The 43756-nt window shown below is 28.0% G+C and carries 41 protein-coding genes and 1 riboswitch; of the genes, 34 read left to right on the top strand and 7 right to left on the bottom strand.

Annotated features, from left to right (window positions below; translation table 11 throughout):
* Positions 1 to 307 precede the first annotated feature (307 nt).
* The gene (ade, locus tag LPC13_RS11985) at positions 308 to 2047 is read right to left on the bottom strand and encodes an adenine deaminase (RefSeq protein WP_005215524.1); all 1740 of its coding nucleotides are present in this window, start codon (positions 2045 to 2047) and stop codon (positions 308 to 310) included.
* 36 nt (positions 2048 to 2083) lie between these two features.
* Positions 2084 to 2185, bottom strand: a riboswitch (purine riboswitch).
* Positions 2186 to 2318: 133 nt separating this feature from the next.
* Between ade and metA the strand changes: the two genes are divergently transcribed.
* The 5 genes from metA (at position 2319) to LPC13_RS12010 (ending at position 10185) form a co-directional block, all read left to right on the top strand.
* Positions 2319 to 3248, top strand: a complete 930-nt coding sequence (gene metA, locus LPC13_RS11990; protein WP_234088828.1) for a homoserine O-acetyltransferase MetA — start codon at positions 2319 to 2321, stop codon at positions 3246 to 3248.
* A gap of 622 nt (positions 3249 to 3870) precedes the next feature.
* Positions 3871 to 5763: an FAD-dependent oxidoreductase gene (locus LPC13_RS11995; protein WP_005215521.1), complete on the top strand. Its 1893-nt coding sequence runs from the start codon at positions 3871 to 3873 to the stop codon at positions 5761 to 5763.
* A 152-nt stretch (positions 5764 to 5915) separates the two neighbouring features.
* Entirely contained in the window at positions 5916 to 6881 is a 966-nt protein-coding gene (locus LPC13_RS12000) for a polyprenyl synthetase family protein (RefSeq protein WP_005215520.1), read from the top strand.
* Positions 6882 to 6956: 75 nt separating this feature from the next.
* Positions 6957 to 8882, top strand: coding sequence for a peptidase U32 family protein (locus LPC13_RS12005; protein ID WP_005215518.1), 1926 nt, complete (start codon positions 6957 to 6959; stop codon positions 8880 to 8882).
* Positions 8883 to 8895: 13 nt separating this feature from the next.
* A complete protein-coding gene (locus LPC13_RS12010; RefSeq protein ID WP_005215515.1) occupies positions 8896 to 10185 on the top strand; it encodes an aspartate aminotransferase family protein in 1290 nt (429 codons plus the stop codon).
* A 141-nt stretch (positions 10186 to 10326) separates the two neighbouring features.
* On the opposite strand, the gene lpdD is transcribed toward LPC13_RS12010, so the two are convergent.
* The gene (gene lpdD / locus LPC13_RS12015) at positions 10327 to 10698 is read right to left on the bottom strand and encodes a prenylated flavin chaperone LpdD (protein WP_005215512.1); all 372 of its coding nucleotides are present in this window, start codon (positions 10696 to 10698) and stop codon (positions 10327 to 10329) included.
* 162 nt (positions 10699 to 10860) lie between these two features.
* Here lpdD and LPC13_RS12020 point away from each other — a divergent pair, with 162 nt between their 5' ends.
* From LPC13_RS12020 to LPC13_RS12045, 6 genes are all read left to right on the top strand, one after another.
* Positions 10861 to 12693, top strand: a complete 1833-nt coding sequence (locus LPC13_RS12020) for a menaquinone biosynthesis decarboxylase (protein WP_005215511.1) — start codon at positions 10861 to 10863, stop codon at positions 12691 to 12693.
* Positions 12686 to 13549: a UbiA-like polyprenyltransferase gene (locus LPC13_RS12025; RefSeq protein ID WP_005215509.1), complete on the top strand. Its 864-nt coding sequence runs from the start codon at positions 12686 to 12688 to the stop codon at positions 13547 to 13549. The genes LPC13_RS12020 and LPC13_RS12025 overlap by 8 nt, the downstream gene beginning before the upstream one ends.
* A 94-nt stretch (positions 13550 to 13643) precedes the next feature.
* Complete coding sequence (locus tag LPC13_RS12030; RefSeq protein WP_005215508.1) at positions 13644 to 14234, top strand: UbiX family flavin prenyltransferase; 591 nt, start codon at positions 13644 to 13646, stop codon at positions 14232 to 14234.
* Positions 14224 to 15192: an ABC transporter substrate-binding protein gene (locus tag LPC13_RS12035; protein WP_005215505.1), complete on the top strand. Its 969-nt coding sequence runs from the start codon at positions 14224 to 14226 to the stop codon at positions 15190 to 15192. The genes LPC13_RS12030 and LPC13_RS12035 overlap by 11 nt, the downstream gene beginning before the upstream one ends.
* A gap of 16 nt (positions 15193 to 15208) precedes the next feature.
* Entirely contained in the window at positions 15209 to 15967 is a 759-nt protein-coding gene (locus tag LPC13_RS12040) for an ABC transporter ATP-binding protein (protein ID WP_005215503.1), read from the top strand.
* Complete coding sequence (locus LPC13_RS12045; RefSeq protein ID WP_005215501.1) at positions 15960 to 16706, top strand: ABC transporter permease; 747 nt, start codon at positions 15960 to 15962, stop codon at positions 16704 to 16706. Before LPC13_RS12040 ends, LPC13_RS12045 begins: the two co-directional genes overlap by 8 nt.
* Positions 16707 to 16897: 191 nt before the next feature.
* On the opposite strand, the gene LPC13_RS12050 is transcribed toward LPC13_RS12045, so the two are convergent.
* The gene (locus LPC13_RS12050; protein WP_005215499.1) at positions 16898 to 17935 is read right to left on the bottom strand and encodes an FAD:protein FMN transferase; all 1038 of its coding nucleotides are present in this window, start codon (positions 17933 to 17935) and stop codon (positions 16898 to 16900) included.
* A gap of 205 nt (positions 17936 to 18140) precedes the next feature.
* Between LPC13_RS12050 and LPC13_RS12055 the strand changes: the two genes are divergently transcribed.
* The 3 genes from LPC13_RS12055 to LPC13_RS12065 all read left to right on the top strand — a co-directional run bounded on the left by LPC13_RS12055 (position 18141) and on the right by LPC13_RS12065 (position 19791).
* Positions 18141 to 18545 (top strand): NusG domain II-containing protein, encoded by a 405-nt coding sequence (locus LPC13_RS12055; RefSeq protein WP_005215498.1) that lies wholly within the window; start codon positions 18141 to 18143, stop codon positions 18543 to 18545.
* Positions 18546 to 18556: 11 nt separating this feature from the next.
* Positions 18557 to 19084: a Gx transporter family protein gene (locus LPC13_RS12060; protein WP_005215497.1), complete on the top strand. Its 528-nt coding sequence runs from the start codon at positions 18557 to 18559 to the stop codon at positions 19082 to 19084.
* A gap of 269 nt (positions 19085 to 19353) precedes the next feature.
* Positions 19354 to 19791 (top strand): hypothetical protein, encoded by a 438-nt coding sequence (locus LPC13_RS12065; RefSeq protein WP_005215495.1) that lies wholly within the window; start codon positions 19354 to 19356, stop codon positions 19789 to 19791.
* A gap of 113 nt (positions 19792 to 19904) precedes the next feature.
* On the opposite strand, the gene LPC13_RS12070 is transcribed toward LPC13_RS12065, so the two are convergent.
* Entirely contained in the window at positions 19905 to 20729 is an 825-nt protein-coding gene (locus LPC13_RS12070) for a LysR family transcriptional regulator (protein WP_234088829.1), read from the bottom strand.
* Positions 20730 to 21243: 514 nt separating this feature from the next.
* On the opposite strand from LPC13_RS12070, the gene nrdD reads away from it, so the two are divergent.
* The 14 genes from nrdD (at position 21244) to LPC13_RS12140 (ending at position 34905) form a co-directional block, all read left to right on the top strand.
* Positions 21244 to 23367 (top strand): anaerobic ribonucleoside-triphosphate reductase, encoded by a 2124-nt coding sequence (nrdD, locus tag LPC13_RS12075; protein ID WP_195245046.1) that lies wholly within the window; start codon positions 21244 to 21246, stop codon positions 23365 to 23367.
* Between the two features lie 96 nt (positions 23368 to 23463).
* Entirely contained in the window at positions 23464 to 23964 is a 501-nt protein-coding gene (gene nrdG / locus LPC13_RS12080) for an anaerobic ribonucleoside-triphosphate reductase activating protein (protein WP_005215488.1), read from the top strand.
* A gap of 143 nt (positions 23965 to 24107) precedes the next feature.
* Positions 24108 to 24977, top strand: coding sequence for a YitT family protein (locus tag LPC13_RS12085; protein WP_005215486.1), 870 nt, complete (start codon positions 24108 to 24110; stop codon positions 24975 to 24977).
* Positions 24978 to 25298: 321 nt separating this feature from the next.
* Entirely contained in the window at positions 25299 to 25559 is a 261-nt protein-coding gene (locus tag LPC13_RS12090) for a hypothetical protein (protein ID WP_005215484.1), read from the top strand.
* A gap of 219 nt (positions 25560 to 25778) precedes the next feature.
* Positions 25779 to 26978, top strand: coding sequence for a glutamyl-tRNA reductase (gene hemA / locus LPC13_RS12095; protein WP_005215483.1), 1200 nt, complete (start codon positions 25779 to 25781; stop codon positions 26976 to 26978).
* Positions 26939 to 27634, top strand: a complete 696-nt coding sequence (locus LPC13_RS12100; RefSeq protein WP_005215481.1) for an NAD(P)-dependent oxidoreductase — start codon at positions 26939 to 26941, stop codon at positions 27632 to 27634. The genes hemA and LPC13_RS12100 overlap by 40 nt, the downstream gene beginning before the upstream one ends.
* Positions 27625 to 28494, top strand: a complete 870-nt coding sequence (hemC, locus tag LPC13_RS12105; protein WP_005215479.1) for a hydroxymethylbilane synthase — start codon at positions 27625 to 27627, stop codon at positions 28492 to 28494. Before LPC13_RS12100 ends, hemC begins: the two co-directional genes overlap by 10 nt.
* 58 nt (positions 28495 to 28552) lie before the next feature.
* On the top strand, positions 28553 to 30031 hold the full coding sequence (cobA, locus tag LPC13_RS12110) for a uroporphyrinogen-III C-methyltransferase (RefSeq protein ID WP_005215477.1): 1479 nt from the start codon (positions 28553 to 28555) through the stop codon (positions 30029 to 30031).
* Positions 30024 to 30992, top strand: a complete 969-nt coding sequence (gene hemB / locus LPC13_RS12115) for a porphobilinogen synthase (protein ID WP_005215475.1) — start codon at positions 30024 to 30026, stop codon at positions 30990 to 30992. The genes cobA and hemB overlap by 8 nt, the downstream gene beginning before the upstream one ends.
* Before the next feature lie 2 nt (positions 30993 to 30994).
* Complete coding sequence (gene hemL, locus LPC13_RS12120) at positions 30995 to 32269, top strand: glutamate-1-semialdehyde 2,1-aminomutase (protein WP_005215473.1); 1275 nt, start codon at positions 30995 to 30997, stop codon at positions 32267 to 32269.
* A gap of 58 nt (positions 32270 to 32327) precedes the next feature.
* On the top strand, positions 32328 to 33107 hold the full coding sequence (locus LPC13_RS12125; RefSeq protein ID WP_005215471.1) for a sirohydrochlorin cobaltochelatase: 780 nt from the start codon (positions 32328 to 32330) through the stop codon (positions 33105 to 33107).
* Positions 33108 to 33351: 244 nt separating this feature from the next.
* Entirely contained in the window at positions 33352 to 34161 is an 810-nt protein-coding gene (locus LPC13_RS12130; RefSeq protein WP_005215467.1) for a formate/nitrite transporter family protein, read from the top strand.
* 301 nt (positions 34162 to 34462) lie between these two features.
* Positions 34463 to 34648: a ferredoxin gene (locus LPC13_RS12135; protein WP_005215465.1), complete on the top strand. Its 186-nt coding sequence runs from the start codon at positions 34463 to 34465 to the stop codon at positions 34646 to 34648.
* Between the two features lie 83 nt (positions 34649 to 34731).
* Positions 34732 to 34905: a (2Fe-2S)-binding protein gene (locus tag LPC13_RS12140; RefSeq protein ID WP_005215463.1), complete on the top strand. Its 174-nt coding sequence runs from the start codon at positions 34732 to 34734 to the stop codon at positions 34903 to 34905.
* A 53-nt stretch (positions 34906 to 34958) separates the two neighbouring features.
* Here LPC13_RS12140 and LPC13_RS12145 read toward each other — a convergent pair whose 3' ends face one another.
* On the bottom strand, positions 34959 to 35897 hold the full coding sequence (locus LPC13_RS12145) for a DMT family transporter (RefSeq protein ID WP_040420032.1): 939 nt from the start codon (positions 35895 to 35897) through the stop codon (positions 34959 to 34961).
* A gap of 179 nt (positions 35898 to 36076) precedes the next feature.
* Positions 36077 to 37102 (bottom strand): branched-chain amino acid aminotransferase, encoded by a 1026-nt coding sequence (locus tag LPC13_RS12150; RefSeq protein ID WP_005215460.1) that lies wholly within the window; start codon positions 37100 to 37102, stop codon positions 36077 to 36079.
* Positions 37103 to 37372: 270 nt separating this feature from the next.
* Here LPC13_RS12150 and LPC13_RS12155 point away from each other — a divergent pair, with 270 nt between their 5' ends.
* The 6 genes from LPC13_RS12155 (at position 37373) to LPC13_RS12180 (ending at position 42939) form a co-directional block, all read left to right on the top strand.
* Positions 37373 to 37750 (top strand): RidA family protein, encoded by a 378-nt coding sequence (locus tag LPC13_RS12155; RefSeq protein WP_040420030.1) that lies wholly within the window; start codon positions 37373 to 37375, stop codon positions 37748 to 37750.
* Between the two features lie 218 nt (positions 37751 to 37968).
* Positions 37969 to 39021, top strand: coding sequence for an ABC transporter substrate-binding protein (locus LPC13_RS12160; protein WP_005215457.1), 1053 nt, complete (start codon positions 37969 to 37971; stop codon positions 39019 to 39021).
* A 113-nt stretch (positions 39022 to 39134) separates the two neighbouring features.
* The gene (locus LPC13_RS12165) at positions 39135 to 39692 is read left to right on the top strand and encodes a DUF3867 domain-containing protein (protein ID WP_234088830.1); all 558 of its coding nucleotides are present in this window, start codon (positions 39135 to 39137) and stop codon (positions 39690 to 39692) included.
* A 103-nt stretch (positions 39693 to 39795) separates the two neighbouring features.
* Positions 39796 to 41352: an ABC-F family ATP-binding cassette domain-containing protein gene (locus LPC13_RS12170; protein ID WP_234088831.1), complete on the top strand. Its 1557-nt coding sequence runs from the start codon at positions 39796 to 39798 to the stop codon at positions 41350 to 41352.
* A gap of 138 nt (positions 41353 to 41490) precedes the next feature.
* Positions 41491 to 42402 (top strand): DUF2935 domain-containing protein, encoded by a 912-nt coding sequence (locus LPC13_RS12175; protein ID WP_005215450.1) that lies wholly within the window; start codon positions 41491 to 41493, stop codon positions 42400 to 42402.
* 246 nt (positions 42403 to 42648) lie between these two features.
* Entirely contained in the window at positions 42649 to 42939 is a 291-nt protein-coding gene (locus LPC13_RS12180) for a YciI family protein (RefSeq protein WP_040420026.1), read from the top strand.
* A gap of 99 nt (positions 42940 to 43038) precedes the next feature.
* Here the strand turns inward: LPC13_RS12180 and LPC13_RS12185 are convergent, their stop codons facing one another.
* Positions 43039 to 43533, bottom strand: coding sequence for an HdeD family acid-resistance protein (locus LPC13_RS12185; RefSeq protein WP_040420025.1), 495 nt, complete (start codon positions 43531 to 43533; stop codon positions 43039 to 43041).
* Positions 43534 to 43756 lie beyond the last annotated feature (223 nt).

A 43756-nucleotide genomic window follows, 5' to 3' on the forward strand; every position in this document is an offset into this window, starting at 1 on the left:
ATATTAAATTTTATCCACAACTAATAATAGAAAAACCCTCTGTTTTTAAACAGGGGGTTTTTCAACAAACTGATAAATAAAAGGATGTCTTAAGACATCCTTTTATTTATATAAGATTACAATTAAATTTCAATGTGTAAATAGGAAGAAAATAATATTCTGACATAGTAATAGTTTTATTAAGTTTCTTTTGAAATTTTGGAAACTTAGTATAAATATAATCAAATATTTTCCTTCCAAATTTATTAGATATAAAATAAAATTTAAGATTATTTAATAGGAATACTATAGAATAGTTAGAAAATTATTATTCACAAACATCTATGAACTTAAAGTTCTTTACATCAAATAATCCTTTATCTGTAATTTTTATATCAGGTATAACAGGTAATGCTAAAAATGATAATGTTAAAAATGGATTAAAAGTAATATTTGGGGCAACTAAGGATACTGCTTTATTAAGCTTTGATAAATTTTCAATAACTTCATCTGATTTTTTAGAAGTAATTAATCCCGCAATTTCAAGAGTTATATGAGATACTACTTTTTTATCCTTTACCACAATTATGCCACCATTTAAATTTTTAAGTTCGTTTGCTGCAAATACCATATCTTCATCATTAGTTCCACAAACAATTAAGTTATGAGAGTCATGAGTAATTGTAGTTGCAATTGCACCAGATTTTAAAGCTAGTCCTTTCAATATTCCAAGACCAATATTATTAGTTCCTTTATGTCTTTCTATAACTGAAATTTTTAAAAGATCCCTATCATCATTTAAGCTGGTAAATTCATTTTTAATATTTAGTTCATTGATATTAACCTTTAAGTGAATACTTTCAAGTTTATTTGGAATAAGTTCTATAACATTTAATACTTTCTTATCTTTAATATCTATTTTAAAGCTATCATTTGTAAGTGTAGGAATATTAAAAGATGAATGGAAAGTAGCATCTATGTTGTTGTCAGAAGGAATATTTATTAATTTATTTGAGGATGATACTAAATTACCATTTTTATAAACAGAATTAATCTTAAAGGTATTTAAATCATCTAAAATAATAAAATCTGCAATATATGAAGGAGCAATGGCACCTTTATTTTTAAGCTTATAACACTCAGCTGAATTTAATGTTGCCATTTGTATAGCAATTTCAGGTTTGATTCCATTGTTAATTAACATTCTTATAGAATGGTCTATACTGCCTTCTTCAAATAAATCATCAATATGCTTGTCATCAGTACAAAGGCAAAGTCTCCTACTATTAAATATAGAGGTAGCTTTGCTTAATATATTTAAGTTTTTAGCAACGGTACCTTCTCTAATTAAAACATACATACCACGACGAACCTTTTCTATTAATTCATCTGTAGTACAACATTCATGATCGGTCTTAATATTAGCAGTTGTATATACATTAATTGCATGAGTATTTAAGCCAGCACCATGTCCATCTATAGTGTAATTGTTTGATATAGCATCAAAAAGCTTGTCTATCATATCTTCGTTACAATTAGCAACTGCCGGATAATCCATAACTTCAGCTAGACCTATAACATTAGAATCAGAGTAAAGTGGTTTTAAATCGTTACTGTTTAATACTGCGCCAGAATTCTCAAAACTTGTAGCTGGTACGCAGGAAGGAAGCATAAAGTAAAAATCAAATGGAATATTTTTAGAGGAATCAATCATAAATTTGATTCCAGATACACCGAGTACATTTGCTATTTCGTGCGGATCTGCAATTAATGATGTTACACCATGCATTAATGCAGCTTTGTAATACTCATTAGGAGTAAGCATAGAGGATTCTATATGAGCGTGAGAATCAATAAGTCCAGGGCAAATAAATTTATTAGTACCATCAATTTCTATTTTACCAGAATATTCACCAAGACCGACGATGTATCCATTTTTTACAGCAACATCACAAATAAATGTGTCGCATTGAAATACATCAACTACAGAAATGTTTTTTATAACTAAATCACAAGGAATTACTTTATTAGATGCCTTTATATTGGCTATTAGTATGTCTTTTTCCATGTATAATCCACCTTTTCAAAATAATATTATTAACCTTCGTGGATTTTTTTACTTCATAGTTATATCATTTACGGTGATATTGTAGAGACGCTTGGACCATATTTCCAAGCTTATACGAAGGTTATTTTTATCATTATATGGTGATTTATTTTAAGTGTCAAAGGAAATTTTTTGGGAATTAAAAAATCTACAAAGATTAGTATTTTATGGTAATAGATATTCTAAAAAGATGAAAAATATGTTTTAATATATCGTATAAGGAGGGGAAAATATGCCAATAAAAATTCCAAGAGAATTACCAGCTTTTAATGTTTTATCAAATGAAAATATTTTTGTAATGAATGATGAAAGAGCAGGAGGACAAGATATTAGACCTCTAAAAATTGCAATATTGAACCTAATGCCTAAAAAGATTCAAACAGAGAATCAGTTGCTTAGATATTTATCAAATACACCACTTCAAGTTGAAATTACGTTAATAGAAACAGAAAGTTATAGAGGAAAACATACACCAGCAGAGCATATGGAAAGATTCTATAGTTATTTTGATGATATAAAAAATGAAAAGTTTGACGGATTTGTAATAACAGGGGCTCCAGTTGAACAATTAGAATTTAATGATGTGATTTATTGGGAAGAATTAAAAGAAATAATGGAGTGGAGTAAGGAAAATGTATTTTCTACTCTACATATATGTTGGGGGGCACAAGCAGGACTAAGATATCATTATGGAGTACCTAAGTATAGGTTAGAATCTAAAATGTTTGGTATATTTAAGCATGTTGTAAATAAAAAAAATGCAGAACTTATGAGAGGCCTAGATGATATATTTTACGCACCACATTCAAGACATACAGAAGTTAAAAGAAACGACATTGAAAAAGTAAAGGAATTAGATATACTATCAGAATCTGATGAAGCAGGTATATTTATTGTTGCAAATAAAGATTATAGACAAGTTTTTATAACTGGACATTTAGAGTATGAAAGAAATACTTTAGCAGAAGAATACTTTAGGGATATAGATAAGGGAATGAAAATAGATGTTCCTAAAAATTACTTTCCAGATGATGACCCAAATAAGGAGCCAATAGTCAACTGGAGAGGAAGTGCAAGTGTAGTTTTTGGAAATTGGATTAATTACTGCGTATATCAAAGTACCCCATATGATCTGAAAAACATACACTATAATAATAAGTAAGTGTTAGAGATGAATTATAAATATTTATTTTAGGGTTTGTTCAGGAGTTTTAAATTTAGAATCTTGAATAAGCTCTCTTTTTGTAGTTCTATTTTTCATATATATCCTCTAATTATTATTTCGAATAATATTAAATAGAAAATATATTTTTCCATTTTCACTAGATATTTGATTAAAGATAGTTAGATAGATTATCTTTTTTACAATAACAATTGATATATAAGTAAACCTTATCTATAAGAAAATAAATTAAAAAAATAACGTATTAAAAATACAGTTTATGTGAAATGAAAAATAAAATTTACATAAAATATAGGCTTTGAGAAAAAAATATACGAATTTTATATATTTTATATTAATACAATATAAGTAAAATTAATAGCTAGTGTTAAAAAAATAACATAGAGGTCGTTGAGAAATTACAGTATCACAAGGATAAGAGAGAATTAAAGAAATTTTTAAATAAATATGTATATAAAGAAAGAGTATAGTTTTTCACTTTATAGATATAATTTCCAAATTGAGGTATAGACATATTTTTAAAATGAATATATCATATATTTAGTAAATTATTATATAAATTTTAAAATGTTTAAAATTGAATAAAGAAAGGTGAGAAAAAATGTCTAAAAAAATAGTTATTTTAGGTGCTGGATATGCCGGTGTACATGCTGCTAAAAAGTTAGCAAAAAAGTACAAGAAAAATAATGAAGTTGAAATTACTTTAATAGATAAGAATCCATTCCACACATTAATGACAGAGTTACATGAAGTTGCTGGGGGGAGAGTTCCAGAGGAATCAGTTAAAATTGAATTAAGCAAGATATTCCACAGAACTAAAGTTAATGTTGTAGTGGATTACATTGAAAATGTAGATACTGATAGCAAATTAGTTAAAACTACAAAGGGTGAATTTGATTACGATTACTTAATTGTAGGTACTGGTAGTGAACCAGCATTCTTTGGTGTACCAGGTGTTAAGGAAAATGGATTTACTTTATGGTCTCTTGATGATGCTTTAAAGATAAGAAAGCACATACAAGATAGATTTAAAGCAGCTTCATATGAAAGCAATGAATCAAAGAGAAAAGAAATGCTTACTTTTGTTGTTGCAGGTTCAGGATTTACTGGTATTGAAATGGCTGGTGAATTACTAGAGTGGAAAACTAAATTAGCACATGATTATAGAGTAGATGAAAGTGAAGTAAGATTATTAGTAGTTGAAGCTATGTCTACTATATTAAACATGTTAGATAGAAAGCAAGCTGATAAAGCAGAAAAATACATGGCTAAGCATGGTGTTGAAATATTAAAAGATTCTCCAATAGTTGAAGTAACAGCAAATAGCATAAAGCTTAAGAGTGGAGAAGAAATAGCTACTCAAACTTTAATTTGGACTTGTGGTGTACAAGCTAATCAAGAAGCAAAAGAATATGGATTAAAAACTGTAAGAGCTGGAAGACTTGAAGCTAATGAATATATGGAAGCTGTAGGTAAGGAAGGCGTTTATGTTGTTGGAGATATAGCTTATTTTGAAGAAGAAGCTGGAAGACCAAATCCACAAATAGTTGAAGCTGCAGAACAAACTGCTGTTACAGCTGTTAAAAATATAATTGCATCTATTGATAATTCAGATAAGAAGACTTCATTTAAGTCTAACTATCATGGATTCATGGTTTCAATTGGTGGTAGATATGGTGTTGCAAACTTAATGGGAGTTAAACTTTCAGGATTTATTGCAATGGTTATGAAGCATTTAGTAAATATGTATTACTTATTTGGTGTTAATGATGTAAATGCTGTTTATTGTTATTTACAACATGAATTCTTTGGAATGAAAGATAGAAGATCTATAATGAGGGGACACTTATCTTCTAAAGGAAATAGACTATGGTTAGTTCCTTTAAGAGTATTTATAGGATGCTTATGGTTAATAGAAGGGCTTAAGAAGTTATTTGGTGAAAAGTTATATGAATCAAACTTACATGCTATAACTAATTTTGAATTTGATAAAGTTAAGCTTGCTATAGGTTCAGATAGCTGGTTAAAAACTGGTAATATCAATATGCCATTTAGCTGGTTACAAGATGCAACAGCTGGGGCATCAGAAGCTGTAGAAGGTGCTGCTGAATATGCAACTCCGATCCTTTCAAAAATGCCTAAATTCTACGAAGCAATAATGCAAATAATGATACCAACTCCAGAAATGGCAACATTATTCCAAACAATGGTTGTTATAATGGAAATTGGAATGGGACTAGCTTTAATAGTTGGTTTATTTACATTCTTAGCAAGTGCTGCATCAGCATTTATGGTTTGTAACTTTGTATTATCAGCAATGGCTGGATGGGATATTTTATGGTATTTCTTTGGATCAATTGCTTTAATGAGTGGTGCAGGTAGAACATTTGGATTAGATTACTATGTAATTCCATGGATACATAGGGTTGTTAAAGAGTTCTGGATTGGAAAGAGAACTCCAATATATGAAGTACACGGTGTTACAGAAGCATAATAAATACTATAATTAATATTTTAGCCAGGTTTCTTATGGAACCTGGCAAAAATATTGTTAAGGATAAAATAGAATATTATGTATATAATATATTAAAAAACTAAGTAAACAGAAGATAATAGCGAAAAAGAGTGAAAATAAGGAGGGTAAAAATGAAGAACTTTTGGAATAAATACCCTGAGATAGATAAAGAGATACAAGGTGTAGTAAATATAATAGAAAAGAATGCAAAATGTAGAGATAAAATTGTGGAAGGATCTATAATAGAATTACTTCATTCAGGAGGTAAAATGCTTAGACCTTCTTTCGTGATATTATCATCTAAATTTGGAAACTATGATAAGGAAAAAGCAAGGGCTTTAGGAGCAGTGGTTGAAATGTTCCATATGGCTACATTAGTTCATGATGATATAATTGATGAAGCTACATTAAGAAGAGGAAAAGAAACAGTTCAATCAAAGTATGGAAAGAATTATGCAGTATATATAGGAGATTATTTATTTTGCATATGTTTTAAAATACTTGCCCAAATAGCATCAAAAAGTACTGTTAAAGTAGATACAATGTCTATGTCTAGAATTTGTATGAGTGAAATAGATCAACTAAATTCTAGATTTGATAAAAATGTTTCAGTTAAAAAATATTTAAAGAGAATATCAGGAAAGACTGCTGAATTATTTTCTTTAAGTCTTTATATAGGAGCATCAGAAAGTGGATGTAGTAAAAAAATGGCCAGATTATTCTGGGAAATAGGACATAACTTAGGAATGGCTTTCCAAGTAATAGATGATGTACTAGATTATACTGGAAGTGATGAAGGGATAGGAAAAAATTCAGCTAATGATTTAAAGCAAGGAATTTACACATTACCATTAATACTAGCTCTTGAAAATAAACCAAAGGATTTAGTTGAATTATTACAAAAAGATGAATATAGTAATGAAGATATAACTGAGATTATTAGTTTAATTAATAAATATGATGGCGTAGAGAAAGCTAGAAGTATTGCTCATAAATATACTAATAAGGCTTACAAACAAATCAAATCATTACCAGAAAATGAATATAGAGAGATATTATTAGATATAGCTAAGATGTTATTAGATAGAGCATATTAATTAGAAAAAGAATAGAGTAAATCTCTTATATTTATTGAGAGTACGATATTCTAACAAGTAAGGAGGGAAAAATATATGAGTAGGTATTTTAATAATCAAGCGGTTGAATTACTAGCTCCAGTTGGAAATTTTGAAATTTTTAAAGAAGTAATACATAGTGGAGCAGATGCTGTTTATTTAGGTGGAAAGATTTTTAATATGCGTATGCATAGAAAAGATTTTAATTTTACTAATGAAGAATTAGAAGAAGCGATAAAAATAGCTCATTCTTTAAAAAAGAAAATATACATAACAGTAAATAATCTTTTAAGCTCATATGATTTAACTCAAGCAGAGGATTATCTTAGATATTTAGAAAAACTAGGTCCAGATGCTTTAATAGTACAAGATATGAGTGTAATTGATTTAATTAGAACTTTAGGATTAAATTTAAACATTCACTCATCAGTAATGATGAATGTACATAACTTTGAAACTATAAAAGCTTTAGAAGAATTAGGAGTTACAAGAGTAGTAACTTCTAGAGATATAGATTTAAAAACTATAAAGCAGTTTTCGGTAAGAACAAATATGGAGTTTGAGTATTTTGTTCATGGAGATATGTGTGTAGCTCATGGAGCTCAATGTCTTTATAGTGGAATCTTATTTGGTAAAAGTGGCAATAGAGGATTATGCATGAAACCATGTCGTTGGGGATATAAAATTAACAAAGAGGGTCAACAGTATGATACCACTTTCCCTATGGCAGTTAAAGATATGTATATGTACGAGCATATTCCAGAACTTATAGAAGCTGGAGTTGTATCTTTTAAGATTGAAGGAAGAATGAGAGATGCATCTTACTTGGTAGATTTAATTAACTATTATAGCGATGCCATTGATAGATATATAGATGATCCGATTTCTTATAATAGAAAAAAGCATGCTAAAGAATTATTTGAAAATAGAAAAAGAGACTTTTCAACAGCTTATGCTTTTGGTAATCCGGGGCTGTCTAATATAAATGAACGTTATGAAGGAACTGGAAAGTTTTACAGTACAGGAAAAGTGTTTAGTAATCCAGTAGATGAATTTGATATTAAAGAAGAAAGAGTTTCGGAAATAAAGGATATTTTAAGCTTAGATGAAGGAAAGATAAATAAGCCAGAATTAACAGTTAAGGTAAATAATTATGAAGCAGCTATGTTAGCAATTAATGAAGGTGTAGATAAAATATATCTTTCAGGAGAAGTGTTTGAGCCTGACGCTCCATTTACTAAAGAAGAGATAATTAATATTACAAAATCTAAAAAGAATTCAAAAATATATCTAGGTTTACCAAGAATGATGTTTGAAGATGATTTTTCAAAATACAATCATTTATTAAGGAATAATGATTTAGGAATAGATGGTTTATTAGTTACTAATTTAGGTGCAATAAGTAAGTTTAAAGACTTAGGGTTAGAACTTGTAGGAGATTATTCACTAAATATTTATAATGCTTTATCTGCTAATTTTTATAAAAATTTAGGGCTAGAAATGGCTACATTATCATGTGAATCTCCAGTTAATAACACCAAAGATAGCTTATTAAACTCAGAGTTAGATTTAGAAATTATAGTAAATGGTTCACCGGTAGTAATGTATATGAGTCATGATTTATACGAAAATACAAATGTTATTAATCCAAGTGGAGTGGTTGATAGAAAGTTTAATGATAAGAAAGTTTTATTATTAATAGATGATAAGGGAAATGAGCATCCAGTTTATAGAGATAATACTGGGAAAAATCATATGTTATTATCTAAAGAATTATGTTATATGCCAATTTTAAAAGAGTTAGCTAATTTAGGTGCTAAAGCTTTTAGAATTGAAGGTTGCCATTATGATAATCATACATTAAAAACTGTAATATCTTCATATAAAAAGGCAATTAGCAATTTAGAACAATGTAATAAAATATTTAAAGAATTAGAATATGATTGCTTAGGGTTTACTTTAGGAGCAATGCAATTTAACTAAGGAGTAAGTATTTATGATAGGTGCAGATAAAATAATAGAAAAGAAAAAAGAGTATTTGTTTCCCTCATCATGGGGAAATCATTTTTATAAAAATCCACCTGAAATAGTTAAAGGTGATATGCAATATTTATATGATAATACCGGAAAAAAATATGTAGATTTTTTTGCAGGTGTATCTGTAATGAATTGTGGACATTGTAATCAGGAGATTTTAGATGTAACAATTAAGCAAATGCAAACTCTTCAACATACTACAATAATATATTTAACTGAACAAATGGTAAATTTAGCAGAAAGATTATCTAATATATTACCAGGAGATTTAAAACGCTTATTTTTCTGTTGTACAGGATCAGAAGCAAATGAAGGAGCTATGTTACTAGCTAGGTTACATACAGGAAAAAATGAATTTATAGCATTAGAGAATGGCTTACATGGAAGAACTTATTTAACTATGAGTGCAACAGCTATACCGATGTGGAGAGCTGACCCAGATTTATCACCTAAAATACATTTTGCTAAAAATACATATAGTTCAAGTAAAAGTATAGAAGAGGCAGCAAAGGAATCACTTAAGAGTATAGAAGAAATAATAAATTCAAGAGGAGCAGAAAATATTGCTGCATTAATTGCTGAGCCTATTCAAGGAAATGGAGGAATAATAACTCCACCTTTATGGTATTTTAAAGAATTAAAAGCATTATTAGAGCGCAATGAGATATTATTAATAATTGATGAAGTTCAAACAGGTTTTGCCAGAACAGGTAAGATGTTTGCTATAGAAAATTACGGAGTAGTTCCAGATATTATGACAGTAGCAAAGGCCTTAGGAAATGGAATGCCGATATCAGCTTTTTGTGCTAATGAAGAAGTAGCTAAGAGTTTTGTAAAACCATCAGCTTCAACGCTTGGTGGAAATCCAGTGTCATCTGCTACTGCTATGGCAGTGTTAGATTATATAGAAAAAAATGATTTATGTAATAAGGCATCTATATTAGGTGATATATTAAAAAGTGGTTTAGAAAAATTACAAACTAAATTCTCAATTATTAAAGATATAAGAGGATTAGGGCTAATGTTAGGGGCAGAATTGCAATTAGAAGATGGACAACCTGCTACTGAAATTACAGATATAATTTTAGAAAAGCTAAAAGATAGAGGATTTATAGTTGGAAAGAATGGAATAAATAGAAATGTTTTAGCATTTCAACCACCTTTAATTATAACAGAAGAAAATATAAATGAGCTATTAGATAATTTGAAAGATGTACTTGAAGAAGTAAGTACTGAAGTTATAGATTAATTAGAATTTATTATAAAGAAAATTATTATATAGAAAGAAGTAAGGAATTAATATTTGTAAAATATATTATTAGAACAAATTAATTCCTTCCTTTAATAATGTTGTAAACAGTAAATTAATTTTAAAAATAAATTTATGATATTAGTTACATAATTTATATATTAAATCATTAATAAGTTCATCAACAGTTATAGTAAGATTTGTTATATCTAGAGGTGTTATATTTTTTATATGTATTCCACAACATACTGTAACAGTGGTATTTAACTTTTTAGAAAGAAGTTTTGCAGAGTTTAGGGCTATGTTATCTTCTTTATGACCAGGTACTGTCAACAAAGATGCTGTTGAAGTAACTTTATTAATATTATGAGGTAAAACTACTGGAATACCTAAGGCTACTGCACCAATATGTGGAATATCACCACCATAGATACTAATATTAAAATCTTTACCGATTTTTAAAGCAATACAATTAATTGTGTGATTATTATATATAGTTGATAAATTTATCATATAAATCTCCTTAGTATTTTAATTAAGATAATTATAATATTAGATACTAAAAAAATATATAATATCATAATAAAAATTAAGTTAATATTAAAATTATAATTTTAATATTAATACATAAAAAATAAAAAAAGATTTTCTTTTATAATAAATTTAGGAGGAGTTATGGCTTTTAAAGATATACAAGCTTTTATGAAAAAGATAGAAGATAAAGGTCAATTAAAAAGGATAACAGCAGAAGTAGATGCTGACTTAGAAATAACTGAAATAACGGATAGGATATCAAAAAAAGTTGGACCAGCTTTATTATTTGAAAATGTTAAGGGATCAAAATATCCAGTATTAATAAATGCTATGGGAAGCTATGAGCGTATGAGCATGGCACTTGGAGTAGAAAAATTAGATGATCTTCAAGAAGATATATCAGAGCTTATTAATATACAAAATTATGTTAAGATACCTAGACTTATAAAATCTGTTCCAAGACTATTTAGATTGTTATCAGTATTTCCGTGGAAATTACCTGTAAAGGGAGCATGTCAAGAAGTTATTGAGTTAGATCCAGATTTATCCACTATACCAGTATTAAAATGTTGGCCAGATGATGGTGGAAAATTTATAACTTTACCATTAGTTATGACAAAGGATCCTGATACTGGTGTTCAAAATACAGGAATGTATCGTATGCAGATATATGATAAAAATACTACGGGAATGCATTGGCATTGGCATAAAGATGGACGTGAAATATATGATAAGTATAGAAAATTAGGTGGTAAGATGCCGGTTTCAGTTGCTATTGGATGTGATCCAGCAATTACTTTTTCAGCTATTTCTCCATTGCCAAAGATGATAGATGAGATGATGTTTGCAGGATATTTACGTAAATGGCCAGTTAAAATGGTTAAATCAATTACTAATGATATTTATGTTCCTGCAGATGCTGAGTTTATTTTAGAAGGATATGTAGATGTAAATGAACCATTAAGATTAGAAGGACCATTTGGAGATCATACAGGATATTATTCTTTAGCTGATATGTATCCAGTATTTCATGTAACATGTATAACACATAAGAAAAATGCAGTATATCCAACAACTATAGTTGGTAGACCACCTATGGAAGATTGTTATATGAGTATAGCAACTGAGAGAGCTTTCTTACCATTATTAAAGATGATTTATCCAGAAATAGTTGATTATTCATTACCATTTGAAGGAGTTTTTCATAATTGTGTTATTGTTTCTATTAAGAAAAGATTCCCAGGTCACGGCAAGAAGATAATGAATTCTTTATGGGGAATGGGACAAATGATGTATGCAAAGATGATAATAGTAGTAGATGAAAGTATTAATCCCCATGATGTTAAAGCTGTTGCAAAACAAGTTTTTGAAAGCATAGATATGACACGTGATTTAGTATTTTCTGAAGGGCCATTAGATGCGTTAGATCATGCTTCAGCACAAGATCATTATGGTTATCGTTTAGGCGTAGATGCAACTAAAAAGTTTGAGGTAGAAAGAAAAGAAGTAAAGTGGAATTATAAGCTTAAAGAATCAAAAGCTTTAAATGATTACTTATTAAATAATGAAAATATAGCTAGTTTTAACTATCCAATAAAGGATGTATTACAAGGTGCATTAATAGTATCTATTAAAAAGAAAAATCCTAATGATGCTAAAAAAATAATAAATGAATTATGGGCACATGAGGATATGAAATACAATAAACTATTAATAATTGTTGATGAAGATGTAGATGCTAATGATGTAAGTAAAGCTGCATGGAAGGTATTTAATAATATTGATGCTAAGCGTGATTTGGTTGTTTCAGAAGTTAACTTAGAAGATAATAACTTTGGACATCGTATAGGTATAGATGCTACTAAAAAATGGTACGATGAAGGGCACACGAGAGAATGGCCTGATGATATAGTTATGTGTGATGAAATAAAAGAAAAGGTAACTAAGAGATGGAGGGAATACGGAATTGAATAAATTGCTTAAAAAGGTAAATGATTATGGAACTTTAGTTATGTTCTCTCATACTATTTTCTCTTTATCATTTGCATTAATATCAATGTTATTAGCTGGAAATGGTAGATTGAATTTTGAAGTAATATTTTGGATTATTGTTGCTTTTATGGGAGCAAGAACAGGAGCAAATGCTTTAAATAGAGTTATTGATGCTAAAATAGATGCTAGAAATCCAAGAACAGCTACAAGGCAATTACCACAGGGATTAATGAAAAAGAAAGAAATATTAGTATTTGTTTTTATATGCTTTGCTATTATGGTATTTGCAGCTTGGAAGCTTAATACGGTATGCTTAATTCTTTCACCTATAGCGTTATTTTTATTAATAATATATTCATATACTAAAAGATTTACATGGATGTGTCATTTAGTTTTAGGAATAACTTCAGCTGCAGCACCAGTTGGAGCATGGCTTGCTGTTACTGGAGAAATATCATTAATTCCGCTTGTTATGGGAGCAGCTAACACATTATGGGTAGCTGGATTTGATATTATTTATGGTGCCCAAGATTATGATTTCGATACTAAGAATGGAATTCATTCCATTCCAGCAAGGTTTGGAGTTAAGAATGCTTTATTAATATCAAGAGTATTTCATGCATTAGCTTTAGTATTTTTAATAATAGTTGCTTTACTAGCAGCACAATTAGGTATTATATGTTATTGCGGGTTAGGTATTATTGCTATTTTGTTTGTAATACAACATAAATTGGTATCTCCAGAAAATTTAAAGAATGTAAAAATAGCATCTTATAATGTAAATCAAGTTATAAGTATTGTTTTTTTAATATTTGGTGTAATAGATAGCTTAATTTAGTTACGCTATTATCTTTAAATTTTATACATAATGTAAAATTTAATCTCTGGTAGTAAAATTAGAGAAATAATCTACATAAAAGGAAGTAATAAAAATGAAAAAAATAGTAGTTGGAATTACAGGGGCTAGTGGCAGTGTTTATGGAAAAAGGTTAATTGAAGTTTTAGCTGAAAAAGGATTTAAGTTAAGTGTTATCGCAACTGATAAAGGAAAACAAGTTTTTAACTATGAATTATCTTTAGAAATAGATAGCTTTGTAAAAGAGTTAAATGAAAAGTATAAGAATATTAAGCTAGAAGATAATAATAATTTATTTGCTGGTGTTGCTAGTGGATCACATGGATTTGATGCAGTAATAATTGTTCCGTGTTCAATGGGAACTTTGGCGGAAATTAGCTATGGATTATCTAGAAATTTACTAAGCAGGGCAGCTGACGTTGCATTAAAGGAAAATAAAAAATTAATTTTAGTACCTAGAGAAACACCTTTAAATACTATACATTTAGAAAATATGTATAGATTATCTAAAGTGGGTGCCACAATAATTCCAGCAATGCCTGGATTTTATAATCATCCAGAAAGCATTGATGATTTAGTAAATTTCCAAGTAGGAAAAATATTAAACTATCTTAATATAGATAACAATTTATTTGAACGTTGGGAGGATAAAACAAATGAAATTTAAAAAAATTATTACATTAGCTATGACGTTAGTTTTAACAGGTGCAATGGTTGCATGTGGAAATAAAAATACTGTGGAAGATAAAGGACAAGAAAGTCTTTCAAATGAGAAAACAGTATTAAGACTTGGAGTAATGGGATCTATAGATGCAGTTCCATTAGTAATTGCTCAAGAAAATGGATATTTTGAAGAAGAAGGAATTGATTTAGATCTTCAAATATTTAAGGCAGCTAAGGATAGAGATGCAGCACTTCAAGCAGAAGAATTAGATGGAGTACTATGTGATGAAGTTGCTATATCTATATATCAAAATTCAGGAATTGACATGAAAATTACAGGAACTACTAATGGATTTTGGACTTTAGTAGCAGGAAAGGATTCAGGAATAAATTCGGTTGATGATTTAAAAGGTAAAAAAATTGCTATATCAGAAAGAACGATGATTGATTATTTAGCTGACTATATTGCTACTGAAAATGGAATGGAATCTACTGATATAGAGAAGGTTGCAATACCTGCAATGCCAGCAAGATTAGAAGCTCTTAAAAATAATCAAATAGATGCAGCTATATTACCAGCACCATTTAATGATACAGCTGTTGCAGATGGTGGAATAGAAATAACTAAGATATATAATAAAGATATAATGATATCTGTTACAGCATTTTTACAAGATATAATAGATAGTAAGCCAGAAGCTATAAAAGGTTTTTATAAGGCATATAATAAGGCTATAGAATTTATGAATTATAATGATATAGCTGAATATGAAGATATAGTAATCTCTACAGTTGGATATGCTGAGGAAATGAGAGGAAATATTATTTTACCTGAACTTAAAACAAACTACTTACCAGCAACAGAAAATGTTCAAAAAGTATTAGACTGGTCGAAGAATACAGGAATAATAACAACAGATCTTAAAGCTGAAGATGTTATAAGTGATGTAGGTATAAAATAATAATAGGAGGGAACTTATGATACAGGTAAATAATTTATCTGTTTTCTATAAGTCTAAGAAAGAAGGAACCCATGCACTAGGGCCAATAAGCTTTATTGCACATAGTGATGATATATGTGCAATAATAGGGCCGTCAGGCTGCGGCAAATCTACATTGTTAAATGTATTATCAGGAATAATAAATACGTATGAGGGTGAGGTTTTATTAAATAAAGAGAAACTAAACCCTCATATTCATAAAATAGGTTTTATTCCTCAAAATTTTGGGCTTTTACCATGGAAAACAGTTGAAGAAAATTGCATTTTACCTTTTAAGATAAGGAAAGAAAAGGTTGATAAATCTATTATTGAAAATATGGATATGATTATGAAAAGATTAAATATAGTAGATTTAAAGAAAAGGTATCCTAATGAACTTAGCGGAGGTCAAAAACAAAGGGTTTCAATTGTAAGAAGTTTTTTGATGAAACCAGATTTGCTTCTAATGGATGAGGCTTTTTCAGCTTTAGACGCAATAATAAAAGAAGAAGCACAAGAGCTATTTTTGAATATATGGAATGAAAATAAGATAAATACTTTTTTTGTAACTCACAGTATTGATGAAGCTTTATATATGGGAAAAAAGATAATAATAATGTCTAATACACCAGGGAAAATTATTGAGATTTTAGAAAATCCTGTTTTTAATATTAAAGAATATAGAAATCATCCAGAGTACTTAAACTTATTTTCACATATAAAAAGTTTAATTAAAAGGGGCTGGGATAATGAATAACTTAAAAAAAGTGTGGAGCTTTATTAAGGGCTTTATAATTTTTAATATTATATGGTATATTTGTGCATTAATTATGAATTCAAGAGTTTTACCAACCCCAGATAAGATATATTTACATTTACCTAAATTATTTAAAGAAGGATTTTATATTCATATACTAGCAAGTTTATATAGAATCATAATAGGGTTGCTAATATCATTTATTATAGGAAGTATAATTGGTTTATTAATGGGGTATTTTAAAAAGCTTAATAGCCTTTTAAATCCATTAGTTTATTTTGTATATCCTATACCTAAAACAGCGTTATTACCAGTTGTAATGACTCTATATGGATTAGGTGATGGATCTAAAATAACAATTATAGTTTTAATAACTGTATTTCAAGTTATAGTATCTGTAAGGGATGCTGTAATTAATGTGGATAAAGTTAATTATAATCCATTAATAAGTTTAGGAGCATCAAAGTTACAATTGTTTTATCATGTAACATTTCCTGCAATATTAGCGGAAATATTAACTAATATTAGGTTATCTATAGGAACAGCTTTTTCAATTTTATTTTTTGCAGAAGCATATGGAACTAGTGCAGGCGTGGGATACTTTATTCAAGATTCGTGGACAAGAATTAACTATATAGACATGTATTCAGGCATAGTAATATTAAGTCTTTTAGGGTTAATATTATTTATAATATTAGATTACATAGAATCAGTACTTTGCAAATGGAAAAGATGTTAAGTTATATAAGAAAAATAGTGTATAATATCTCAATATTTCTATAATTTTATTTGAGATTTATACACTATTTTTTGATTAATTCTAAGTTTTAGCATCTAAAATTAAGAAATAACTTTATTTACTGAATACCTAGTTTTATATTAAATTTTTAAATTTTAAATATAAAGGCAAATCTAACTTTTTATTTAATTTTAATTTGCGATTGTAAAATCTTCATTTGTTAGATTAAATATATCTTTAGCACCACTAGAAAGATATATTTTATTATCCTTACTTATAAAAATTGCATCAACATTAGGCAGGCTTTCAACAAAAGCTAAACCGTCTTCAATACCTTTAGCAAATACTGTAGTAGAAAGAGCATCAGCATCAATAGATTTATCAGTTATTATACTTACACCTGCAATGTTATTTTCAAATGGATATCCAGTGTGAGGATTAAGTAAATGATGATACTTTACTCCATCTTGCTCTATAAATCTTTCGTATATCCCAGATGTAACTACTGTTTTATTTTTAATATTTACGACTCCTACAATATCGCCTCTATTATTAAAAGGATTTTGTATTCCAATTTTCCAATCAGCTCCCGAAGGTTTTATACCGTGTGCATATATATTTCCACCTAAATCAATAATAGCACTATTAACATTGTTTTCTGTTAATATACGAGCAACTTCATCTGCAGCATAGCCCTTAGCAATAGATCCTAAATCAATAACCATGCCTTTTTTCTTTAAAAAGATGCTTTGATTTTCAGAATTAAGCTCTAATAAATTGTAATCTATAAGAGGTAATGTAGTATTAATTTCTTCCAGGGTAGGAACTTTTGCACCTTCTAATCCTATACTCCAAAGTTTAACTAATGGACCTATTGTTATATCAAAATCACCATTAGAAAGTTTAGAGTATTCTAGTCCTTTTTTTACTATTTCATATGTAGTTGAAGAAACATTAACAGGTTTAACACCAGCAGAAGCATTCACCTCATCTAGCTCTGTTCCAGTTGCATTTATGCTAACTAAAGATTCAATTTCAGATATTCTATCAAAAGCTTTATCTAAAATTTTAGAGTCATTGCTATCATAAAGTGAAATTTTAATAACAGTTCCCATAAAAAGTTCAGTTCTCGAAAGTGGCTCTGTAGTAGAAGTAGATTTATTACAACCAATAAAAGTGGTAATAACCAATAAAGAGAACATAATAAATATATTTTTTAGTTTAATCATGAAAAACCTCCGTAAAATAATCATTAGTATTAAATTTACTACATTTATATATAGTATTATAATCAAGAAAAAAATTAAATACCCTATGATAAAATATAAGGTAAAAAGATGAAAAAACAATAAAGATATAGAAAAAAACAAAAGTAGCATATATAATTATTAAGTCATATATAAATTTAAATAATAAAAATTAGGAGGTGGGAATTTGGTTAGAGGAAAATTATTTAAAAAGCTAGATATAGTAATAATAATAGCTTTATTACTAATATCTTTTATACCAGAATTAGTTTTCGGTGTTGTTATGGGTTATGATTATAATATGACTTATGCAGAGATAACTATAAATGGAGAGTTTTATTCTAAAATTCCATTATCGGCACATAAAGGTGAAGATTATATTGATATAAATGTGGATGGACATAAAAACAAAATAATAATAAAAGATAATACTATAAAAATGATAGATGCGGACTGTCCAGATTCGTTATGCATTTATCAAGGAGAAATACATAGAGTAGGACAATCAGTAGTATGTCTACCTAATAAGGTTATGGTAGAAATTAAAGGGAAAATTGAAGATAATGATGATGATGTAATATTATCCCACTAGGAGTGACGTTAATGAATAAGACAAGCAAAATGGTATATATATCTTTACTAGTTGCCCAAGCATTAGTATTATTTATTTTTGAAAGAATGATACCAGTTCCATTTATAACACCAGGAGCAAAATTAGGATTAGCTAATATTGTCATTGTAATAGCATTATATACATTGGATAATTATAAAGAAGTATTTTTAGTAATTTTTTTAAGGTTGTTATTATCAACTATGTTTGGTGGTAATTTATCTTCTTTAATGTTTAGTTTGTTTGGATCAGTTTTTAGTTTTTTAATAATGGTTGTAATTAAAGAAGTATTTAAAGATAAGGTTTCTATTATTGGAGTAAGTTCAGCAGGTGGAGTGTTTCATAATATAGGACAACTATTAGTTGCAGCATATATTGTGAAAAATATAGGTGTAATGTTATACTTGCCTGTATTATCCATAGCAGGAATAGTAACAGGAATATTTGTGGGTATAACAGCAAATTTTGTGGTCAATCACTTAAAAAAACTACCTCAATTCAGGAAAAATGTTAAAATATAGAATTAAACGTAGGGTATATAGATAAGAATTTAACAAAAAAATGGGAAAATATAGACATAAATATTTATAATATCATTTTAAAAAAAAGTATAATAATATTAAAAAAACCCTATAAATAATAACGAATTGATATGTAAATGAATACAGAATTGATATTTTTATAATAATATTTAAAAAAGCTTATAAAAAAAATTAAAAAGTTGATTTAAAATTAAAAATATTGTAGAATATATAACGAAGATTATTTATTATATTAGGTGGATTAACAAATGTTAAATAAAAAGTTAGTTACATTAGCTGCAGCTACAATGGTTGTAAGTACATTATTTGTAGGATGTGGAGAAAAGAAAGAAGAGGCATTTACAGGAGTAAAAACTGCTGAAATCGCTGGAGAAAAAGATACTACAATTGCAGAAGTAACATTTGAAAATGGAACACCAGTATCTGTAAATATAGATACAAAAAACGCTGATGGAACAATGAAGTCAGAAGCTTCAGCTTCAGGTGAATACGACATGAAGAATGACGGAAAGAAATGGCATGAACAAATTGATTTATTAGAAGAAGCTATAGTTGAAAACAACTTTGACTTAAGCAAAATAAACATAACTGATGAAGAGGGACATACAGATGCAGTATCTGGAGTTTCAATCAAAGTTAAGTCTTATGTTGATGCTGTTCAAGAAGCTTTAGATCAAGCAAAATAAGAGTATTTTAATAATAAAAATGGATTCGTTATGAATCCATTTTTTTTTATTAAAATACTTAAATTAATAATATTTTAATTTAAGTATTTTCTAAAAGAAGTTTAATATTTTCTTCAATAAAAGATATATTTTTTTTTAATTAAAGGTAATGCATCTTTTTTATATGTAAGAAAAATATTATAAGATATATAAGGAAAGTTTTTAAGTTCTACTTGCTTCAATATACCATTAAATAATTCTTCTTTAACACAAAGTTTAGGTAATAGTGTTATTGAAGGAGTAGTTAATAAATAATTTGTTATTACATGTACACTTGAAGTTTTTAAAATAATATTTTCAGGATTAACTAAATCTTTAATATAAGATTCTATATTAACTTCATCTTTTAATAATAAGAAAGGAAGCTCATTAACATTATTTATAGAGGAAGAGCTACTAACTAGAACTAATTCATCATTACCTAAATGGATAGAAGATAAGTCAGGGTCATCTAGCTCTATACTACCTATACTTATATCACATATATTATTTATTAGGTCACTATAAATATTTGACTTTGTTTTATTAGCTATATCATAAGAAAAATTATTAAAAACTAAAGAAAGCTTAGGAAGTAGCTTTGGAAAAATATATGAAGCTGATAAACAAGTAGTTTCAATTATTAAATTATTTTTTTCTAACTTATTTTTTTCTAGTTCAGACAAAAGATTTTCATACAATTTTATAATTTTATCAGAATATTTTAAAATTATTTCTCCTTCTGGAGTTAACTCTACACCTTTATTACTTCTTTTAAATGCAGTAACACCAAGATTTTCTTCAATCTTAAATAATTGTTGACTAAGTGCTGACTGAGATATATGAGAAGCATTTGCTACTTTAGAAATACTTTTTAATTTTGCAACAGCATGGAAGTATTTGAATCCATCAATGTTCATATAAACTCCTCCCAGTAAGAATTATGACTCTATTTATTATAATAAATAAATAGAATTTTATCATAAATTGTAGAAATAACACAATAAAAATTTTATTATGTAATATTATTAAATATGCCATGAAATTTGATAAATTAAAGAGAAAATTAAAGTTATAATAAGAATAATATTGAAAATTTAGAAATATGAAAAGTTCAATATATTGTATTGAACTTTAAAAAGTAGTACAATATGTAGTAGATTTTTAGAAAAAACTATTTAGAAAGACGATATTTTTTATTCGAAAAATATTGAAAATTTTTATTTATATATGATAATTAAGGATGGGGGAATTTTATAAAATAGCTATTAAAATGGAGAAAAATAATAGAAAATAAAAGATTATTTTAAATAATGGTTCTTAAGGGATTATGAAAAACTTTATTTGTTAGTGTATAATTAGCCTTTAAATTAATAATTGTTTTTTATTAATAATAGGTATTTAAAATATGCTTAAGTTTAGGAGTGGTATTAATTGAAAGTAATAAAAAGGGATGGAAGTACAGTAGAGTTTGATAAAAGCAAGATAAGGGAAGCAATCTCAAAATCTATGAAAAACGGAAGCGGTATTTATTTAGGGGATATTGCAAGATTAATTGCAAATGATGCAGAGAAGCATTTTAGTAAACAAAATGAAATAGCAACTATATATAAAATAGAGAAATATGTATATGATAGACTAGTTCATTACGGACAAGCAGAAACGGCAAGAGCATATGAAGGATATAGAGCTGTTCAAGAGTTTAAAAGAAATACTAACACTACAGATGATAGTATATTAGAATTGCTAAGTAGAAAAAATGAAGACGTAATGAAGGAAAATTCAAATAAAAATCCTGTAGTATCTGCAACACAAAGGGATTTAATTGCAGGGGAAGTATCTAAAGATATTGCAAGAAGAAAGCTTATACCAGCTCACATAGTTCAAGCACATGATGAAGGGGCGATTCATTGGCATGATATGGACTATAGTATATCACCAATGTTTAACTGTTGTTTAATAAACTTAGAAGATATGTTTACTAATGGAACAGTAATAAATGAAAAATTAGTGGAAGAACCTAAGAGTTTTGGTACAGCATGTACAGTAGCCACTCAAATAATAGCTCAAGTTTCATCTAATCAATATGGTGGACAGAGTATAACTATAAAACATTTAGCTAAATATCTTAAAGTTACAGAAGATAAAGCTTATAAGCATTATATGGAAATACTTAATGACGAAACACTAGCTAAGAAGTTAGCTAAAGATATGAAGTTAAAGGAACTTAAAGATGGAGTTCAAACTATAAGATATCAATTATCAACTTTACAAACGACTAATGGACAGGCACCATTTAGTACAATCTATTTAGAAATAGAAGAAGGCCATGAATATGAAGAAGAAATGGCGATGATTTGTGAAGAGATGATAAAACAAAGACTTGAAGGAATGAAAAACTACAAAGGTCAAGAAATTGGAGAAGCATTCCCTAAGTTAGTTTATTTATTAGATGAACATAATTGTCTTGAAGGAGGCAAATATGATTATATAACTAAGCTTGCAGCAAAATGCACAGCTAAGAGATTAGTTCCTGATTATCAAAGTGCAAAGATAATGAGAGAGAATTATGAAGGAAATACTTTCCCACCAATGGGGTGTAGATCACACTTAAGTCCATGGAAAGATGGAGAGAATAATTATAAGTGGTATGGAAGATTTAATCAGGGAGTAGTTAGTTTAAATTTACCACAAATAGGAATAATAGCAGATAAGGATATGGAAATGTTCTGGGAAATGCTAGATCAAAGATTAGAACTTTGTAAGAATGCATTATTAACTAGACATAAAATGTTACTTGGAATAACTTCAGACTCAAGTCCAATACATTGGCAACATGGAGCTATAGCAAGACTTGAAAAAGGTGAAAAGATAGATAAACTATTAAAAGATGGTTATTCTACGCTTTCACTTGGTTATGTTGGTATAGCTGAAATGGTTCAAGTTATGCTTGGATGTTCGCATACAACTCCAGAAGGAGAAAAGTTTGCTTTAGAAGTAATGCAACATATGAAAGATAAATGTGATGAATGGAAGAAAGAAACAGGTCTTGGATTTGGTCTTTATGGAACTCCAGCAGAAAGCTTAATTTATAGATTCTGTAGAATAGATAAAGCTAGATTTGGAGAAATTGAAAATGTAACTGATAGATTATATTATACAAATTCATATCATGTTCATGTTTGTGAAGAAATTGATGCATTTAGCAAGCTTAAATTTGAATCACAATTCCATAGCATAAGTAATGGAGGATGTATTTCCTATATTGAAGTACCTGATATGAATAAAAATATTGAAGCAGTTGAAGACATAATTAACTTTATATATCATAATGTTCAATATGCAGAAGTTAATACTAAATCAGATCTTTGTTATAAATGTGGATTTAATGGCGAAATGCAATTAGATAAAGAAAGCTTAACTTGGCACTGTCCATCATGTGGGAATGATGATGAATCAGAATTACAAGTTATGAGAAGAACATGTGGATATATCGGAAGTTCTTATTGGAACAAAGGAAGAACAGCTGAAATTGGAGATAGAGTTCTTCATCTATAATTAAGTTAGAAGTAAAGAGTTAAAGGTTAAAGAATAAGAAAATTCATTTAACTTTTAACTCTTAATTATTAATTAGGAAAAAAGAGGTGTTCATGTATGAAATATGCTAAAATTAGGAAGTTGGATGTAACAAATGGGCCTGGAATACGAACAACACTTTTTGTAAGTGGATGTACTCATAACTGCAAGGATTGTTTTAATAAGGAACAACAGGATTTTAATTATGGTGAGGAATTTACTAAAGAAATTGAAGATGAATTTATAGAATATACTAAAGCTAGACAGATTAAAGGTGTTAATATATTAGGTGGAGAGCCAATGCAGCAAGTTAAGGATAATACTTTATTAAACTTGTTAAAGAGAATAAGAATCGAAACTAATAAACCTATATGGTTATGGTCAGGATATACACTTGAAGAAATATTACGTGATGAAAAAAGGTTAGAAATTTTAAAAGAAGTAGATGTATTAATTGATGGAAGATTTGAAGCAGATAAAAGAGATATAATGCTTAAATATAGAGGGTCTTCTAATCAGAGAGTTATCGATGTCAAAAGAACCCTAAAAGAAGATAGAGTAATTGAATTAGAATATTAAAATAAAGAATTCATCTCACCTCTTCGAAGATAGTTTATATAAAAAGTTTGGAAAAATAATATTAAAAATATGGAAAAAGTAAAATAAATATTATAAACTATTCATGATAAAACTATATGAAGAAGTATAGATGGGGGAACGTAATGTTAGACAAAAAAATGAATGATATTAAGAAATATGGAATTATAATACTAGGGGCATTTATATTTTGTTTTGGTGTCAATTTATTTATAGTTCCTATTGGGCTTTATAATGGTGGTGTAGTTGGGGTATCACAAATAATAAGAACCTTAGCAGCAGAGTATTTTCCAGCTACAAAAAATATTGAATTAGCAGGGATAATTAACTTTCTATTAAACATACCACTTCTTTTAATAGCGTATAAAAGTATATCAAGAAAGTTTTTCTGTAGAACTGTAGTTAGTGTTATTTCACAGACAGTATTTTTTACATTAATTAAAATACCTGCTGCGCCAATTATTGATGATTTGTTAGCAGCATGTTTAATAGGAGGTATTATTACTGGAGCTGGTATTGGTATAACATTAAAGGCTGGAGGATCAGGTGGTGGAATAGATATTTTAGGAGTTTATTTCACTCAAAAATATAAAAACTTTAGTGTTGGGAAATTAGGAATAATAATAAATGCCATTATTTATGGTGTCTGTGCTATTTTATTTGAATTACCAACAGCTATATATTCAGTTATTTATACTACATTCTTCTCTTTAATAGTGGATAAGATACATTTTCAAAACATTAATACTACAGCTACTATATTTACTAAAAAGAATAATATAGAAGAGCCTATAATGAAGGAAATGGGAAGAGGAGTAACTTGTTGGGAAGGCAAAGGAGCCTATACAGGTGAAAATACTAGCATATTAATAACTGTAATTTCAAAATATGAAATTAATCAATTAAGAAAAATAGTATTAGATAGGGATCCTAAAGCATTTATAATATTTAATGAAGGTATGAATGTTATAGGGAATTTTGAAAAAAGACTATAATAAAATAACATAATAAATATTAAAATAGATATTGCAAAGTTTATGTAAAACATTGTAGTATCTATTTTAATTTTATAAGTAAGTATCAGTACCATTAAATTAATAGAAGCTATATAAATTTGCCACTTAAAAATAATTTATGTAAACTTTATTTAATTAAAAAATTAAGTCATTTATGTTCATAGTTTTACGTATTTAGGAATATAGTAAAGTAAGAGAGTGGAGTATCGAAAATAATTAAAATTTAGTACTTTAGCTTTATTATATGTAAAAAAATTAGTATTTAAAATTCTTTATAAGAGGTAGGGGGATATAAATTTTATGGTTATGGAAGATGTACTTAGGTATGGATCAATTAAAGAAGGGGAAGTATACAGGAGAGAGGCTTTAGAAATTTATGCTGAAAAATATCGCTGTATGCTTATTGAAGATGGTGCAAGTAGAGGTATTTTGGCATATGATCCTAGTGATGATTATATGATTTTACAAATAATTCAAGGTGCAGGTAGTAATTTTTTATTAGGAAAGACAGTAGTTGCAAATAAATTTTTTGAACAAGCTATAATAATAAAAAAGGTATAATAAACATAACAGAACTATAGTCTTATAAAAAATATTAATAGATATAATTATAAATTTTAATAGTAGAAAAATAAATTAAAGTAAAAAAAGTAGATGATTAAAGCAAATTTTAGTATTATAATAAATGTATATTTAATTATTGGGTAATTACTAAGAAATAAAAGTTAAGGGGGTAGGCTTATTTCCTTAACTTTTTTCTTTAGAAGAGTGGTGATTAGTATGATTGGACTTATAGGAATAAGAAAAAATGTAGATATAAAAATAAGGGAAGTTTTAGCTGTTTCTTTAAAAAGACAAGGTGTAGTATTAGATGAACTAAAAGAGCTTTTTGAAGAAGTAGTTGTAATAAGCACATGTAATAGAACCGAAATTTATTTTAGTACAAATCAACAAGAAATAAATATGAGAGAAGTTTTTGGTATATTAGATTGGGATTACTCACTTTTGGATTATACATTTTTATCAAAAGATAAGGATGCAGTTAAACATTTATTAGAAGTTGTATGTGGATTTCATTCTAAGATATTAGGCGAAGACCAAATATTAGGGCAAATTAAAGATGCTTATGAATTAAGTTTAGAAAAGAAAGCTGTTAGTTCAAAATTACTTAGATTATTTGAAGATGCTATTAGCTGTGGTAAAAAGTTTAGAACAGAAAGTAAGCTATATAAAATACCTGTATCAGCGTCATCTGTAGCAGTAAGTAAAGCTATAGAGTTAGGAGCTAAAAATATAATGGTAATAGGGTATGGAACTATAGGAAGCTTAGTTGTTAAATATATACTTGGAAATAATATAGATAACTTATTTATAGTAGTAAGAGAAAAAAGTAAAGTTTCAGATATTAATGATGAAAGAGTAAAAGTTTTAGATTTTAAAGAGTATAGAAACATAATAAATAATATGGATTCAGTAATTAGTTGTACTTCAGCGCCACATATAATTATTAAAGACAGTGATATAGAACCCCAAGGAGAAAATATTGTTTTAATTGATTTAGCACTTCCAAGAGATATTGATGAAAAGCTTATTAATAACAAAAGGGTTACTTTATTTGATATAGATACTATAGGTAAATTAGACACATATAATAAACATTTAAGAAATGATAAGATGAATGAATATAAATTTTTAATAAGAGATTATTTAGATAACTTTATGAAGTGGCTTGAAATAAGAGATATTTCATGTTATATAAAAGAATTAAAAAAGTCAGGTAATGAAGTTATAGAAAGTAGAGTAAAATCTTTTGAACATAAGTGCAAGGAAGAAGAGGATGTAGAGCTTGCAAAGACACTAATAAAAAGTACTTCTGATTACTATATAAATAGGGCTATAAAGTTATTAAAAGAAGAAAAATTAAAGGGTTGTGAAGAAGAGTGCATGACGATATTGAAAAGGATATTTATAGAGAAATAAATTATACGCCTTTAACACTATTTGGAGAAAAGCTTAATATTGGGATAATTGGTGGCGGAAAAGCAGCATTAATCAAGATACAAAGTTTTTATAAAAAGAAAAGTTATATAGAAGTTTTGGCACTAGATTTTTTAGATGATTTTAATAAATTTGATAAAAGCAGAGTAAAGTTAATAAAGGGAGAGTATAATAAGGAATTTATAAAAGATAAACACTTAATAATAATAGCAGTAGATGATAATAATATAATAAAAAAAGTTAAAGAGGATTGTGAAAAATCATTTAAAATATACATAGATTCATCTAGCTTTAGAGAAGGAATGGGTGTAATACCTGTAAGTAGAGAAAGTGAAAATATAACCATATCAGTTAATACTAAACTTGGAAATCCTAGAGGTTCGGTGATGATTGCTGATAATATTTATAAGGATATAAAAAAAATAGATAAATTTATTAAGTTAACTAGCGATATAAGAAATAATTTAAAAATAGATAAAGAGGTAAAAAATCAGATACTTAAATTTATAAATACAGATGATTGTAATTATTTTTATCAGTGTGGAAAGTTTATAGATGTATTGAGATTATTTTATAATGATGAGATAGTAGAGAAAATAACGTTATTAGGAAAGGAAGAGAAAAATAAATGGAATTAATTTTAGCAACTAGAAAAAGCATGTTGGCTCAAACTCAAACTGATACAGTTATGAAGCTACTAAAAGAAAAAGTCAATGTAAATAGTAAAAAACTTTTAGTAGTTACAGAAGGAGATAAGAGATTAGATGTAACTTTAGATAAAATAGGGGGAAAAGGTCTATTTACAAAGGATATTGAAATTGCATTATTAGAAAGAAGAGCACATGCTGCAGTTCATTCAATGAAGGATGTACCTTATGAAATGGGTGAAGAATTTGAATTAGTTGCTATGCCAGAAAGAGAAGATGTAAGAGATGTATTAGTTACTAGAGATGGGATAACTTTAAATGAATTAAGAAAAGGTGCAATTATAGGAACTAGTAGTATAAGAAGGGCAGCACAATTAAAAGCCTTAAGAAGTGATTTAAATATAGTTCCTATTAGAGGTAATGTAGGTACTAGGCTTGAAAAAATGAAAAAAGAAGGTATGGATGGAATAATATTAGCAGCGGCCGGTCTTAAACGACTTGGAATGGAAGATATTATTTCAGATTATTTAGATCCAGAAATATTTGTTCCGGCAGTATCACAAGGAGCGCTTGGTATTGAATGTTTAAAGAATTGTGAGTATAAAAGTTATTTAAAAGAATTAGATAATAGTGATGTACGAATTGCGGTAGAAGCAGAAAGAAGTTTTATGAGAGAATTAAATGGAGGATGCCATAGTTTAATAGGTGCATATGCAAAACTTCAGGGAAAAGATTTATACATTATAGGTACTTATGAGGTAAATGGTAATATAGTTAAAAAAGATATATTAGGAAATAAAGAAGATAATATAGAACTTGGAATTAGGTTAGCTAGAAAGATAATAGGATAAGATTTAAGTTAAGGAATTAAGAAAAGATGTAATATAGAAATAAGGTAGGTTTATAGATATGATAGGAAAAGCTTATATAATTGGAACTGGGCCTGGTGATGAAGAGTTACTTACTGTTAAGGCAACAAGAGTATTAAAAAATTGTACAGCTGTACTTTATGATAGATTAGTTTCTAATAACATTTTAAATTATTTAAATGAAGATTGTTTAATTTATTATTGTGGAAAAGAGCCTGGTGCTCATTATAAAAGTCAAGATGAAATTAATGAAATGATAGTAAAATTAGTTAAAGAAGGACATATAGTAGGAAGAGTTAAAGGGGGAGACCCTTATGTTTTTGGGAGAGGTGGAGAAGAAGTTTTAGCTTTAGTAGAAGAAGACTTAGACTTTGAAGTAATACCTGGTGTTACATCGCCAATTTCTGTTTTAAATTATGCAGGTATTCCAATAACTCAAAGGGCTATGGCTCAAAGTTTTCATATAGTAACTGGTATGACTGCAGCTAGTGAAAAGATAAATTGGGAAGCTTTAGCTAAGGAAAATGGTACTCTAGTATTTATGATGGGACTTGAAAATTTAGATAGAATAGTTTCAAATTTGATTTCAAATGGAAAAGATAAGAGTACTTTAGCAGCTATAGTAATGAGAGGAACATCTTCAAAGCAAAGAAAAGTTATTGGAACTTTAGAGAATATATCAGCTAAAGCTAAAGAGTCGGGACTTAAATCCCCATGTATTATAGTTATTGGAGAAGTTGTATCATTAAATGAAAAATTATCATGGTATGAGAAGAAACCTCTTTTTGGAACTAATATATGCATAACTAGATCAAGAGAGCAAAGTTCAAGTTTAAAGGTAGCTTTAAGAGATTTAGGGGCTGAAGTTACAGAAATTAATTCTATTAAGATAGAAGAAACTAAAGAAAATTTAAAACCTTATATAGATAAATTAAAGGATTATGATCATATACTTTTGACATCAGTTAATGGAGTAAATAATTTCTTTGATTACTTAGTAGAAGAAAATTATGATATTAGAAATATAAAAGCTAAGTTTTCGGTAATAGGCAAAGCAACAAAGAAAGCTTTAATGCAAAGAGGTATAGTACCTTTTATTATGGCAAGGGAGTTTGTTGGAGAAGGGTTATTTAAGGTTTTAGCTCCACATCTAAATAAAGGAGAAAAAGTATTAATACCTTGTTCATCAAGTAGTAGAACTTATTTAATGGATGAAATAAGAAAATTAGACCTAGAAGTTGATAGGGTTCATACATATAACACTGTAGCAGGTATATTAAGAAATGAAAGAGCCTTTGATGAAGTTGATTATGTATTATTTACAAGTCCAAGTACGGTGAATAATATGGTTGATATGATAAGTATAGAAAGACTTAAGGAAAAGAAGCTTATTGCAATAGGGCCACAAACGGCAAAGGCTATAAGTAATAAAGGCATGGAATGTAAAGTGTGCACTAAACATTCTGAAGAAGGATTCCTTAAGGAAATAATAGAGTTTAAGGAGGCAGAAAATGTTTAGAAGAGGAAGAAGACTTAGAACAAATCCAGTGATAAGAGAATTAGTTAGGGAAAATTCTTTAAGTCCAAGTGATTTTATATATCCAGTATTTATAGTTGAAGGAGAAAATATAAAAAGAGAAATAAGTTCACTTAAGGGAAATTATCATTGGTCAGTTGATAGACTAAATGAGTTAGTAGATGAATTAAAAATAGCTAAAGTTAAATCTGTAATATTATTTGGTATTCCAGATCACAAGGATTGTGTAGGAAGTGAAGCTTATAATGAAGATGGAATAGTTCAAAGGGCTATAAGAAAATTAAAAGAATTAGATGAAGATTTATATATAATTACAGATGTCTGTATGTGTGAATATACTAGTCATGGACATTGCGGTATTTTAGATGGACATAGTGTTAATAATGATAAGACGTTAACATTTTTAGGGGAAATTGCTTTATCTCATGCAAAGGCAGGAGCTGATATGGTAGCGCCTTCAGATATGATGGATGGAAGAATTGCTCATATAAGAAGTGTATTAGATGATAATGGATATGAAAACTTACCTATAATGAGTTATGCTGCAAAATATTCATCAGCATTTTATGGGCCATTTAGAGAAGCTGCTGGTTCTGCTCCAAGCTTTGGAGACAGAAAGAGTTATCAAATGGATCCAGCTAACTCTAGAGAAGCAATGATGGAAATCGAAGCAGATTTAAATGAAGGAGCAGACATAATTATGGTTAAGCCTGCTATGTCTTACCTTGATATAGTGAGAGAAGCTAGGGATAAAATAAATGCTCCAATTTGTGTTTATAATGTTAGTGGAGAATACGCTATGGTTAAGAATGCAGGGGAAGCTGGTCTTATCAATGAAAAGGCAGTTGCACTTGAAATGCTTTTATCAATGAAAAGAGCAGGAGCTAAGATGATAATAACTTATTATGCTTTAGAAGCTAGTAAATGGCTTAAGGAGGAATAAAAATGTCTAATGAAGCAATATTTAGTGAATCAAAAAAGTATATGCCAGGTGGTGTAAATTCACCAGTAAGAGCATATAGAGATATGGGAATAAATCCTCCTGTTATGAAATCAGGAAAAGGTGTCATTATAAAAGATGAAGATGGAAATGAGTATATAGATTTTGTTTTAGCCTGGGGCCCTATGATACTTGGTCATTGTAATGATGATGTTGTTAAATGTATAAAAGAAGTTACTGAAGGTTCTATAGCTTTTGGTGCACCAACGGAATTAGAACTTCAAATGGCTAGATTCTTATGTGAAGAAATGGATAATGTTGAAATGGTAAGAATGGTTAACTCAGGTACAGAAGCTACTATGAGTGCAATTAAACTTGCTAGGGGATATACTGGAAAAAATAAAATAATAAAATTTGCAGGTTGTTATCATGGACATTTTGACGGTTTCTTAGTAGAGGCAGGTTCTGGAGTATTAACAGAAGGAATAGCAGGATGTTTAGGTATACCAAATGATAGTATTAAAAATACTCTTATAGGTACTTATAATGATATGGAACAGGTAAGAGCTTTATTTGAAGCATATGGTGATGATATAGCAGCTGTTATAATTGAACCAGTAGCAGGAAATATGGGTGTAATTAAAGCGGAAGATGAATTCATGGAAACACTTAGAATACTTTGTGATGAATATGGGGCACTTCTTATATTTGATGAAGTAATGAGTGGATTTAGAGTAGCATATAAGGGGGCTCAAAGCTTATTTAATGTAAGACCAGATTTAATAACCTATGCAAAAATAATGGGTGGAGGTCTTCCATGTGGAGTTTATGGTGGAAGACGTGATATAATGGAAAAATTATCACCACTTGGAGGAGTATATCAAGCAGGAACTATGTCAGGCAACCCAATAGTTATGGCAGCAGGGCTTGCAACACTTAATATACTTAAGGAAAAGCCAGAAATTTATAATCATATTGAAAGATTAGGAAAGAAGCTTCAAGATGGAATCGAAGAAATAGCAAGAGAAAAAGGTATAAATTTATGTATAAATAGATATGGTGGCATGATGACTATATTCTTTACAGATAGACATCCAGTAAGAACATATGAAGATGCAAAGAGCTGTGATTTAGAAATGTTTAAAAAATATTTTTTACACATGTTAAAGAATGGATTTAACTTACCACAATCTCAATTTGAAGCAATCTTCCTAAGTTCAGAACATACAGAAGAACATATAAATAAGTTCTTAGAAGTATTTAGAAAGTTAGAAGTTTAATATATAAGAAAAGTTTTATATGTAGTGAGAGTTTTTAAAATAAAGGGGATAGATAAAGGTGAAGGCTATAATTTTAGTAGCATTTGGTAGTGCAAGCTTGCAGGGAATTAGAGATAGCATAGAGTTGTTAGAAGAGGACTTAAGGGAAGAGTTTAATAATGAATATACTATTTTTAAAGCTTTTACTTCTAAAAAGGTAATTAGTTTATTAAAAGAAAGACATAATTATGTAATACCCTATTTAAGTGAACTTTTATTTAATTTAGCTAATGATGGATATGAGGAAGTTAATATAGTACCATTACATATGATGAAGGGAAAGGGCTATCAAGGATTAGTTGATATTAGAAATGAATACAGTTATTCATTTAAAAAACTTCGATTATTAGATACTTTATTAGGATCTGAAGAAGATAAACAGGAGAAAACTATAAGAAATATGGTTACAGCAATGGATGAGCATATGGAAGATGGTAAAATTTTGCTGTCAGGTCATGGATCTAAAGAGGATTCTAATAGTATTTATTCTAAGATTGAATATGAATTTAATAAAAGATATAAAGATAAGTTTTATATGGCAACATTAGAGGGAAGCAATACTTTTGATAAAGTTTTAAGCAAGCTTAAAAGAGATGATGTAAAGAGTATAACTATTAAGCCATTATTAATTATTCCTGGAAAACATTATATTCATGATATAAGTGAAGGTGAAAATTCATATGTAGGAATACTAAGAAGTAATGGAATCATTACAAGTATATCTAAAAGCTCTTTATTACAATATAAAAAAATAAGACAATTATATATTGATAATATAAAAATGGCCATAAAAAATTAGAAATTATAATATAAATAAAAAAGCTCTATGGAAAATACTACATTTTCCATAGAGCTTTTTTGATATTATACATTTTACTAACTAGTCTAAAAACTACTTTTAATAATGTAAAAATCATTACTTTAGCATAAGGGAAGTAATTGTAAATTAAATGGATTTTTTGTTTGAAAACTATAAAAAAAAGGTGTATCATATAATAGTTGTGAAAAAATATAAAGAATAAAATAAAATTAGAGGTGTGGAAATGTACAAGAGAGAAATTGATAATTTAACTCACTCTGCAGAAGTTAAAATTGGATTATTCAACCAAAGCATTCCTAAATATTTAACATCTGCATTTCTTGGAAGCTTCTTTGTAAGCTTAGGAATTATGTTAATTTACTCTATAGGTGGAGTAATGCACCATGCAGGGGTAGAAACATATAAGGTACTAATGGGAGCATGTTTCGGTGTTGCTTTAACTTTAGTATTTATGTGTGGTGGAGATTTATTTACTAGTAATGCAATGATTATGACAGTTGGTTCTTTAGAAAAGAAAGTAACTTGGTTAGATGCATTAAAAATTTGGGTTACTGTTTGGGTAGGTAACTTAATTGGTGGTGTAGTTGGTGCTTTCCTTTATGTACAAGCAGGGCTTGCTAGTGGAAAAAGTGAATATATAGGGGAATTTATAGTAAGTAATGTTGCAACAAAAATGAATACACCAGGTATGGAATTATTCGTAAGAGGTTTATTATGTAATGTATTAGTTTGTTTAGCAACTTGGTGTGCTTATAAGCTTAAAGAAGAAACTGCTAAAATATTAATGATTTGGTGGTGCTTATTTACATTTATAACTGCTGGATTTGAACATAGTGTTGCTAATATGGGATTCCTTACAATGGGATTATTATTACCACATGGTGCAGATGTAAGCATAATGGGATTCATTCATAATATAGGATGGGTTTCACTTGGAAACTTTGTAGGTGGAATAGTATTTGTTGGTTTACCATATTACTTTATATCAATGGATAAAACAAAAAAATCAATATCAGACAAAAGTGCTGCATAATATATAAAAAGATTCCTTGAGATTTCATCAAGGAATCTTTTTACATATTATAATCTCTTAGGAATAGCTGTTTTACATATAAGATGAAGTATTAGTAAGAAAATATATATTTAAATTTTTAAATATAGTTATATAGAGTGATATTAAGTAATTCAAAGTATTATTTAGAAAAACAATGCAAAATAAATATTAATGTTGAGTAAAATGATAAGAAATAGTATTGACAAATAATGATTATTATTTAATAATATATCTGTAGGTATAACCTAATTTATAATGATTTTACGGAGGATAAATTAATATGAAAGCATTTGTTGATGAAAATGTATGTATAAGCTGTGGATTATGTGAAGGAATATGTTCAGATATATTCTCATTAGATACTGGTGTTGCTGTAGCAGTAGAAGAGGTTTCAGCTGAATTTGAAGATGGAGCTAGAGAAGCATGTGATAGCTGTCCTGTACAAGCTATTTCAATAGAAGAATAATCGATTAAGCATTAAAAGAAAAAAGTAAGTCATTACTTTTAATCTTTATTAAATAATAATTAATACGAAAAGGAGAGAAGACTATGTCAAAAGTATGTCTATGTAGAGGAATTACAGAAGAGCAAATAATTGAAGCAGTAAAAAATGGAGCTACTTCATTTAACGAAGTTAAGGAGGAAACTGGTGCAGGTGCTGGTGGATGCCGTGGTGGAAGATGTAAATGTAACATCGAAATGATAATAGAAAAGAATAAATAATATATAAATAAGAGTCTGTTTTTTAAACAGACTCTTATTTATATATTATTTAATTATTCACTTGAAAACAAACTATTTAATATCATACCTATTATAACTAAAATAATACCGACATAGCCAATTATGCCAGGAAGTGAGTTTTTAAGAATAAATATCTCACCAATCAATGTAAATATAACTTCTCCTGATTGAGTAGCTTCAACAACAGCAAGTTGATGAGAATTATTTTTAACTAATTCTGTTGCTTTAAAAAATAAAATTGTTGCAATAACGCCAGAAAATAAAGCTACTAGAAAGCTTTGAAACACTTGTCCATAAGAAGGTAAACCAACAGTTCCTATACCAAAGATAGATAATAAAATCCAAAAAGGTAAGCTACATAATGTCATACCAAAAACTCTTTGGAAGGTATTTAAGTTGTTATCACAAATTTCCATCATTTTACGATTTCCTAAAGGATAGGCAAAGGCAGCTATTATTACAGGGATTATTCCTAAAAATAATTGAGTTAATGTAATGTTATTAGCATTTTCTGATTGTATTAAAAATACTCCAACTAATATTATTAAAGAAAATGATACTGCTTTTTTAGGAATTAAATTTCTTTTATGTACTATATAGTCAGATTTTTTAGTAATTGTAAAAAATAATGGTGATAAAAGTGCACCAGCAATTATAGTTATTTGCCAAGTACTAGCAACCATCCAAGAGGCTCCATACATAGAAGCAAAACTAAGAGGTGCATAAAAAAGTCCAAACCCTACTGTACTCCAAACAAACCAATGTAATAAATTTTTTTTAATAGATTTTAGAACGGGTTTAATTTCTTTTCTAGAGAAAACTATTATAAATAAAATTGGTAACATAAATATGTATCTAAGTGATGCACTCCAAATCCAGCTTCCACCAGAAGTATTCATTTGACTATTTAAAATAAAAGTAAATGAAAAGAAAAATGCAGCTAAAATACCTAAGAAAAGTGATTTTTTCATAAATACTCCTTTAAAAATTAATGTAATAAATATTGTTTTATTATATAGTGTAAAATAAGCTATATGCAACATAAATAATACGAGAAGGTTATTACTATATATAGATGTCTAAAAGATGTTTATTTAATATATAATATTAAATAAAAAAAGAGAATTCCATTAGGAATCCTCCTTTTTTATTATTTAACTTTGTAAATCCATCCTTCTGGAGCTTCTACATCACCAAACTGAATTCCACAAAGAATTCTATAAAGTTCTTTTGTTATAGGTCCAACTTCAGTTTCGCTATAGAATACATGAAGTTTACCTTTATATTCTATTCCACCAATTGGAGTTATAACAGCAGCTGTACCACATGCTCCAGCTTCAGTAAACTCATCAATAGAATCTATAGGAATTTCTCTTTCTATAACTTTCATATTTAAGTATTTTTCTGCTATTTCCATTAATGAATACTTAGTTATACTTGGTAATACTGAAGGTGATAATGGAGTAACAAATTCATTATTTTTTGTAATTCCAAAGAAGTTTGCAGCACCAACTTCTTCTATATTAGTTCTAGTTGCTGGATCTAAATAAATACAGTCTGCAAATCCTCTATCTGCAGCTATCTTGTGTGGTTGCATAGAAGCAGCGTAATTACCGCCAACTTTTTGTCCACCAGTTCCATGAGGTGCAGCTCTATCATAATCTGCTATCATAAAGTTACAAGGAGTCATGCCGCCTTTAAAGTAAGCTCCAACAGGTAAACAAAATACACAGAATATATATTCAGGTGCAGGTTTAACACCAATATTATCTCCAACACCAATTACAAATGGTCTAATATATAAAGTTCCACCAGTTCCATATGGAGGAACAAAATGTTCATTTGCTTTAACTACTTGCATAACAGCATCTATGAATTTTTCTTCAGGAATTTCAGGCATAAGTAATTTTCTAAGACTATCATTAAGTCTTGCAGCATTTCTATTAGGCCTAAAAAGTTGAATATCTCCATTTTTAGTTCTATAAGCCTTTAAACCTTCAAAGCATTGTTGTCCATAATGAAGTGCACAAGATGCTTCACTAATTGTTAGCATATTATCTTCAGATAAATGACCATCATCCCAAGCACCGTCTTTCCAAGTAGAAATATAACGGAAATCTGTTTTTATATAATTAAACCCCAAGTTATTCCAATCGATATTTACAGTTTTACTCATTTAAATCGCCCCTTTTTTAGAATATAAATTATTAATTTTATTGTTTTATAAGTATGTACTGAAAGGGAAATCCCCTTTAATTATTTATTCTACCACTAATAGGTAAAATCTAAAATACCTAATTAACAAAACTGAAGTAAAAGTTTTAGAAAAATAAAAAATGTTATGGGTTTATTGTATAATATTGAATGTATGATAAAATTATCATAAGAAAAATTTTGAAATTTATATTTGTATAAGGCAATAATTAAAATTATAGGAGGTAGAAAAATGAAAAAAGAAATAATTAATACAAATAATGCACCAGGTGCAATTGGACCATATTCACAAGGCGTTAGTTTAGGAAATTTAGTATATACATCAGGGCAAATTCCGCTAAATCCAAAGACTGGTGAATTAGCAACTGAAATTAAAGAGGCTACGAAACAATCTATGGAAAATGTAAAGGCTATTTTAGAAGAGGCTGGCACATCTTTAGAAAATGTTATTAAAACAACTATTTTCTTAAAGGATTTAAATGATTTTGCAGCAGTAAATGAAGTTTACGGAACATACTTTAATGAAAGTAAACCAGCAAGAAGCTGTGTTGAAGTTGCTAAATTACCTAAAGATGCAGTTATAGAAATTGAAGCAATAGCAATAAAATAATTTTAGAAATTTATATATAATGGGTGTAAATCAAGATATACTTTAGAACATATTGTAGTAACTATTAAAATAATGATTATTAATAAAAGCCCTTAAGGGCTTTTTTATTTGAAAAAATATAGTACAATATATATCTATAACTAGTATTATTGTTAAAAATGGTAGTATAATACTATAAATACAATTAAATATATGAAAGCTTGAGAGGAGACTACTTTATGAAAAAGAATAAATTAAAGTTAATGGCTATGCTTATTAGTACTTTATTTGTTGTAAACTTATTTGTAGGATGTAGAGAAAAGAAATATGAAACTACTATTAACTTTTTAAACTGGGGAGAGAATATTGCCGAAGGTCTTATAGAAGAATTTGAGGAACAATATAATATAGGGGTTAATCAAGTTTTTGTTGATGATAATGAAGCAATGTATCAAGAGCTTATTTCAGGTAAAACTCAATATGATGTAGCAGTACCAGGGGATTATATGGTTGAAAGATTAATTGCTGAAGATAGATTAGAAAAACTAGATAAGGATAAAATACCAAATTGGACACAACTTTCAGAAGATAATTTAAATAGAAGCTTTGACCAAGGAAATGTATATTCACTTCCATATATGAATGGGACAATAGGAATTATATATAATAAAGATATAATAAAAGAACCTATTGATAGTTGGGAAGCTATGTGGAGCCCAGAATATAAAGATGAGATATTTGTGCTAGATTCACAAAGAGATGCTATAGGGATGGCACTTAAAAAATTAGGATACTCAATAAATAGTACAAATTCAGCAGAGCTTGAAGAAGCAAAAAAAGCTTTAATAGAACAAAAAGAATTAGGAACTATTTATGGAGCAGATAATGTTAAAGATTTAATGATATCAGGGGAAAGAGCTATTGCTATGATATGGTCAGGTGAAGGATTAACTTTAGCAGATGAATATAACAATTTAGAATATATTGTACCTAAGGAAGGGGCAAATTTCTGGATAGATTCTTTAGTTATTCCAAAAGGAACTGCTAATAAGGATGCAGCAGAAATATTTATTAATTTCTTATGTGCTAAAGATAGTGCATATAGAATAGCTGAGGAAATAGGATATACAACCCCAAATAAGGAAGCTATGAAAGAACAACCAGATAGCGTAAAAAATAATCCAGGTGCGTATATGCCTAAAGAAGTTATGGATAAATGTGAAGGATATAAATACTTAACTCAAGATGAACTTCAAATGTATGATGCAATTTGGATGGACGTTAAGAGTTAAATCTTTTACAGTTTTATTATTTAAAAGGTAGATTTGGTAGTATAGTTTTGTAGAAAAACATATACTTTTAGTATATAATACTTATAAAAGGAATGAGCTTAGGAGGAGAGAATATGGATAAGATAATTGATTTTAATGAGCTTAAAAATAAGGTTAATGATAAAGATGTAGATAATTTTGAATCATATATATATTCACTATATTATAAAATGGCAGAAGGAAAACTTACTATGTCAGAGTTTTCTAAGGAAATAGGAGCCTACATGGAGAAAAATAATATTTCTCAAGATAAGTTTTTAAAAATGCAAACTAAACTTATGGAAAGGTATGGCATAGACACTGCTAGTTTTGAAGAACAACTTAAAGCTTTAGGTTTAAATAATATTTCTACAAATCCAGCAGATTATGAAAAAGCAAGAAAAACATTAAGTTTCCAAGAGAAATATAAAAGTAGACTTAAGGTAAAAGGCGCTACAGAATATAGTATAAAAAATGAAAAAAACAATCTTACTATACTTTTAGATGATCACAATGTTATTTTAAAAAGTGAAGGGAAAATTGACTTAGCAGATAATGAATTAAATGAATTTTTATGTTCATATAAGAAAACTGTAGAAAATGATGTACTTAAAATTTCACTTTGTGAAAATACAAGAGAGTATGATTACTAAAAATAGAAACAAATTTCTATTTATTTTGACTAAATTTAATGTATAATAAATAAGGTGTGATAAAAAATCACTCCTTATTTTTTTGATAAACGGAGGATAATGAATGAGCGTTTTAACAGTTAAAAATATTAGCCATGGATTTGGTGATAGAGCGATTTTTGAAGATGTATCATTTAGATTACTTAAGGGTGAACATGTAGGGTTAATTGGAGCTAATGGTGAAGGTAAATCTACATTTATGAATATAATAACAAGTAAGTTAATTCCAGATGAAGGTAAAGTTATTTGGAGCAACAGAGTTAGAGTTGGTTATATGGATCAGCATGCTGAACTTGAAAAAGGATTAAGTATAAGAGACGTACTAAGAAGTGCATTCCAATACTTATTTGACATGGAAGCTGAAATGAATGAGCTTTATGGAAGAATGGGTGAAATGGATGAAGATGAAATGAATAAGGCACTTGAAAGAACTGCTGTTATTCAAGACATGTTAGATAATAATGGATTTTATGTTATAGATGCTAAAGCAGAAGAAGTAGCTAAGGGGTTAGGTCTTTTAGATGTTGGTTTAGATAGAGATGTAACTGAACTTAGTGGTGGACAAAGAACAAAAGTATTATTAGGGAAGCTTTTACTTGAAAATCCAGATATATTATTACTGGACGAGCCTACTAACTACTTAGATGAAGCACATATTGAATGGTTAAAGAGATTTTTACAAAATTATGAAAATGCATTTATTCTAATATCACATGATATTCCATTCTTAAATTCAGTTATTAATTTAATCTATCATGTGGAAAACAGAAAGCTTACAAGATATGTTGGAGATTACTATGAATTCCAAAGAATCTATGAAGCAAATAAGGCACAATTAGAAGCAGCTTATGAAAGACAACAACAAGAAGTTGCACAACTTAAAGACTTCGTTGCTAGAAATAAAGCAAGAGTTGCAACCAGTGGTATGGCAAAAGCTAGACAAAAGAAGCTAGATAAGATGGAAATGATTGAGCTTGCAGCAGAAAAACCAAAACCAGAATTTAATTTCTTAAAAGGAAGAACTTCAGGTAAGGTTATCTTTGAAACTAAAGATTTAGTAATTGGATATAATGAGCCTTTAACTAAGCCACTTAACCTATACATGGAAAGAGGACAAAAAATTGCCTTAGTAGGAGCAAATGGTCTTGGTAAAACTACATTACTTAAGAGCTTAATGGGAGCTATTCCTGCTTTAAGTGGTGAAGCTAATTTAGGTGAATATCAACAAATAGGGTACTTTGAACAAGAAATAAAAGAAGCAAACTATAATACTTGTATTGAAGAGGTTTGGGAACAATTCCCTGCAAAGACTCAATATGAAGTAAGATCAGCTCTTGCTAAATGTGGTTTAACTACTAAGCATATAGAAAGTAAAGTATGTGTACTAAGTGGAGGAGAACAAGCTAAGGTTAGATTATGTAAGCTTATAAATCAAGAAACAAATATCTTAATCCTAGACGAGCCTACTAATCACTTAGATGTAGAAGCTAAAGAAGAGCTTAAGAGAGCTTTAAAAGAATATAAGGGAAGTATATTACTTGTATGCCACGAACCAGAATTCTATAGAGATGTTGTAACAGACATATGGAACTGTGAAGAGTGGACTACTAAAGTTGTATAGTAGAGTTATATTAAGAGTTAGTGTAAAAGCTAGCTCTTTTTTATTTAATGAGGTATATAAAATAAGAAGAGTAACAGATAAAGGAACATAATGGTTTTATAAAGAGTATAATATAAAAAAATTATATGGGGTAAAATTATGATAAGTAAAGAAAAGTATGTTGTGTCATCACTAGAATTACATCTTTTTTTTGGTAGGATTATGAAGGAGCATTCTTTGTTTCTAGAGGCGGGATTTACGTCTAAAAACACGAAATTGTCTAAAGAGGCTGATAACTACAAGATAAGTTTTGAAAAGCTTTTATTAGATACACTTAGAGTTAGTAATGAAAGAATTAGAAAATCTATATTAGACTCTGGAGAAATTTTTACTGATTTTACTTTAAATGCAGAAAAGAAGACAAGTTATTATACAGGAATAGGTATTAACTCAAAGATAACACTAATGGAGAAAGAATTGAAGTGTAACTCTACTAGTAATATTGATACTAAAGTAGTTAACTGTGTAAAAAGTATTAATAATAGAGCTATAAAACTATTAGATGGACTAATAGAATTTAAAATAAAAATTTTAGATGAAATGTTATGCTGTAAGTTGTTTACTGGAAATTATCCATTACTTATTGAACATATAATACGAGAGGCCAAATTATATCGTTTATATATAAAAAAGATTGAAAATAATGAGAATATAGATAACGATGATATAAAAAAAACAGAGCTTTTTTGGAATCAAATTATGATGGAGCATTCCTTGTTTATTAGAGGATTACTTGATCCTGGTGAAGATGAATTAATAAATACTTCAAATAAATTTGCAGGTGAATTTGGTGAATTAATTAAAAAGGCAGATAATATGACTGAAATGACAATGGCTAGTGTTACAAATGAAATATTAACAGAAACAATTAAGTTAAGGGATTTTAAGAAAGCTGGTGCAAAAGGAATAATTGATTGTGAGATAAAATCTATAATATTACCGCTTCTTGCAGATCATGTATTAAGAGAGGCAAATCATTATATACGGTTATTAAGAAGCTATGAGAAATAGATAATTGTTGTATAAACTTTCTATACTTAAAGAGTTAGTATTTTACTAACTCTTTTTACTTTGTAAAATTTAAGATTTAATATATTTTGAAATTAAGCATTAAGTGAATTATATTAGATTTCTATTTTTCTATATCAGTATTTTAAAAAATAAAAAATATATAAATATTATTGATAAAAATGTATATAAAATTAATTTTTATTGATGTATTATATATAAAAAAGCAATTTAAGGACGGTGAATAAAGTGAAGTATTTTATAGTAGAAGGAATAATAACAAATCAAGATAAAATTAATGATGAAATAATGAAAATACATATGGCTTATACTCAAAAAGCAATGGATTCAGGATTAATATTAATGTCTGGTCTTAAATCAGATATGAGTGGTGGAATTTTTATAATGAAATCAAAGTTACTTGAAGAAATAGAGGAGTATTTATCCAATGAACCATTTAAAATTAATGGGATACAAGAGTATAAAATTACAGAATTTTCACCACATTATTTTAATAAATCACTTGATAAATGGTTTTAATTAAAAGTATAGATGATTGAAGTTTTATTAAAAATATATGAGGATTTAAACTAAAGAGTAGTAAAGCATCGCGTTACTACTCTTTTTTGTATTTTTAAGTTATATTTTAAATCCTAAATAAATTTCACATACTGCTGAAATTATAAAGAAGGTACCAATAATATAAGGTGTAGCTAAAATAGCAGCGAAAGGATTAAATAATATTAATAATCCTAAAATAAATAAAATAATAATATAAACAGTATGAAAATTTAATCCTAAGTTTTTATACTTAATTGCCATGATAAATAGGTAAAGTGATCTAATAATTGCCCATATGCCGAAAAATAAAGTAAGTGTATCAATTGTTTCAACAGGAGAGAAACATAAAAGCAAACCAAATAAAATTGAAATTGTACCATTTACAATTAAAAAGACATTATTAACAGAAGAAAATGATCTAATAATAGCAAATATACCAGCAACAATTATTAATACTCCACAAATATTAATAAAATTTGCAAAAGTGCTAAAGGGATTTAAAAAGAATAAAATACCGATTATCCCAAATAAGATTCCTTCAACAATGAAAAGATATTCTAAAAATTTTTTCATAATTATCACCACCTAATAGTTTAATAAAAGATATATAGTTAGTTTGTGATAATTTTTCAAATATTATATATTTTATCAAATAATTTTTTGGCTTTTAAAAATAAATATAAAAAAATAGAAGTATCTAATTTGATACTTCTATTTTCTCAGTTTGTTGAAAAACCCCCTGTTTAAAAACAGAGGGTTTTTCTATTATTAGTTGTGGATAAAATTTAATATTAAA

It is taken from the genome of Clostridium celatum, assembly GCF_021412605.1.
Taxonomy (GTDB): Bacteria; Bacillota; Clostridia; order Clostridiales; family Clostridiaceae; genus Clostridium; species Clostridium celatum.

Bases quoted from the DNA above. Each gene is read 5' to 3' on its own strand.
- LPC13_RS12130 (WP_005215467.1), top strand. From the start codon at position 33,352: ATGTACAAGAGAGAAATTGATAATTTAACTCACTCTGCAGAAGTTAAA.
- LPC13_RS12165 (WP_234088830.1), top strand. From the start codon at position 39,135: ATGGATAAGATAATTGATTTTAATGAGCTTAAAAATAAGGTTAATGAT.
- LPC13_RS12085 (WP_005215486.1), top strand. From the start codon at position 24,108: ATGTTAGACAAAAAAATGAATGATATTAAGAAATATGGAATTATAATA.
- LPC13_RS12135 (WP_005215465.1), top strand. From the start codon at position 34,463: ATGAAAGCATTTGTTGATGAAAATGTATGTATAAGCTGTGGATTATGT.
- LPC13_RS12020 (WP_005215511.1), top strand. From the start codon at position 10,861: ATGGCTTTTAAAGATATACAAGCTTTTATGAAAAAGATAGAAGATAAA.
- LPC13_RS12155 (WP_040420030.1), top strand. From the start codon at position 37,373: ATGAAAAAAGAAATAATTAATACAAATAATGCACCAGGTGCAATTGGA.
- LPC13_RS12030 (WP_005215508.1), top strand. From the start codon at position 13,644: ATGAAAAAAATAGTAGTTGGAATTACAGGGGCTAGTGGCAGTGTTTAT.
- LPC13_RS12010 (WP_005215515.1), top strand. From the start codon at position 8,896: ATGATAGGTGCAGATAAAATAATAGAAAAGAAAAAAGAGTATTTGTTT.
- LPC13_RS12070 (WP_234088829.1), bottom strand. From the start codon at position 20,729: ATGAACATTGATGGATTCAAATACTTCCATGCTGTTGCAAAATTAAAA.
- nrdG (WP_005215488.1), top strand. From the start codon at position 23,464: ATGAAATATGCTAAAATTAGGAAGTTGGATGTAACAAATGGGCCTGGA.
- LPC13_RS12160 (WP_005215457.1), top strand. From the start codon at position 37,969: ATGAAAAAGAATAAATTAAAGTTAATGGCTATGCTTATTAGTACTTTA.
- hemB (WP_005215475.1), top strand. From the start codon at position 30,024: ATGTTTAGAAGAGGAAGAAGACTTAGAACAAATCCAGTGATAAGAGAA.
- LPC13_RS12140 (WP_005215463.1), top strand. From the start codon at position 34,732: ATGTCAAAAGTATGTCTATGTAGAGGAATTACAGAAGAGCAAATAATT.
- metA (WP_234088828.1), top strand. From the start codon at position 2,319: ATGCCAATAAAAATTCCAAGAGAATTACCAGCTTTTAATGTTTTATCA.
- LPC13_RS12005 (WP_005215518.1), top strand. From the start codon at position 6,957: ATGAGTAGGTATTTTAATAATCAAGCGGTTGAATTACTAGCTCCAGTT.
- lpdD (WP_005215512.1), bottom strand. From the start codon at position 10,698: ATGATAAATTTATCAACTATATATAATAATCACACAATTAATTGTATT.
- hemA (WP_005215483.1), top strand. From the start codon at position 25,779: ATGATTGGACTTATAGGAATAAGAAAAAATGTAGATATAAAAATAAGG.
- LPC13_RS12175 (WP_005215450.1), top strand. From the start codon at position 41,491: ATGATAAGTAAAGAAAAGTATGTTGTGTCATCACTAGAATTACATCTT.
- LPC13_RS12040 (WP_005215503.1), top strand. From the start codon at position 15,209: ATGATACAGGTAAATAATTTATCTGTTTTCTATAAGTCTAAGAAAGAA.
- LPC13_RS12035 (WP_005215505.1), top strand. From the start codon at position 14,224: ATGAAATTTAAAAAAATTATTACATTAGCTATGACGTTAGTTTTAACA.
- LPC13_RS12150 (WP_005215460.1), bottom strand. From the start codon at position 37,102: ATGAGTAAAACTGTAAATATCGATTGGAATAACTTGGGGTTTAATTAT.
- LPC13_RS11995 (WP_005215521.1), top strand. From the start codon at position 3,871: ATGTCTAAAAAAATAGTTATTTTAGGTGCTGGATATGCCGGTGTACAT.
- LPC13_RS12090 (WP_005215484.1), top strand. From the start codon at position 25,299: ATGGTTATGGAAGATGTACTTAGGTATGGATCAATTAAAGAAGGGGAA.
- LPC13_RS12170 (WP_234088831.1), top strand. From the start codon at position 39,796: ATGAGCGTTTTAACAGTTAAAAATATTAGCCATGGATTTGGTGATAGA.
- LPC13_RS12185 (WP_040420025.1), bottom strand. From the start codon at position 43,533: ATGAAAAAATTTTTAGAATATCTTTTCATTGTTGAAGGAATCTTATTT.
- ade (WP_005215524.1), bottom strand. From the start codon at position 2,047: ATGGAAAAAGACATACTAATAGCCAATATAAAGGCATCTAATAAAGTA.
- cobA (WP_005215477.1), top strand. From the start codon at position 28,553: ATGATAGGAAAAGCTTATATAATTGGAACTGGGCCTGGTGATGAAGAG.
- hemL (WP_005215473.1), top strand. From the start codon at position 30,995: ATGTCTAATGAAGCAATATTTAGTGAATCAAAAAAGTATATGCCAGGT.
- LPC13_RS12050 (WP_005215499.1), bottom strand. From the start codon at position 17,935: ATGATTAAACTAAAAAATATATTTATTATGTTCTCTTTATTGGTTATT.
- hemC (WP_005215479.1), top strand. From the start codon at position 27,625: ATGGAATTAATTTTAGCAACTAGAAAAAGCATGTTGGCTCAAACTCAA.
- LPC13_RS12045 (WP_005215501.1), top strand. From the start codon at position 15,960: ATGAATAACTTAAAAAAAGTGTGGAGCTTTATTAAGGGCTTTATAATT.
- LPC13_RS12060 (WP_005215497.1), top strand. From the start codon at position 18,557: ATGAATAAGACAAGCAAAATGGTATATATATCTTTACTAGTTGCCCAA.
- LPC13_RS12065 (WP_005215495.1), top strand. From the start codon at position 19,354: ATGTTAAATAAAAAGTTAGTTACATTAGCTGCAGCTACAATGGTTGTA.
- LPC13_RS12000 (WP_005215520.1), top strand. From the start codon at position 5,916: ATGAAGAACTTTTGGAATAAATACCCTGAGATAGATAAAGAGATACAA.
- LPC13_RS12145 (WP_040420032.1), bottom strand. From the start codon at position 35,897: ATGAAAAAATCACTTTTCTTAGGTATTTTAGCTGCATTTTTCTTTTCA.